The organism is Pseudomonas sp. RL_5y_Pfl2_73 (assembly GCF_963970515.1).
GTDB lineage: Bacteria > Pseudomonadota > Gammaproteobacteria > Pseudomonadales > Pseudomonadaceae > Aquipseudomonas.
Window position 1 is genome coordinate 1 of sequence record NZ_CAXAPD010000006.1, and the last position, 57,671, is coordinate 57,671.

43 protein-coding genes, 3 pseudogenes and 1 riboswitch are annotated in these 57,671 nt (G+C 60.7%); of the genes and pseudogenes, 32 read left to right on the forward strand and 14 right to left on the reverse strand.

The window, feature by feature from the left end; translation table 11 throughout:
- Both AACY42_RS07475 and AACY42_RS07480 read right to left on the reverse strand, forming a co-directional pair.
- Positions 1-328: transposase (locus tag AACY42_RS07475; protein ID WP_339478266.1), on the reverse strand; the 328-nt coding region annotated here is incomplete at its 3' end.
- A gap of 218 nt (positions 329-546) precedes the next feature.
- Positions 547-1,041, reverse strand: a complete 495-nt coding sequence (locus AACY42_RS07480) for a DUF2165 family protein (RefSeq protein WP_339478267.1) — start codon at positions 1,039-1,041, stop codon at positions 547-549.
- A gap of 233 nt (positions 1,042-1,274) precedes the next feature.
- Between AACY42_RS07480 and AACY42_RS07485 the strand changes: the two are divergent.
- From AACY42_RS07485 to AACY42_RS07495, 3 genes and pseudogenes are all read left to right on the forward strand, one after another.
- A pseudogene (locus AACY42_RS07485) lies at positions 1,275-3,183 on the forward strand (type VI secretion system Vgr family protein).
- Positions 3,180-3,910 (forward strand): annotated as a pseudogene (locus tag AACY42_RS07490) (DUF4123 domain-containing protein). The pseudogenes AACY42_RS07485 and AACY42_RS07490 overlap by 4 nt, the downstream one beginning before the upstream one ends.
- An 81-nt stretch (positions 3,911-3,991) precedes the next feature.
- Positions 3,992-4,831, forward strand: coding sequence for a 23S rRNA (adenine(2030)-N(6))-methyltransferase RlmJ (locus AACY42_RS07495; protein ID WP_339478269.1), 840 nt, complete (start codon positions 3,992-3,994; stop codon positions 4,829-4,831).
- 226 nt (positions 4,832-5,057) lie between these two features.
- Here AACY42_RS07495 and msrA read toward each other — a convergent pair whose 3' ends face one another.
- From msrA to aceE, 5 genes are all read right to left on the reverse strand, one after another.
- Positions 5,058-5,705: a peptide-methionine (S)-S-oxide reductase MsrA gene (gene msrA / locus AACY42_RS07500; RefSeq protein ID WP_339478271.1), complete on the reverse strand. Its 648-nt coding sequence runs from the start codon at positions 5,703-5,705 to the stop codon at positions 5,058-5,060.
- Positions 5,706-5,823: 118 nt separating this feature from the next.
- Complete coding sequence (locus AACY42_RS07505) at positions 5,824-8,517, reverse strand: putative bifunctional diguanylate cyclase/phosphodiesterase (protein WP_339478272.1); 2,694 nt, start codon at positions 8,515-8,517, stop codon at positions 5,824-5,826.
- 182 nt (positions 8,518-8,699) lie between these two features.
- A complete protein-coding gene (locus AACY42_RS07510; protein ID WP_339478275.1) occupies positions 8,700-10,091 on the reverse strand; it encodes an alkaline phosphatase D family protein in 1,392 nt (463 codons plus the stop codon).
- Between the two features lie 419 nt (positions 10,092-10,510).
- The gene (aceF, locus tag AACY42_RS07515) at positions 10,511-12,148 is read right to left on the reverse strand and encodes a dihydrolipoyllysine-residue acetyltransferase (RefSeq protein ID WP_339478277.1); all 1,638 of its coding nucleotides are present in this window, start codon (positions 12,146-12,148) and stop codon (positions 10,511-10,513) included.
- 11 nt (positions 12,149-12,159) lie between these two features.
- On the reverse strand, positions 12,160-14,805 hold the full coding sequence (gene aceE, locus AACY42_RS07520) for a pyruvate dehydrogenase (acetyl-transferring), homodimeric type (protein WP_339478280.1): 2,646 nt from the start codon (positions 14,803-14,805) through the stop codon (positions 12,160-12,162).
- Positions 14,806-15,187: 382 nt separating this feature from the next.
- On the opposite strand from aceE, the gene glnE reads away from it, so the two are divergent.
- From glnE to AACY42_RS07595, 15 genes are all read left to right on the forward strand, one after another.
- Entirely contained in the window at positions 15,188-18,127 is a 2,940-nt protein-coding gene (gene glnE, locus AACY42_RS07525; RefSeq protein ID WP_339478283.1) for a bifunctional [glutamate--ammonia ligase]-adenylyl-L-tyrosine phosphorylase/[glutamate--ammonia-ligase] adenylyltransferase, read from the forward strand.
- Positions 18,128-18,376: 249 nt separating this feature from the next.
- Positions 18,377-19,411, forward strand: a complete 1,035-nt coding sequence (gene waaF, locus AACY42_RS07530) for a lipopolysaccharide heptosyltransferase II (RefSeq protein ID WP_339478284.1) — start codon at positions 18,377-18,379, stop codon at positions 19,409-19,411.
- A gap of 1 nt (position 19,412) precedes the next feature.
- Positions 19,413-20,471 (forward strand): lipopolysaccharide heptosyltransferase I, encoded by a 1,059-nt coding sequence (gene waaC / locus AACY42_RS07535; protein WP_339478285.1) that lies wholly within the window; start codon positions 19,413-19,415, stop codon positions 20,469-20,471.
- Positions 20,471-21,595, forward strand: coding sequence for a glycosyltransferase family 4 protein (locus AACY42_RS07540; RefSeq protein WP_339478287.1), 1,125 nt, complete (start codon positions 20,471-20,473; stop codon positions 21,593-21,595). The genes waaC and AACY42_RS07540 overlap by 1 nt, the downstream gene beginning before the upstream one ends.
- The gene (gene rfaP / locus AACY42_RS07545) at positions 21,592-22,398 is read left to right on the forward strand and encodes a lipopolysaccharide core heptose(I) kinase RfaP (protein WP_339478290.1); all 807 of its coding nucleotides are present in this window, start codon (positions 21,592-21,594) and stop codon (positions 22,396-22,398) included. Before AACY42_RS07540 ends, rfaP begins: the two co-directional genes overlap by 4 nt.
- Positions 22,398-23,132, forward strand: coding sequence for a lipopolysaccharide kinase InaA family protein (locus tag AACY42_RS07550; protein WP_339478292.1), 735 nt, complete (start codon positions 22,398-22,400; stop codon positions 23,130-23,132). Before rfaP ends, AACY42_RS07550 begins: the two co-directional genes overlap by 1 nt.
- Positions 23,129-23,881 carry a lipopolysaccharide kinase InaA family protein gene (locus tag AACY42_RS07555; RefSeq protein WP_339478294.1) on the forward strand — a complete coding sequence of 251 codons (753 nt, stop codon included), beginning with the start codon at positions 23,129-23,131 and terminating at the stop codon, positions 23,879-23,881. The genes AACY42_RS07550 and AACY42_RS07555 overlap by 4 nt, the downstream gene beginning before the upstream one ends.
- Positions 23,881-25,341, forward strand: a complete 1,461-nt coding sequence (locus tag AACY42_RS07560; protein WP_339478296.1) for a lipopolysaccharide kinase InaA family protein — start codon at positions 23,881-23,883, stop codon at positions 25,339-25,341. Before AACY42_RS07555 ends, AACY42_RS07560 begins: the two co-directional genes overlap by 1 nt.
- 566 nt (positions 25,342-25,907) lie before the next feature.
- Positions 25,908-27,665, forward strand: a complete 1,758-nt coding sequence (locus AACY42_RS07565) for a carbamoyltransferase family protein (protein WP_003197115.1) — start codon at positions 25,908-25,910, stop codon at positions 27,663-27,665.
- Positions 27,649-28,779, forward strand: coding sequence for a glycosyltransferase (locus AACY42_RS07570; protein ID WP_339478297.1), 1,131 nt, complete (start codon positions 27,649-27,651; stop codon positions 28,777-28,779). Before AACY42_RS07565 ends, AACY42_RS07570 begins: the two co-directional genes overlap by 17 nt.
- Positions 28,779-29,675 carry an antimicrobial resistance protein Mig-14 gene (locus tag AACY42_RS07575; RefSeq protein ID WP_339478298.1) on the forward strand — a complete coding sequence of 299 codons (897 nt, stop codon included), beginning with the start codon at positions 28,779-28,781 and terminating at the stop codon, positions 29,673-29,675. Before AACY42_RS07570 ends, AACY42_RS07575 begins: the two co-directional genes overlap by 1 nt.
- A gap of 8 nt (positions 29,676-29,683) precedes the next feature.
- On the forward strand, positions 29,684-31,102 hold the full coding sequence (locus AACY42_RS07580) for a PIG-L deacetylase family protein (protein ID WP_339478600.1): 1,419 nt from the start codon (positions 29,684-29,686) through the stop codon (positions 31,100-31,102).
- Positions 31,103-31,162: 60 nt separating this feature from the next.
- Positions 31,163-32,047, forward strand: a complete 885-nt coding sequence (locus tag AACY42_RS07585) for a DUF6625 family protein (RefSeq protein ID WP_339478299.1) — start codon at positions 31,163-31,165, stop codon at positions 32,045-32,047.
- Positions 32,044-33,198, forward strand: coding sequence for a glycosyltransferase family 4 protein (locus AACY42_RS07590; protein WP_339478300.1), 1,155 nt, complete (start codon positions 32,044-32,046; stop codon positions 33,196-33,198). Before AACY42_RS07585 ends, AACY42_RS07590 begins: the two co-directional genes overlap by 4 nt.
- On the forward strand, positions 33,195-34,079 hold the full coding sequence (locus tag AACY42_RS07595) for a glycosyltransferase (RefSeq protein WP_339478301.1): 885 nt from the start codon (positions 33,195-33,197) through the stop codon (positions 34,077-34,079). Before AACY42_RS07590 ends, AACY42_RS07595 begins: the two co-directional genes overlap by 4 nt.
- Positions 34,080-34,168: 89 nt before the next feature.
- On the opposite strand, the gene AACY42_RS07600 is transcribed toward AACY42_RS07595, so the two are convergent.
- Positions 34,169-36,025 carry an O-antigen ligase family protein gene (locus tag AACY42_RS07600; RefSeq protein ID WP_339478601.1) on the reverse strand — a complete coding sequence of 619 codons (1,857 nt, stop codon included), beginning with the start codon at positions 36,023-36,025 and terminating at the stop codon, positions 34,169-34,171.
- Positions 36,026-36,177: 152 nt separating this feature from the next.
- Between AACY42_RS07600 and msbA the strand changes: the two genes are divergently transcribed.
- The 7 genes and pseudogenes from msbA (at position 36,178) to AACY42_RS07635 (ending at position 43,653) form a co-directional block, all read left to right on the forward strand.
- Positions 36,178-37,980: a lipid A export permease/ATP-binding protein MsbA gene (gene msbA / locus AACY42_RS07605; RefSeq protein WP_339478302.1), complete on the forward strand. Its 1,803-nt coding sequence runs from the start codon at positions 36,178-36,180 to the stop codon at positions 37,978-37,980.
- A gap of 185 nt (positions 37,981-38,165) precedes the next feature.
- A pseudogene (locus AACY42_RS07610) lies at positions 38,166-38,863 on the forward strand (sulfotransferase family 2 domain-containing protein).
- Positions 38,856-39,464, forward strand: a complete 609-nt coding sequence (gene cysC / locus AACY42_RS07615) for an adenylyl-sulfate kinase (protein ID WP_339478303.1) — start codon at positions 38,856-38,858, stop codon at positions 39,462-39,464. The pseudogene AACY42_RS07610 and the gene cysC overlap by 8 nt, the downstream one beginning before the upstream one ends.
- 100 nt (positions 39,465-39,564) lie before the next feature.
- A complete protein-coding gene (gene hldE / locus AACY42_RS07620) occupies positions 39,565-40,986 on the forward strand; it encodes a bifunctional D-glycero-beta-D-manno-heptose-7-phosphate kinase/D-glycero-beta-D-manno-heptose 1-phosphate adenylyltransferase HldE (protein ID WP_339478304.1) in 1,422 nt (473 codons plus the stop codon).
- Positions 40,987-41,089: 103 nt separating this feature from the next.
- On the forward strand, positions 41,090-42,064 hold the full coding sequence (locus AACY42_RS07625) for a glycosyltransferase family protein (RefSeq protein WP_339478305.1): 975 nt from the start codon (positions 41,090-41,092) through the stop codon (positions 42,062-42,064).
- Between the two features lie 5 nt (positions 42,065-42,069).
- Entirely contained in the window at positions 42,070-42,774 is a 705-nt protein-coding gene (locus AACY42_RS07630) for a hypothetical protein (protein ID WP_339478306.1), read from the forward strand.
- A 72-nt stretch (positions 42,775-42,846) separates the two neighbouring features.
- The gene (locus AACY42_RS07635; RefSeq protein ID WP_339478307.1) at positions 42,847-43,653 is read left to right on the forward strand and encodes a hypothetical protein; all 807 of its coding nucleotides are present in this window, start codon (positions 42,847-42,849) and stop codon (positions 43,651-43,653) included.
- A 2-nt stretch (positions 43,654-43,655) separates the two neighbouring features.
- On the opposite strand, the gene AACY42_RS07640 is transcribed toward AACY42_RS07635, so the two are convergent.
- The 4 genes from AACY42_RS07640 to AACY42_RS07655 all read right to left on the reverse strand — a co-directional run bounded on the left by AACY42_RS07640 (position 43,656) and on the right by AACY42_RS07655 (position 47,146).
- A complete protein-coding gene (locus AACY42_RS07640) occupies positions 43,656-44,621 on the reverse strand; it encodes a metal ABC transporter ATPase (protein ID WP_339478308.1) in 966 nt (321 codons plus the stop codon).
- A 34-nt stretch (positions 44,622-44,655) separates the two neighbouring features.
- Positions 44,656-45,468, reverse strand: a complete 813-nt coding sequence (locus AACY42_RS07645) for an aldo/keto reductase (protein WP_339478310.1) — start codon at positions 45,466-45,468, stop codon at positions 44,656-44,658.
- Positions 45,465-46,640 (reverse strand): NAD(P)/FAD-dependent oxidoreductase, encoded by a 1,176-nt coding sequence (locus tag AACY42_RS07650; protein WP_339478311.1) that lies wholly within the window; start codon positions 46,638-46,640, stop codon positions 45,465-45,467. Before AACY42_RS07650 ends, AACY42_RS07645 begins: the two co-directional genes overlap by 4 nt.
- A gap of 173 nt (positions 46,641-46,813) precedes the next feature.
- Positions 46,814-47,146: a DMT family transporter gene (locus tag AACY42_RS07655; protein ID WP_339478313.1), complete on the reverse strand. Its 333-nt coding sequence runs from the start codon at positions 47,144-47,146 to the stop codon at positions 46,814-46,816.
- A 103-nt stretch (positions 47,147-47,249) separates the two neighbouring features.
- Here AACY42_RS07655 and AACY42_RS07660 point away from each other — a divergent pair, with 103 nt between their 5' ends.
- Together AACY42_RS07660 and waaA are read left to right on the forward strand one after the other, a co-directional pair.
- Positions 47,250-48,140 carry a LysR family transcriptional regulator gene (locus AACY42_RS07660; RefSeq protein ID WP_339478314.1) on the forward strand — a complete coding sequence of 297 codons (891 nt, stop codon included), beginning with the start codon at positions 47,250-47,252 and terminating at the stop codon, positions 48,138-48,140.
- Positions 48,141-48,162: 22 nt separating this feature from the next.
- Positions 48,163-49,443, forward strand: a complete 1,281-nt coding sequence (waaA, locus tag AACY42_RS07665; RefSeq protein WP_339478316.1) for a lipid IV(A) 3-deoxy-D-manno-octulosonic acid transferase — start codon at positions 48,163-48,165, stop codon at positions 49,441-49,443.
- 118 nt (positions 49,444-49,561) lie between these two features.
- On the opposite strand, the gene AACY42_RS07670 is transcribed toward waaA, so the two are convergent.
- Positions 49,562-51,001: a TolC family outer membrane protein gene (locus tag AACY42_RS07670; RefSeq protein WP_339478318.1), complete on the reverse strand. Its 1,440-nt coding sequence runs from the start codon at positions 50,999-51,001 to the stop codon at positions 49,562-49,564.
- Between the two features lie 173 nt (positions 51,002-51,174).
- A riboswitch (TPP riboswitch) is annotated at positions 51,175-51,280 on the forward strand.
- A 174-nt stretch (positions 51,281-51,454) separates the two neighbouring features.
- On the opposite strand from AACY42_RS07670, the gene thiC reads away from it, so the two are divergent.
- Together thiC and cytX are read left to right on the forward strand one after the other, a co-directional pair.
- A complete protein-coding gene (thiC, locus tag AACY42_RS07675; protein WP_339478320.1) occupies positions 51,455-53,344 on the forward strand; it encodes a phosphomethylpyrimidine synthase ThiC in 1,890 nt (629 codons plus the stop codon).
- Positions 53,345-53,428: 84 nt separating this feature from the next.
- On the forward strand, positions 53,429-54,721 hold the full coding sequence (gene cytX, locus AACY42_RS07680) for a putative hydroxymethylpyrimidine transporter CytX (protein WP_339478321.1): 1,293 nt from the start codon (positions 53,429-53,431) through the stop codon (positions 54,719-54,721).
- Here the strand turns inward: cytX and AACY42_RS07685 are convergent.
- A complete protein-coding gene (locus AACY42_RS07685) occupies positions 54,690-55,427 on the reverse strand; it encodes a DUF3298 domain-containing protein (RefSeq protein ID WP_058546502.1) in 738 nt (245 codons plus the stop codon). The two genes, cytX and AACY42_RS07685, sit on opposite strands and share 32 nt — an antisense overlap.
- 214 nt (positions 55,428-55,641) lie before the next feature.
- Between AACY42_RS07685 and AACY42_RS07690 the strand changes: the two genes are divergently transcribed.
- The 3 genes from AACY42_RS07690 to cpdA all read left to right on the forward strand — a co-directional run bounded on the left by AACY42_RS07690 (position 55,642) and on the right by cpdA (position 57,641).
- Positions 55,642-56,259 carry an NUDIX domain-containing protein gene (locus AACY42_RS07690; RefSeq protein ID WP_339478323.1) on the forward strand — a complete coding sequence of 206 codons (618 nt, stop codon included), beginning with the start codon at positions 55,642-55,644 and terminating at the stop codon, positions 56,257-56,259.
- Entirely contained in the window at positions 56,250-56,702 is a 453-nt protein-coding gene (locus AACY42_RS07695; RefSeq protein ID WP_003186471.1) for a DUF1249 domain-containing protein, read from the forward strand. The genes AACY42_RS07690 and AACY42_RS07695 overlap by 10 nt, the downstream gene beginning before the upstream one ends.
- Positions 56,703-56,825: 123 nt before the next feature.
- Complete coding sequence (gene cpdA / locus AACY42_RS07700) at positions 56,826-57,641, forward strand: 3',5'-cyclic-AMP phosphodiesterase (protein WP_339478326.1); 816 nt, start codon at positions 56,826-56,828, stop codon at positions 57,639-57,641.
- The last annotated feature ends 30 nt before the right edge of the window (positions 57,642-57,671 follow it).

The window sequence follows — 57,671 nt, forward strand, 5'->3', positions numbered from 1 at the left end:
GCAGACGACGGAAGTTGAGAATCGTGGTTTCGTCCGGGACTCGCTCCAGACTCAGACCCGAAAACTGGCGCAGGATGGTCGTCTCATACAACGCTTCCTCCATCGCCGGATCGCTGTAGCCGAACCAGTTCTGCATCAGATGCACGCGCAGCATCGACATCAGTGGATAGGCCGGACGACCACCTTCGCCCTTCGGATAGTGCGGCTCGATCAGGGCGATCAAGCCTTTCCAAGGCACTACCTGATCCATCTCGATCAGGAACAACTCCTTGCGGGTCTGCTTGCGCTTGCCGGCGTACTCGGCATCGGCGAAGGTCATCTGTTTCATCATTGAAAAGCTCGGCGACTGGTGTCCGGTAATTTTGCCAAATCAGGAAGTCTTTTTCAGAGTTTCCGTAGGAAGTATTTCAATGTTTTGGCTTTTCAGATACTGTCAGTCCTGACAGTTTTTATATTTTTTTATTAAAAACCTATTGCCAAATAACAGGCGTGGCAAGTCAAGCACGTCGTATGACACATGTGCGAATCTCACTATTAACTCCTACCTCAATTCACGTTGGCATCCGCCTGATTGACGAAGATCAGCGCGCCCAGGATCGCCATGTAGAACCTGAACGCAGCGTCCTGGCCATTCCAGATTTCTGATTGCCACATCAGGAACCACTCGCCGCCGACGACCATGAAACCAAAGAACCAGACGAAGAAGCCCATCGTCAGGCCGGCAACGGCCCATCGCTTGGCGCGGGCGAAAACCGCGGCCTCGGCCTGGCGTGCCTGCCACAGCTCCAGTGTGCCGTAGCTCAAAAGCCCCGCCGTCAGTGCTTCACCGAAAATGATCAGCCAATAGGCGCTGTGCCACATCCAGGGGTGATCGATGGCGCGATACCGGGCGGCATTGTCGGGAAAGGTGGTATCCATACTCAGTACGTGGTGGACGAAATTGAAGTTGGAGCTGTAGTCCGTGACGTTATTGAGCACGGTCAGGAAGGCGAATGCGGCGAGCGCCAGGGTCATTGCGATTTTTGCGTAGCGTGTCGTCATGCCGTGCGTCCTTTGCTTTTTTGCGACCGTGGCACGTTATCACGGTCACCACTGCCCAGAAATCGGCCACATTGCAAGAATCTGTTGATTCGTTTGCAGGGTAGCTGCGGTTGTCCGCGATGCTTTGAATGTCTATCGGAAAATGCATCAGGTTTTACGGCTTTTAGCTTCTTGGCTGTAGGGGAAATCTGTTTTTCCTGACCTCCAATCCATTCCCCTATCGCTCGTGCAGAATCACCCGCCTCCACTTCGCAGAGGCACATTGGACGTTCCCGCCTGCCATCCCACCGCGTTTCACGCTGACACTCGACAGTGGGCCGAATGAACTCAAGGTGCTCGAGTTCAAGGGCAAGGAAGCCATCAGCCAGCCCTATCGCTTCGACCTGGAACTGGTCAGCGAGCGGCCTGACCTGGCGCTGGAAGAGCTCCTGCATCGCCAGGCATTTCTGGGGTTCGATGCTGTGGGCGGTGGCATACACGGTCAGGTCTACAGCGTGGCCCAGGGGGATTCGGGCAAACGCCTGACCCGTTATCAGATCAGCTTGGTGCCCCGCCTGGCCTACTTGCGTCATCGCATCAACCAGCGAATTTTCCAGCACCTGAGCGTGCCCGATATCGTCGCCCGGGTGCTGAAGGAGCACGGAATCCTGGCGGATGCCTGCCAGTTCACGCTTGGTGGGCAATACCCCGAGCGCGAGTATTGTGTGCAGTATGGCGAAAGCGACCTGGCCTTCATCGAGCGGATCTGCGCCGAAGTCGGCATTCATTATCACTTCAGGCACCGCCCTGATGGCCATCTGCTGGTGTTCGGTGACGACCAAACGGTGTTTCCCCGCCTGCCCGAGACAACGCTGTACCTGCCGGACAGCGGCATGGCTGCCGCCGGGCCGGCCATCAAGCGCTTGGCGGTGCGGCTCCAGACCCATACCACTGCTGTGACGTTGCGCGACTACGACTTCCGTAAGCCCGGCTTGTTACTGCAAACCCACCACGACAATCGGCAGCGCCCTGTGCTCGAGGACTATCACTATCCCGGCGGTTTCTCTGCCCGTGACGATGGCAAGCATCTGCCCCGGCGTGTCCTTGAGCGCCATGGCGCCGGCCACTGCGTGGCAGAAGGCGGCAGCGATGAAAGCGCCTTCGTCAGCGGATATTTCATGCGCATCAAGGATCATCCCCGGGAGCTGTGGAATGATCTCTGGCTTCTGACGCAGATCGACCATCATGGCCGTCAACCACAGGTGCTGGAAGAAACAGCCGCCGGTCCGGATGAATTCCAGGGCTACAAAAATACCTTTCTCGCCACGCCCAGGGACGTGTTCTTTCGGCCGCCCGTGCATCACGAAAAGCCCCGCGCCCACGGTTATCAGTCGGCGGTGGTGACCGGGCCGGTCGACAGCGAGATCCATTGCGATGAATTCGGACGGGTCAAGGTGCAACTGGTCTGGGATCGCGACGGTCAATGCGATGAGCATTCCAGCTGCTGGCTGCGTGTGGCCGCAGGTTGGGCCCACGATCACTATGGCGCGGTGATGATCCCTCGAGTCGGGATGGAGGTTCTGGTGGGGTTCATCGATGGCGACGTGGACAAGCCGTTGGTCGTCGGGTGCCTGCCCAACGGCGCCAACCCGGTGCCGTTGGACCTGCCGGCAGACAAGACCCGCAGCCTATGGCGCAGCCAGAGCAGTCCCGGTAGGGGCGGCTACAACGAATTGCGCATCGAAGACCGCAAGGGGGCCGAGGAGATCTACCTGCGGGCCCAGCGAAACTGGACCCAGCATGTGCTGCATGACCAGCGGGTGCAGGTCGATCACGAACGCAGCATCGTTGTCGCCGGTACGGCACGGCACGAGCTCAAGGCCGATGAGCAGCGTCTTACCCATGGTCGGCGCCGGCGGGATTTCCAGCAGCGTACCCATTGAGGTCGGTGGGGCGCCGATGGCGGTCATGAGCGCGACATCCGGCTCTCCAGGCCGCGCCGAGAAGCTGGTCGCCGCGGTGGCGCCTGCGCTTTCCCTTGCACAGGTCCTCAGTTTCCAAGGCCCGGCACCGTTCTGCGAGGAATGTGAGCGTTGCAGAAGCGGCGCCTGTGCAGCGCCGTTGGTCTTTCACAACCCTGTCGATGTCCGGGGGCGTCCATGAACAGCGATCAATCTCCCTGCGCCTGGCTTGAGGGCCACCCCTTGCAGGCCTCCGAGCAACTTTTCGCCATTTTCAGCAATGCCAGTAGCGCCGGGGCGTTGTCAGCCTGGAGGCGCTCGATGAACTCGACCGCCAGCCCGATCTGGGCCGATACGCCGTACGCCGAGTGGGAAACGGTCATGCCCTATGTCGGGCTGGTCAGCGCAGACAGTGGGTTTCTTGATTGGATTGCCGCCACCGACTCCCTCGATTGGGGTTGGCTGGCGGTTTCGTGTGTGAGCCAGGAAACCTTTGCCGAACACTTGCGAGGGCTCACACAGGTGTTGTTGCCCGACGGCAAGCCAGTCTTCCTGCGTTTCTGGGATGGGCGCTTCATGCGGTCGATCCTGCAATCGCCTGAGGTGGAGGCCGGGCAACTCTGCCGGTCATCAGGCGTTGCCTGATCAACGGACAATCCCTTGACGTCGAGGGAAATGGCCAGCGGCCGGCTCAGGCTTTTCCCTGGTGGCAAGTGCCCGCCGCCCTGTTGGACGCAATGACGGAGGGGCCGACGGACTGTCTGCTGGACAACTTGCTCACCTGGCTGGGTGAAGAGCATCCGTATTTGTTCGAGCGGGTCGACGGCAGCATCCTGCGGCGCAAGATTGCCCACTTTCTTGAGCGATCGGAGCCGGTTGCGGCGAAAAAGACGCCATTGCAGACGTATTTGATGCGTGAGTTGGGCTGATGACGACCTGTCCGCCGGGCTGCGAACCCCTGACGTCTGCCGCGCTTCAAGGTAAACTCGTCGCCCTTCGCAGGAGCCGCCATGAATTATCGCCACGCCTTCCACGCCGGCAATCACGCCGATGTCTTCAAACACCTGACCTTGACCCGCCTCATCGCCTTGATGTCGCGCAAGGAGCAGCCCTTCGCCTACCTCGATACCCACGCGGGCATCGGGCTGTACGACCTGCAGGGTGACCAGGCCAACCGTACCGGTGAGTACCTGGAAGGCATTGCGCGGTTGTGGGGCGAGAGCGATCTACCGCCGCTGACCGCCGATTACATGAAGGTGCTGCACGAGATGAACCCGGACGGGCAGTTGCGCTACTACCCGGGCTCACCGGAACTGGCGCGGCGCCTGACCCGCCCGCAGGACCGTGTGCTGCTCAATGAGAAGCACCCTGAAGACGGCGTGTTGCTCAAGGACAACATGAAAGGCGACCGTCGCGTGGCGGTGCACCTGGGTGAGGGCTGGCATGTGCCGCGGGCGCTGCTGCCGGTGGCAGAGAAGCGTGCCTTGATGCTGATCGATCCACCCTTCGAGCAGCTTGACGAGATGCAGCGCTGCGCCGCCTCCCTCAAGGAGGCCATTGGCCGGATGCGCCAGACAGTGGCAGCGATCTGGTACCCGGTGAAGGACCAGCGAATGTTGCGCCGCTTCTACCAGGACCTAGCCGGCACGGGCGCGCCGAAGCTGTTGCGGGTGGAACTGCTGGTGCACCCACTGGCAACGCCCAACAGCCTCAATGGCTCCGGCCTGGCGATTGCCAATCCGCCGTGGGGACTGGAGGAGGAGTTGCGTGAACTGCTGCCATGGCTGTCGAAAAAGCTAGGGCAGACCCAGGGTGGGTGGCAGATGGATTGGTTGATCGCTGAGAGCTGATCGTTGAGCCGATGCATTCAGGTCGTCTGGAAGGACACCTTCGCGAGCAAGCCCCCACATGGGTTGTGGGGTGTTCACAGAACTGCAATTGACTCAAATCCCTGTGGGAGCCGAGCTTGCTCGCGAAGGCATCACCTTGGTCTATCAGTTGCACCGAGGTGTTTGCATCGCGGGCAGGCCTTGCTCCCAAAAGCTCAGCGCCCGCACTGGGTCTGGGGCTTATAAGTCAGATCGGGCAGGTCACGCCTGTACCGCCAATCCCACAATAGCCTTCAGGGTTCTTCGCCAGGTACTGCTGGTGGTAGGCCTCGGCAAAGTAGAACGTCGGTGCCTCTTCGATTGCAGTGGTGATGGTGCCTTTGCCAGCCTTGGTCAACTCTGCCTGGAACACTTGCTCGCTGTACTCGGCCGCTGCCAGTTGTGCCCGGTTGGTGGCATAGATGACCGAGCGGTATTGAGTGCCGATGTCATTGCCCTGGCGCATACCCTGGGTCGGGTTGTGCAGTTCCCAGAACATCTTCAGAAGCTGCTCATAGCTGATCTTTGCTGGTTCGTAGACGACCAATACCACTTCACTGTGGCCGGTAAGGCCGGAGCAGACCTCTTCATACGTCGGGTTCGGCGTAAACCCGCCGGCGTAACCCACCGCTGTACTGACCACGCCTTCGCGCTGCCAGAACTTGCGCTCTGCGCCCCAGAAGCAGCCGAGGCCGAAGATCGCGAAATCCACGTCCATGGCAAACGGACCCAGCAGCGGCGCGTCGTGGACGAAGTGTTTTTCCGGCACGGCCATCGGAGTTTCGCGGCCAGGCAGGGCTTGTTCTTGAGTAGGGAGCACGTTTTTGTTCACCAGGATTTCCGAGCGCAAGACCATTATCAGTCCTCTCAGTCAGATTGAGTTGAGCGAAATAGACCGTCAGTGTGCCCAATGCCGATTAGTTAAGAAAGACGCAGCGTTGGCGAAGGGATAGACGTATGGGGGGCTGCGGCCGTCAGACGAGCGGCCCGCGGGGGTAACGCGTGAGCTTTTCAATCAGCTCGGCGCCGGGGATCGGCCGGTCGAACAGGTAGCCCTGGCCGACATCACAGCGGTGGCGCCGCAGAAACGCCAGTTGCTGGGCGGTTTCGATGCCTTCGGCCACGACCTTGAGTTTCAGGTTGTGGGCCATGGCGATCACCGCTGAGGTGATTTCCATGTCGTCCTGGTTGTCCGGGATTTCGTGGATGAAGCTGCGATCGATCTTGATGATGTCGATCGGGAATTTCTTCAGGTAACTCAAGGAGGAATAACCGGTACCGAAGTCGTCCATGGCCAGGGTCAGCCCCAGGCGCTTGAGCTGGTCGAGCTGCAAGTGGGTGTCTTCGGTGGCTTCCAGCAACAGGCCTTCGGTCAGCTCCAGTTCCAGCAGCCGGGCCGGCAGTTGTTCCTCCTTGAGAATGCTGGCGATGGAGGCGACCAGATCCGGGTCGGAAAACTGCTTGGGTGACAGGTTGATTGCCACTTGCAGGTTGCCCAGGCCGGCCGCAGTCAGTTGTTTGCTCATGCGACAAGCCTGACGGGCGATCCATTTGCCGATGGGGATGATCAGGCCGGTTTCTTCGGCCACGCTGATGAACTGGTCCGGGCGGATCATGCCCTTTTCCGGATGGTTCCAGCGCAGCAGCGCTTCCATGCCCAGCAGACGGCCGCTGCGCAGACACAACTTGGGCTGGTAGAACACGTCCAGTTCGTTCTGGGTCAGGGCGCGACGCAGGTTGTTTTCCACGAACAGCTTGTAGCTGGCCTCGGCATTCAGCGCCTCGGTGAACACCTGGACCTGGTGCTTGCCGTTGGCCTTGGCCTTGTGCAGGGCGAGGCCGGCGTTGCGCATCAGGGTCTGTGGATCGCGGCCGTGCAGCGGCGCACAGGCCAGGCCCACGGAACCGGTCACGCTGATCAGTTGGTTATCGACGAACATGGGTTTGTCGAGGGTCATCAGCAACTGGCTGGCAATCTGCTGCCCCGCCTCCAGGTCCGTGTCATCCAGCAGGACCGCGAATTCGTTACTGGCAAATCGCGCCAGGCTGCCACTGGGGCTCAAGCTGTTGCGCAGGCGCCGGGCCAGGCTGATCAGCAGTTTGTCACCGGTCTGGTGGCCGAGGCTGTCATTAATGCGCTTGAAGTTGTCGATGTCCACCAGCAGCAGGCTGATGGGCGAATCACTGTCGCGGGCGAAGCGCTCATCGAGGTTGCGAATGAACGCCGGCCGGTTGCCCAGGTTGGTCAGGTTATCGGTGTAGGCCAGGCGCTCGATGCGCTGTTGGGCCAGTTTGGTCTGGGTGATGTCTTCGTAAATGCCGATGTAGTGGGTCAGCTCGCGGTTATCGCCGTAGACCTTGGAGATCGACAACTGGCCCCAGTAGGGCTCCAGGTTCTTGCGTCGACTCTTGAATTCACCTTGCCAGCTATTGCTCTGGGCCAGTGCCGAGGGTGCGTCGAACAGCAGTTCGCTGAGGTTCTCCAGGGCCGGCAGTTCCGAGAGGCGTTGGCCGTGGACTTCCTCGGTGGTGTACTGGGTGATCTCGGTGAAGCTCGGGTTGACGTACTCGACCACGCCGTCGCAATTGACCAGCAAAAACGCATTGGCGCTCTGCTCCACGGCGCGCTGGAACAAGTGCAGGGCACTGGTGGCGGTGCGTCGGTTGTGGTTGTTGATGACCTGGGCGAACTGGTCCGCCAGCTCGCCGGCGAAGGCGATTTCATCCGACTGCCAGGCGCGGGTAACGCCCACTTGCTCAAGGCACAGCACGCCCACCACTTGGCCGTCGATACGCACGCTGGCGTCGAGAATGGCATTGACGTCACGAGCGCGCAGGTTCTCGGCCATTTCCCGGGTGCGCGGGTCGCGTATCGCATTGTGGGCGTCGATGGCGCGGCAGGTTTGCAACGCCTCCATGTAGTCGGGAAAGTCGTTGGCGTCGATCACCGCTGGCAGGAAATATTCCTGCGACGCGCGGTTGTAGGCGGAAATCGGTACCAGTTTGCCATCGTCCAGATTCCAGAGACTGGCGCAATCGATCTGGTAAATGTCGCAGGCGCTGCGGGTGATGAGCTCAGCCGCTTCGAGCAGGGAGTTGTTGGCGCTGTAGCGTTGACGGGTCAGCAGCAGGATCAGGTCCTGCTGGGCGCGTACCCGGTCCAGGTGCTGGAGCTGTTCTTGCTGGGCGCGCTGGTTCAGTTCCAGGGCGATCTGCAGGCGTGAATTCTGGGTTTCCAGGTCCAGTGCCGGCACGGAGGGTTCGCCTTGCAGCAAATTGTCCACCGCCAGCAGGTAACCGCGTAGCAGATGACGATTGTGTTGCTTATAGGCTTCGCCCGTCTCCAACACGTTCATCGGGCCCTTGGCGGTGTGGAGTGTGTAGCGAATCTGGTAATGCGAGGCCTGGGCCAATTGTTGCTGGATGGCGTCGTGCAACTGATAGCGCGCTTCGGGTTCCATCAAGCTGGCGTAGGGCGCACTGACCAGCGAACACAGCTCTACCGCCGGCAGGCCGAAGTGTCGCTCGCAGTTGGGATCGAGGAACAACAGTGCCCAGCTTGCTTCGTTCAGCCGTTCGAAACGCAGCATTCCGAGCCGCGAGGGCACCGGTAACTGCGTCACTACCTCGGCCGCCATACGGCTGGCGGCATCGGGTTGGCTTTTCATGGGGAAACTCGCTTCGAAAATGCTGATCGCGCCGGGCTGACGCCCTCGTTATTACGGATTGGCGCAAGGTTGCATCATTGCAGCACTGGCTGACAAGAGAGATGAAGGCCAAGTGCTATAAACCCTTTATCGGCCGACGAGAGGATTTCTCCAGTCGCCGACCGATCAGAAGGCATGGAAGATCATTGCAGGGGGATGTCGACGGTCTGCAAGGGGTTGCCATCCCGGTCGTGGAAGGTGACTTGAAGGCTCTGCGCCGTGATATGCAGGCGGGCGAAGTTGTCCTGGCTCACCACTTTGCTGGTCAGTTCATAGCGGTATTCACCGCTGTTGGTGCGGGCCATGGGCCTGTGGAAAATAAAATCCGAAGCTTTTGCAAAAGGCAGCAATTTACTGTTGTAGAACGGCGAGGAAACGACGGTGTTGACCTCGAAATCAGAATCTTCGCTGTGACGCAGGCGACTGGTCATGGAGCCGTGGACATCGCCCGAGACGAAAACCACGTTTTTGATCCGATGGCGGCGTATGGTTTCCAGCAGGCGCAGGCGTTGTTCCGGGAAGGCCTGCCAGGCATCGCCGTCATCGTGCCTGCTGTCAGGGAAGAACATGACGCTGGTCACGACGAGTTTGACCCGGGCGGGGCTGTTGATGAGCCATTGGAGCAGGGACTGCTCCTGTTTCTCGTCGAGGATGCGCCGATCGTGCGCCGACAGGTTGCGTTGCGTCCGGCTGTCGGTGACGAACCATTGGGTATCGCCGTGGGTGAAGGTGTACCAGTAGCGGGTTAACGACTTGTTTAATGTTCCGTCGCTCGACAGTTCATGGGCGGGGCCATGGCTGGCCTGATAAAGCTCATACGCGGCCATGGCATTGGCGTATAGAACATCGTCGTTACCGGTGTGCCTGGCGGGCCAGTTGTCTTCGATCTCATGGTCGTCAAGGATCATGTAGGTAGGGATGCCAGACATCAGTTTGCGGATATGCGGCTGAGTAAATACCGAGCGGTATCTGAAAAGAATGTTCTGATAGGTCCGGTCCGGTCCGATGACATTCAGGTCATCCAGATAAACCTGATCGCCGGTCATCAATACCGCGCTGATCGGTGGGTCGGCCTGCGCCACGATGCGGTTGATGCCGGCAAAGGTGCGGTCCCCAAGCCCCGGTAGCAGCGGGGTGCCGGCGGCGATTCGCAAGTAGCGACAAGAGCCCACGATATAAGCGCGTGGCGCATCGGTTTTGCTGGCCGGCGTGCGTAAGCAGTAGGTGTCGCTGGGCCATTGCAGCGGCAGCTCCTGGACGCTTTCCAGGGTATGGGTCGGGCTCAGGGGGCTGAACCAGCCGGCCTGGTATTCGTAGGCGGTATCGGGTTGAAGGCCATTCAACACGATGACATCGGACATATCGCGGTAGGCCTTCAATTGGACAAAATGCCCTTTCGACCAACGTGTATCGCCTTGGCGTCGGTGGCGAATACCGGCGAATACCCGGCTGTTGCCGCGATCGCCCCGCAGGAATATCCGGGCGTGATCCGTTGTCGTGTGGCCAACAATGGGGCCAGCGGTAGGTTTGAACATATTCGAGTCCATTCGAAGTGTTAATGGTGGAGTGCAAGCATCCAGTTGCCTGGTGGTTTGATGCTAAAGCCCGGCGCGTCATAAATATCGATAGGGAAGGGGGCGCAAGTTGTGGGTAATGACTAACTGGGGGCGTAGTCATTTAAAACTTGCGGGGTAGGAAAATGCCGGGTTGCCTGACAGACCGCCATCGCGAGCAGGCTCGCCCCAGGGGGAGATATCAGTTTCAAGTGCTATGCAGCGCCAAAAATCCATTGTGTGCGAGCCTGCACGCGATGGGGCCTGCACAGCCAACGTCCATGCACCTGGCCTGAATTTCAGGCAAAAAAAGCCCCGCCAAACGAGCGGGGTTGAGGTACGAGCGTGGCGCTCGGAAAACAGTGCTTCGAATGGCCCTCCGCAAGGAGGGCCGCCCGGAGTTACAGCAGGATGGTGCGGATGTCGCCCAGCAGGTCGCTTAGACGCTTGGTGAAGCGTGCAGCGGCGGCGCCGTTGATCACGCGGTGATCGTAGGACAGCGACAGTGGCAGCATCAGCTTCGGCTGGAAGGCTTTACCGTCCCAGACAGGCTGGATGGTGGCCTTGGAAACACCCAGGATCGCCACTTCCGGCGCGTTGACGATCGGCGTGAAGCCGGTGCCGCCAATGTGGCCGAGACTGGAGATGGTGAAGCAGGCGCCTTGCATGTCGTCAGCGGTGAGCTTCTTGTTCCGGGCTTTTTCGGCCAGGGCAGCGGCTTCGGCAGCCAGTTGCAGCAGGCTCTTCTGGTCGACGTTGCGGATGACCGGTACCAGCAGGCCTTCCGGGGTGTCGACGGCAAAGCCGATGTGCACGTATTTCTTGCGGATAACAGCCTTGCCGCTTGGTGCCAGGGAGCTGTTGAAGTCCGGCAGTTCCTTGAGCAGGTGCGCACAGGCCTTGAGCAGCAGGGGCAGCACGGTCAGCTTCACGCCGGCTTTTTCCGCCACGGCTTTCTGCGCGACGCGGAAGGCTTCCAGCTCAGTGATATCAGCCTGGTCGAACTGAGTCACGTGCGGAATGTTCAGCCAGCTGCGATGCAGGCTCGACGCGCCGATCTGCATCAGGCGAGTCATGGCCACTTCTTCGGTTTCGCCGAAGCGGCTGAAGTCCACCGCCGGGATCGGCGGAATGCCCGCGCCGCCAGTGGCGCCTTCGGCCGGTGCGTTCTTGGCCTTCTGCATCATGGCCTTGACGTAGACTTGCACGTCTTCTTTCAGCACACGACCGTGAGGACCGCTTGGGCCGACGGCGGACAGCTCGACACCGAACTCACGGGCCAGCTGACGCACCGCAGGGCCGGCGTGCACCTTGGCACCGCTTGGCGCAGGCGCGGCGACAGGGGCTGGAGCCGCCTCGGCCTTGGCGGCAGGCGCGGCGGCTGGGGCCGGGCTCGCTTCGGTCTTGGCAGCAGGCGCAGCGGCCTGGGCGGGTGCGGCAGGTGCCGCAGCGCCAGCGACCTTGAGCTTCAGGATCAGGTCACCGGTGCCGACTTCGTCTTCGAGCTTGATCTCGATGCTTTCCACCACTCCGGCGGCCGGCGATGGGATTTCCATGCTGGCCTTGTCGGATTCCAGGGTGATCAGCGACTGGTCGGCTTCGACGGTGTCGCCCACCTTGACCAGCACTTCGATGATCTTGGCCTTGCCCGACGACCCGATGTCCGGGACATGAATGTCCTGGACCGTGGCAGCGGCAGGCGCAGCAGCTGGCGTGGGAGCCGCTTCGGCAGCCGGTGCGGCGGCAGGCTTTTCAGCCGTGGCCGGGGCAGCAGCCGGGGCGGCCGCTTCAGGCGCCGCAGCGGCACCCTCGACTTCCAGCTCCAGCAGTTCGTCGCCTTCTTTCAGGCGGTCGCCCAGCTTCACTTTCAGGCTCTTGATGACCCCGGCCTTCGGCGCAGGCACTTCCATGCTGGCCTTGTCCGATTCAAGCGTCAGGATGCTCTGGTCGGCTTCGATACGGTCGCCGACCTTCACAAACAGTTCAATTACTTCACCTTCACCGCTGCCGATGTCAGGTACGCGAATGAGTTCGCTCACGAAAATTCTCCTCAGCAGTCCAGTGGGTTGCGTTTTTCCGGATCGATGCCGAACTTGGCGATGGCTTCGGCCACCACCTTGGGTTCGATATCGCCACGGTCAGCCAGGGCTTCCAGGGCTGCCAACACAACGAACTTACGGTCGACTTCGAAGAAGTGACGCAGCTTTTTGCGGCTGTCGCTACGGCCGAAACCGTCGGTGCCCAGCACTTTGAATTCCTTGGAAGGAACCCACTGGCGGATCTGCTCGGCGAACAGCTTCATGTAGTCGGTAGATGCGATGACCGGACCTTTGCGGCCGTTCAGGCATTCTTCGATGTAGCTCAGCTTCGGCTTCTGGCCAGGGTGCAGGCGGTTGCTGCGTTCTACGGCCAGGCCGTCGCGACGCAGTTCGTTGAAGCTGGTGACGCTCCAGACGTCGGCGCCGACGTTGAACTCTTCACGCAGGATCTTCGCTGCCTCACGCACTTCGCGCAGAATGGTGCCCGAGCCCATCAGTTGGACGTGGTGCGCCGCTTCGCGGGTGTCTTCTTCGAGCAGGTACATGCCCTTGACGATGCCTGCTTCGACACCGGCCGGCATGGCTGGCTGCTGGTAGGACTCGTTCATTACGGTGATGTAGTAGAAGACGTCCTGCTGCTCTTCGGTCATCTTCTTCATGCCGTCCTGGATGATCACCGCCAGCTCGTAGCCGTAGGTCGGATCATAGGTGCGGCAGTTCGGAATGGTCCCGGCCAGCATGTGGCTGTGGCCGTCTTCGTGCTGCAGGCCTTCACCGTTGAGGGTGGTCCGGCCTGCGGTACCGCCGATCAGGAAGCCGCGGGTACGGCTGTCGCCGGCCGCCCAGGCCAGGTCGCCGATACGCTGGAAGCCGAACATCGAGTAGAAGATGTAGAACGGCAGCATCGGCTGGTTGTGGCTGGAGTACGAAGTACCGGCGGCAATGAAGGAGCTCATGGCGCCCGCTTCGTTGATGCCTTCTTCGAGGATCTGGCCCTTCTTGTCTTCGCGGTAGAACATCACCTGATCTTTATCGACTGGCTCGTAGAGCTGGCCGACGGACGAGTAGATGCCCAACTGGCGGAACATGCCTTCCATACCGAAGGTGCGGGCTTCGTCCGGGATGATCGGGACGATGCGCTGGCCGATTTCCTTGTCCTTGACCAGTTGCGCAAGGATCCGCACGAAAGCCATGGTGGTGGAGATTTCACGGTCGCCCGAGCCGTCCAGGATCGCCTTGAGGGTCTCCAGTGGCGGGGTCGGAACGCTGAAGCTCTTGGCGCGACGCTGTGGCACGAAACCGCCCAGTGCGGTACGGCGCTCGGCCAGGTAACGGGCTTCGGCGCTGCCTTCTTCGGGTTTGAAGAACGGCAGGTTTTCCAGCTCGCTGTCTTTGACCGGAATGTCGAAGCGGTCGCGGAACAGCTTCAGGCTGTCGACATCGACTTTCTTGGTGTTGTGCGCGGTGTTCTTCGCTTCGCCGGCGCCGGTGCCATAACCCTTGATGGTCTTGGCCAGGATGACGGTTGGCTGCTCTTTGTGGTTGACCGCTTCGTGGTACGCCGCGTAGACCTTGTACGGGTCGTGGCCGCCGCGGTTGAGTTTCCAGATCTCGTCGTCGGACAAGTCGGCAACCATCGCCTTGAGTTCAGGCGTGTTGAAGAAGTGCTCACGGACGAACGCGCCGTCCTTGGCCTTGTAGTTCTGGTACTCGCCGTCGATGACTTCGTCCATGCGACGTTGCAGGATACCGTCGACATCCTTGGCCAGCAGTGGGTCCCAGAAACGGCCCCAGATGACTTTGTTGACGTTCCATTGGGCGCCACGGAACACGCCTTCGAGTTCCTGGATGATCTTGCCGTTGCCGCGAACCGGGCCGTCGAGGCGCTGCAGGTTGCAGTTGATGACGAAGATCAGGTTGTCCAGCTTCTCGCGGCCGGCCAGGGAGATCGCGCCCAGGGATTCCGGCTCGTCGCACTCGCCGTCACCCATGAAGCACCAGACTTTCTGCTTGCCTGGCTGAATGAAACCACGGGCTTCCAGGTACTTCATGAAGCGCGCCTGGTAGATCGCCTGGATCGGGCCCAGGCCCATGGAAACGGTCGGGAACTGCCAGAAGTTCGGCATCAGCCAAGGGTGCGGGTACGACGACAGGCCGTTGCCGTCCACTTCCTGGCGGAAGTTGTTCATCTGGTCTTCGGAGATGCGGCCTTCCATGAACGCACGGGCGTAGACGCCTGGCGATGCGTGGCCCTGGAAGTAGATCAGGTCGCCGCCGTGTTCGTCGGTCGGGGCCTGGAAAAAGTAGTTGAAGCCGATGTCATACAGCGTCGCGCTGGAGGCGAAGCTGGAGATGTGACCGCCCAGGTCAGAATCTTTCAGGTTGGTACGCATGACCATGGCCAACGCGTTCCAGCGTACCAGCGAGCGAATGCGGCGTTCCATGAACAGGTCGCCAGGCATGCGTGCTTCGTGGGTAACGGGGATCGTGTTGCGGTACGGCGTGGTGATGGCGTAGGGCAGTTGCGAACCGCTGCGGGTTGCGAGTTCGCCCATACGGGTCATCAGATAATGAGCACGGTCTTCGCCTTCTTTGTCGAGAACCGATTCCAGGGCGTCCAGCCATTCCTGGGTTTCGACGGGATCGAGGTCTTGCATGGCTTGCTCCAGGGCGGAAAGGCTACCAGAATCGGTTGCCTGAGTTTGCGACTGGCCTTGTGGGCAGACGATATAAATTCTTGGATTGCCGAAGGTTGTTTCGGCGGCGTGTAGTTTTACTACAAATCGTCGGCCGTTTCAGCCTTTCGAATGTATAGACGAGTAGTAAAACTACACGTGAGCGGCTTATGGCCCCTCGTTTCGTTGTGAGAATAATCGTTACTGTTGGTCTTTGGCCAACTCGAACAGGTAAAAACTTGATGCCGGCTGCCAATAAAATCAGAATTTCAGCTATTTATCATCTTTGTTCGACAGTCGATCGGGTAGTGTCATTTGACAAAACACTACATCCAGCCTCCCCCGCGCCGATCAAGGATAGACCATGAGCCTGCCCTCGCTTGCCGAAGTACCGGTCATTCTCCAGCCATTGGTCAGCCGTGCCGAGCAGTCGTTCCGTGCGGTGGTCGCCTTGTTCGACGACGATCACGGGCTGTCGGCCTGGACCCCGCAGCGCTGGGAGGCATTCAACCGTATCGCCGCCGCCAGCGACTTTGTCATCGAGCAGAGTGTCCGTGACCCGGTGATGCTGCTGGAGCTGGTGCGCAGCGGCGAACTGGACCGAAGCCTGGCGCCGGGTGAAATGCGCGCGCAGATCGGTGCCGCTGTGCAGGCCGCCGAGACCGAAGAAGAGCTGGGCCGCGTCCTGCGCCGCCAGCGCACCCGCCAGCAGGTACGGATCATTTGGCGCGACCTGAACCGCGAGGCCGACCTGGTCCAGACCTGTCGCGACCTCTCGGACATGGCCGACACCTGCATCGACCAGGCCTATCAATGGTTGTACCAGCGCCTCAGCCAGCAATTCGGCACGCCCACCGGGCGGCGCAGTGGCGAGCCGCAGCAGATGGTCATCCTGGGCATGGGCAAGCTGGGGGCCGTGGAGCTGAACCTGTCGTCGGACATCGACCTGATCTTCGCCTACCCCGAGGGCGGTGAAACCGTTGGCGTCAAGCGACCGCTCGATAACCAGGAGTTTTTCATCCGTGTCGGCCAGCGCCTGATCAAGGCCCTGGACCCGATGACCGTCGACGGGTTTGTGTTTCGCGTCGACATGCGCCTGCGCCCCTACGGCTCGGCCGGGGCGCTGGTGCTGAGCTTCAATGCCTTGGAGCAGTACTATCAGGACCAGGGCCGCGACTGGGAACGCTACGCCATGATCAAGGCGCGCGTGGTGGCGGGTGACCAGGCAGCGGGTGCGCAATTGCTCGACATGCTGCGCCCGTTCGTCTATCGCCGTTACCTGGATTTTTCCGCCATCGAAGCGCTGCGCACCATGAAACAACTGATCCAGCAGGAGGTGCGGCGCAAGGGCATGGCCGACAACATCAAGCTGGGCTCGGGCGGCATTCGTGAGGTGGAGTTCATTGCCCAGGCATTCCAACTGATTCATGGCGGTCGCGACCTGAGCCTGCAGCAGCGTCCACTGCTCAAGGTGCTGGGGACCCTCGAAGGTCAGGGCTATCTGCCGGCCAAGGTGATCGACGAGCTGCGCCAGGGTTATGAATTCCTGCGTTATACCGAACATGCGATCCAGGCCATTGCCGACCGCCAGACCCAGATGTTGCCGGACAACCCGCAGGACCAGGCGCGCATTGCGTTCATGCTGGGTTTTGCCGACTGGCCGGCCTTTCACGAGCAATTAATGTACTGGCGCGGGCGTGTGGCCTGGCATTTCGGTCAGGTCATCGCCGATCCGGACGAAGAGGCGGGCGGCGTAAGCGAAGTGGTGGTGGGCGGCGAATGGTTGCCGTTGTGGGAAGACAGCCAGGATGAAGAGGCGGCGTGTCGTCAGTTGGAGGAGGGCGGTTTCGTCGATGCACCCAAAGCCCTCAAGGCCTTGGCCGCCCTGCGCGGCAGCCCGCAGCTGCGCGCCATGCAGCGCCTGGGGCGCGAGCGTCTGGATGCCTTCATTCCGCGCCTGCTGGCCCAGGCCGTCGAACATGCCGATCCAGACCTGGTGTTGGAACGGGTGCTGCCCTTGGTGGAGGCCGTGGCCCGCCGTTCGGCCTACCTGGTGTTGTTGACGGAAAACCCCGGCGCCCTGCGTCGCTTGCTGACGTTGTGCGCGGCGAGCCCGTGGATTGCCGAGCAAATCGCCCGTTTCCCCCTGCTGCTCGATGAATTGCTCAACGAGGGCCGGCTGTTCAAGCCGCCCTTGGCGCCGGAGTTGGCGGCGGAGTTGCGTGAGCGCTTGACGCGCATCCCCGAGGATGACCTTGAGCAACAAATGGAGGCGCTGCGGCATTTCAAACTGGCGCACCGCTTGCGGGTGGCCGCCTCGGAAATCGCCGGCAGCCTGCCGCTGATGAAAGTCAGCGATTACCTGACCTGGCTGGCCGAGGCGATGCTCGAACAAGTGCTGGCCCTGGCCTGGCGCCAGACGACCGCCAAGCACGGCGTGCCATTGCGCACCGACGGCAGCCTGTGCGATCCGGGCTTCATTATTGTCGGTTATGGGAAAGTCGGCGGCCTGGAATTGGGGCATGGTTCCGATCTGGACCTGGTGTTCATCCACGATGGCGATCCGCACGCGGAAACCGACGGCCCCAAACCCATCGACGGTGCACAGTTCTTCACTCGGCTCGGCCAGCGGATCATTCACCTGCTGACCGCCCAGACCAACTCTGGACAGTTGTATGAAGTGGATATGCGCCTGCGGCCGTCCGGGGCGTCGGGGTTGCTGGTCAGTTCCCTTGGGGCGTTCTCTCGTTACCAGGAGAATGAAGCCTGGACCTGGGAGCATCAGGCCTTGGTACGGGCGCGGGTGCTGGTGGGCAGCCAGGATGTGGGCCAGGCGTTCGAGAAGGTCCGCGTCCAGGTGTTGGGACGCAAGCGTGACTTGCCGACGCTGCGCCAGGAGGTCAGCGACATGCGCGCCAAGATGCGCGATAACCTTGGCAGCAAGGCCACCGCCGCCGGGACCGCGCCGAATGCCTTCGAGGCCTCGGCGCCCTTCGACCTCAAGCAGGATGCCGGAGGTATCGTCGATATTGAATTTATGGTGCAATACGCGGCCTTGGCGTGGTCCGAGGAGCACCCGTCGCTGGTGCGCTACACCGATAACATCCGCATTTTGGACGGGTTGCAGGAGGTCGGGCTGATGCCGGCCGAAGATGCCACGCTGTTGCGCGAAGCCTACAAAGCCTACCGCTCCGCCGCTCACCGCCAGGCCTTGCAGAAAGATGCCGGGGTGATTGCTGGCGACCAGTTCGTGGAGGAACGCCAGCAGGTGCTGCGGATCTGGCGGGAGCTGGGCCTGAGCTGAAGATTTAAATGTGCGAGCGAGCTTGCTCGCGATGACGGAGTGTCAGGCGACATTGATGTTGAATGTGCCGACCTCATCGCGAGCAAGCTCGCTCCCGCAGTGGATTTGCGGTGTTGCACCGGGCTGAAGACATAGGCAGACCCCTTGTGGGTGGTGTGTTGTAGATTAGGGCAACAGGCAACGACCTAAGCCACAGTGATTCTCGAGGCGGGGAGGCGTAGGCCTCCCCGTATCGTTTTTGGAAAGCACATGAATATTCTGATCGTTGGGCCCAGCTGGGTCGGTGACATGGTGATGGCGCAGACACTGTTCCAGTGCCTGAAGCAGCGTCATCCGCAGTGCGAAATCGACGTCCTGGCCCCCGAGTGGAGCCGGCCGATTCTTGAGCGCATGCCCGAGGTACGCAAAGCCTTGAGCTTCCCGCTCGGCCACGGCGTGCTGGAGTTGGCGACCCGTCGACGCATTGGCAAATCCCTGGCTGGTCAGTACGACCAGGCGATCCTGTTGCCCAATTCGTTGAAATCGGCACTGGTGCCGTTCTTCGCCGGCATCCCCAAACGCACCGGCTGGCGTGGCGAGTTTCGCTACGGCCTGCTCAACGATGTGCGCACGTTGGACAAAGAACGTTATCCGCTGATGATCGAGCGCTTCATGGCCCTGGCCTACGAGCCTGGAGCCGAATTGCCCAAGCCCTATCCACGACCGAGCCTTGCGATCGACCCGGTGAGCCGTGAAGCGGCGCTGGCCAAGTTCGGCCTGAGCCTGGATCGTCCGGTGCTGGCGCTGTGTCCGGGGGCCGAGTTCGGTGAGTCCAAGCGCTGGCCGGCGGAGCATTACGCCCAGGTTGCCGAGGCGAAGATTCGCGAAGGTTGGCAGGTCTGGCTGTTTGGCTCGAAAAAAGATCACCCGGTGGGCGAAGACATCCGCTCGCGATTGATCCCGGGCCTTCGGGAAGAGTCGGTAAACCTCAGCGGCGACACCTCCCTGGCCGAGGCCATCGACCTGCTGTCCTGCGCCGATTCGGTGGTCTCCAACGACTCCGGCCTGATGCACGTGGCCGCGGCGCTGAACCGACCATTGGTGGCGGTCTACGGTTCCACCTCGCCGGGCTTCACGCCACCGCTGGCCGACAAGGTCGAAGTCGTGCGCCTGGGCATCGAGTGCAGTCCGTGCTTCGACCGCACCTGTCGCTTCGGTCATTACAATTGCCTGCGTCAGCTCATGCCGTCGTCGGTGAACGAGGCCCTGGAGCGTTTACAGGGCACTCCCGTGGAGGTCCGGTAACTTGCGGGTATTGCTGATCAAGACTTCTTCGCTGGGGGATGTGGTCCACACGCTGCCGGCGCTGACCGACGCGGCGCGGGCGATTCCTGGCATCAAGTTCGATTGGGTGGTGGAAGAAGGCTTTGCCGAAATCCCCACCTGGCACCCGGCCGTGGGCAAGGTCATTGCGGTGGCGATTCGTCGCTGGCGCAAGAACCTCTGGCAAACCATCAGGAGTGGCGAGTGGCGACGCTTCAAGCAGAGCGTGCGCGCCGAGAAGTACGACCTGGTGATTGACGCCCAAGGTCTGCTGAAAAGCGCTTGGCTGACCCGCTACATCAAGGCGCCGGTGGCCGGCCTGGATAAAAATTCGGCGCGTGAGCCCCTGGCCGCGCGCTTTTATTCCCGGCGCCTGGCGGTGGCTCGCGGTCAGCATGCGGTCGAGCGCGTGCGTCAGTTATTCGCCCTGGCGCTGGGTTATGACTTGCCGCAGACCCAGGGCAGCTATGGCCTCGACATCGACCGATTGGTGGAATTGCCACGCCCTTACCCCTACGTGGTGTTCCTGCACGGCACGACGTGGGAGTCCAAGCATTGGCCTGAACTTTACTGGCGCCAGCTCACCGAGCGCATGGGGCAGTTCGGCGTGGTGGTGAAACTGCCGTGGGGCAACCCCGCCGAGAAGGCCCGGGCCGAACGCATCGCCAACGGGCTGCGCAACGCCTTGGTGCTGCCGAAGCTGAACCTTGGCGGGATGGGCAAGGTGCTTGCCGGTGCCCAGGCCTGCGTGGCTGTGGACACCGGTCTCGGCCATTTGGCCGCGGCCTTGGACGTACCGACCATTTCGCTGCTCGGCCCGACCAATCCGGTGCTGACCGGCGCCTACGGCAAGGGCCAGATTCACCTCGCCAGTGATTTCCCTTGCGCGCCGTGCATGCAGAAACAATGCACTTACTCACCGACCGCCGAAGATGCCCGGCGGTTTGACCTGAAACGCGAGCAGCCCTTGTGCTTCACGCGTCTGAACCCCGAGCGTGTTGCCAGCCACCTGAGCACGTTATTGGCTGAGGAGCCGCGCTGATGCAATTGGCTTTTGTCCTTTATAAGTACTTCCCCTTCGGTGGCCTGCAGCGTGACTTCATGCGCATCGCCCTGGAATGCCAGCGACGCGGTCACCAGATCCGTGTCTACACGCTGATCTGGGAAGGTGATGTGCCGCCCGGCTTCGAAGTACTGGTGGCGCCGGTCAAGGCGCTGTTCAATCATCGCCGCAACGAGAAGCTCAGTGCGTGGATGGAGGCCGACCTGGCCAAGCGCCCGGTGGACCGTTTGATCGGCTTCAACAAAATGCCCGGCCTGGACGTGTACTACGCCGCCGATGGCTGCTTCGAAGACAAGGCGCAGAACCTGCGCAACTCGTTGTACCGGCGCTGGGGCCGCTACCGGCATTTCGCCGAGTATGAGCGGGCTGTGTTCGCCAAGGACGCCAAGACCGATGTGCTGATGATCTCTGAAGTCCAGCAGCCACTGTTCATTAAGCACTACGGTACGCCGCTTGAGCGCTTTCACTTGCTGCCGCCGGGCATCGCCCAGGACCGGCGGCGGCCCGCCGACGCCGACGAGATCCGTGCGGCGTTCCGGGCCGAATTCGAGCTGGCCGATGACGATCTGCTGCTGGTGCAGATCGGCTCCGGGTTCAAGACCAAGGGCGTGGATCGCAGCCTCAAGGCCCTGGCCGCGCTGCCAACCGAATTGCGAAAACGCACCCGGTTGTTTGTAATCGGCCAGGATGACCCCAAGGTATTCCAACTGCAGAGCGCCGCACTGGGGCTCGGTGATAATGTGCGGTTTCTCAAGGGGCGCAGCGACATCCCGCGTTTCCTGCTGGGCGCCGACCTGTTGATCCATCCGGCGTATAACGAGAACACCGGCACGGTATTGCTCGAAGCACTGGTGGCCGGGTTGCCGGTGCTGGTCAGCGCGGTGTGTGGGTACGCCCACTACATCGCCGAAGCCGACAGTGGCCTGGTGCTGGCCGAGCCGTTCGAGCAAGCACAGCTCACCGCGTACCTGGGGCGCATGTTGAACGATGCCGATGCCCGGGCGGCCTGGAGTCGCAACGGTCTGGCCTTCGCCGAGACGGCCGACCTCTACAGCATGCCGCAGCACGCGGCCGATGTGATATTGGCGGAGCACGCACAATGAAGTTGATGCTGGCCGAACCGTTCAAGAGCCTTTGGGCCGGGCGCGATGCGTTCGCCGAAGTCGAGGCGCTCAAGGGCGAGGTCTATCGCGAACTGGAAGCCCGGCGCACCTTGCGCACGGAGGTGGACGGTCGTGGTTTTTTCGTGAAGATCCACCGTGGCATCGGTTGGGGCGAGATCTTCAAGAACCTGTTCACCGCCAAGCTGCCGGTACTCGGCGCAGGGCAGGAATGGAAAGCGATCCAGCGTTTGCAGGAAGTCGGCGTGCCGACCATGACGGCTGTCGCATACGGCGAGAAGGGCAGTAACCCGGCAGACCAGCACTCGTTCATCGTCACCGAAGAGCTGGCGCCGACCGTCAGCCTCGAAGACTTCAGCATCGACTGGGTCAAGCAACCGCCGCAACCGGCACTCAAACGTGCCCTGATCGCCGAAGTGGCGCGCATGACCGGCATGATGCACCGCGCCGGGGTCAACCATCGTGACTGCTACATTTGCCACTTCTTGCTGCATACCGACAAGCCGGTAACACCTGCCGATTTCAAACTTTCGGTGATCGACCTGCACCGTGCCCAGACCCGTCCGGCCATTACTATTCGCTGGCGCAACAAGGACCTGGCGGCGCTGTATTTCTCGGCGCTGGACATCGGCCTGACCCGGCGCGACAAGCTGCGTTTCCTCAAGGGTTATTTCCAGCAACCGCTACGGCGGATCCTTGCCGAAGAGGCTTCGCTGCTGGCCTGGCTCGAAGGCAAGGCCAACAAGTTGTATGCCCGTAAGCAGCGATACGGGGACGCGCTCTGATGTCGGGTTGGAATCTGGAGCCGGCCTACGCCGATTTGGTGCAAGATTTTGGCAGCCTCGAGGCGGTCTTCGCGCTGCAAGGGGAGCGTTTGACCCGTGATCCGTTGTCAGAGGTGATCCGGGTGCAGCGAAACGGCGTGAATTACTACGTCAAACGCTACGTCGGGGCCGGCAAAGGCTTGCGACGCTACCTGGGCAAACCGCGGGTCAAGTCCGAATGGCAGAACCTCAAGCGCTTCGCCAAATGGGGCATCCCCACCGCCGAAGTCGTGGGCTGGGGCTTGGAGCGAAATGGCGCGACCTATGCCCGCGGCGCGATGATCACCCGCGAACTGCCGCACACCGAAGACCTCTCGGCCTTGGCCGAGCGTCGCGACCCGAGGCTGGCCGACCGTGCCTGGGTCGATGGCGTGAGCCAGCAGTTGGCTGGCTACACGCGGACCATGCACGACCACCGTTTCACCCATAACGACCTGAAGTGGCGCAACCTGTTGATCGATGACCGCTCGCGGCTGTTTCTGATCGACTGTCCAAATGGGGCCTTCTGGCGTGGCTTCTGGCTCAAGTACCGTATTACCAAGGATCTGGCGTGCCTGGATAAAGTGGCCAAATACCATTTGTCGGCCACGCAGCGCCTGCGGTTCTACCTGCAATACCGCCAGTGCGACCGGCTCGATGCGTGTGACAAGAAACGCATCCGTCATGTGGTGAGATTTTTCGAGGGGCGTGAATGACTGATTTTCTGGCCGCTGAAGACCGGGCGTTGTTGCAACGTCATGGCCTGGACAGCTTCGAGGCCTTGTGGGCGCGGCAATTGGACGCGGTGGACGAACCCAATACCTCGGGTGACGGCTGGAGCAGTGTGTTCCGGCTGGACCTGGAGGGGCAGGGTTATTACCTCAAGCGCCAGAGCAATTACCTGACACGGACCTTGTCCCATCCGTTTGGCGAGCCAAGTTTCTCCCGGGAGTTTCGCAACATCAGCCGTTATCGCCAGCTGGGCATTCCCGCTCTGCAAGCGGCGTTCTATGGTCAGCGCAAGGTGAGCGGAGAGGTGCGGGCGATCCTGCTGACCCGTGCCCTGGATGGCTGGGATGACCTGGATTCGCTGGTGCAGCGCTGGTCGAGCCTGGCGGCGGTGCAGCGCACCACCATCCTCAAGGCCTGCGGTTTGCTGGTGCGGCGCCTGCATGGCATGCATCAGGTGCACGGTTGCTTCTATCCAAAACACATCTTCCTGCAAGCCACCGCTGACGGCTATCAGGCGCAATTGATCGACCTGGAAAAGACCCGGCCGCTCTTGTTCGGGCTGCGTGATCGGGTCAAGGACCTGGAGCCTTTGCTGCGTCGCGCCTCTGTCTGGAGTGATGCCGATGTGCGTCAGTTGCTGTCCAGTTATCTGGATCAGCCGCTCGACAGTGGGCTGGTCGACAACTGGATGACCCGTCTGAACGCTCGGCGCAGCCACAAGGAAGCCCGTTGATGCATTTGTCCGAACTCAAACATGCCGGCCGCAGCCCCAGCCTGCCCCTGAGCCTGGAACTGGTCGATGCCGCCGGCCCGGCGAAGTTGCAACTGCTTTCGTTGTTGCGGGTGTTGCCGGGCCAGCGTTATGTCGGTGCTGGCGTCTGGCGTGGCCGGCCGGTGTTGGCCAAATTATTGGTGGGCAACAAGGCCGCCCGGCATTTCCAGCGAGAGCTGCAAGGCGTGCGCCTGCTGGCAGAGCAGGGGCTGACCACGCCGTTGTTGCTGGCCGATGGCCTGAAAGAGGGTGAAGGTGGCTGGTTGTTGTTCGAATTGCTTGAAGACGCCGAGAGCCTGGGGGATGCCTGGAAACAGGTCGAGCAGTTGCCATTGCTGGCCGACGAGCAGGTGGCGGTGCTGGCCGAAGCCCTAGGCGCTATCGCGCAATTGCACAGCAAAGGCCTGTGGCAGGAAGACCTGCACCTGGACAATCTGCTGCGTCATGACGGCAAGCTCTATTTGATCGACGGTGCCGGTATCCGCGCTGAAACCCCAGGGCAGCCGCTGTCGCGGCAAAAAGTATTGGAGAACCTGGGGGTGTTTTTCGCCCAGCTCCCCAAAGCCCTCCAGCCGTTCAATGAAGAACTGTTGGTGTATTACCTGCTGGGCAACGCCGAACACGCACTGCCCATGGAAGCGCTGCAAAAACAGACCGACAAAGTGTATGCCTGGCGCCTGAAGGATTTCCTCGAAAAAGTCGGGCGCGAGTGCAGCCTGTTCAGCGTGCAACGCGGGGCGTTTGGCCTGCGGGCGATCCGTCGTGATGAAGAAGCGGCCATGACGCCGGTGCTGGAACAGGCTGATGCGTTGCTCGACCAGGGCCATCTGTACAAGACCGGTGGCGCCGCTAGTGTCGGTAAAGTCGAGGCGAACGGTCGCACCTTGGTGATCAAACGCTACAACATCAAAAACTTCGCCCATTGGCTCAAGCGCTTCTGGCGCCCGAGCCGCGCCTGGCACTCCTGGCGCGAAGGTCATCGACTGACCTTCCTCGGCATCGCCACGCCCAAGCCGCTGGCGTTGTTGGAAAAGCGTTTCCTGTGGCTGCGCCGTGGTGCTTACCTGGTCACCGAACACCTGGCGGGGCCGGACATCATCGAGCGTTTCGGCCCTTACGTGCAAAACGGTGACGCGCCCGAGGCCGAGTTGCTGGCACTGGATCGGTTGTTCGCCGACCTGATCCGCGAACGCATCAGCCATGGCGACTTCAAGGGCCACAACCTGTTCTGGCAGCACGACCGCTGGGCGCTGATCGATCTCGACTCCATGTGCCAACACCGCACTCTGGCCAGCTTTGCCCCGGCCTACGCCCGGGATCGCGCGCGGTTCATGCGCAATTGGTCGCAGGACAGTGCGCTGTATCGGGTGATCGATGGGCGGTTGCCCAAGGATGTCGATAGCACGCCATCTGTCTTGTAAACGGTCACCGTGGCGAGGGAGCTTGCGCCCGGAGGAGCTGTGTAGGAACTGTCGAGTGCAACGAGGCTGCGATCTTTCCCCAGACAATTGAGTCCCAAGCGAAAGATCAAAAGATCGTCCGAACGCGGCCCGAGCCTTCGCCAGCTCCTACAGAGCCGAGCGGGAGCAAGCTCCCTCGCCACGGACCGCGTACACCTTCAGGCCGAGAAAGGGGCGGATTCAGGTGTGAAATGCACCACCGCTACAGGGATGCTGACCGCGCTACGGGGAGGAAGCTTTGGGGGGAGTTGCGCTCCAGAAAGCGAAAAGCCCCGATGAAACTCACCGAGGCGTAGACGCCGACCGGGATCCCCCAGTCCATTTGGGCGAAGCCTATGTTGGTAACCATTAGCTGCCAATGGACATGCAATGGGTAACTCGCCACGAGCTTGCCGCTTGCAGCTAGAGGCTTGCTGCCGCTTTTACGCTATAATCCCGCCCTTTAGCTGCCCCACACCCTTGGTGCGCGGCACATCCATTTTTTGCGGCGCTTGGCGCCCGTATGCAGACATAAGAGGCTAGACCCTGTGGCATTGACGATTCTTGGCCTGTCCGGCGCCCTTAGCCATGATCCTTCCGCTGCGCTGTACATTGACGGCAAGCTGATCGCGGCGGCCGAGGAAGAGCGTTTCGTACGCGATAAACATGCAAAGAACCGCATGCCCTACGAATCGGCGAAGTTCTGCCTGGAGCAGGCCGGTATCAAGCCTTCCGACGTCGATGTGGTGGCGATCCCGTTCGCCCCGATCAGCCTGTTTGGCGAAGCGCGCTGGCACTACGCCAAGCGTTACTGGTACGCCCCTGACCGCGCCCTCGACGCGATCCTGATGGGCAACCGTCGCTACAAGCGCTATCGCCGCAAGATCGTCTGGTGCCTGGAGCAACTGGGCTTCGATCCGAAAAAAATCAAGATCGAACCGGTTGAGCATCACCTGGCCCACGCCTCCAGCGCCTACCACTGCTCGGGCTTTCAGGAGAAAACCGCAATCCTGGGTATCGACGGCAAGGGCGAATACGCCACGACCTTCTTTGGCTACGGCGAAAACGGCAAGATCCACAAGATCAAGGAATTCTTCGACCCGGACTCCCTGGGCGGCCTGTACGGCGCGATCACCGAGTTCCTCGGTTTTGAAATGCTCGACGGTGAGTTCAAGGTCATGGGCATGGCGCCTTACGGCGATGCCACCAAGTACGACTTCTCGCGCCTGGCCTCTTTTGAAAATGGCGAACTGGTGATCAACACCGACTACGCCAACGTGATCGGCCTGCGTCGCTATAAAGAGAAGGGCAAGGGTTTCTACTTCTCGCCGAAGTTGATCGAATGGCTCGGCCCGAAACGTGAAGGCGACATCGCCGACGAGCCGTACATTCACTACGCGGCGAGCATGCAAGCGCTGTTCGAGAAGCTCGCGCTGCAAATGATCGACCACTACCTGGGCGACGTGCTCAAGGAAACCGGCAAGCTGGCCTTCGCCGGCGGCTGCGCGTTGAACGTCAAGCTGAACCAGAAAATCATCGCCCGTGACGACGTCAAGGAGCTGTTCGTGCAACCGGCTTCCGGCGACGCCGGTACGGCGGTGGGTGCGGCGGCTTATGTGTCCCACGCCCGTGGCGTGCCGGTCGAGAAGATGGAACACGTCTACCTCGGCCCGGCCTACAGCAACGAAGACGTGATCGCTGCGTGCGCCCGTCATCCGAGCAAGCCTGCGTGGCGCAAGATCGACAACACCCCCGAGCGCATTGCCAAGATCATGGTCGATGGCAACCCCGTGGCCTGGTTCCAGGGGCGCATGGAGTTTGGCCCGCGTGCCTTGGGCGGCCGTTCGATCATCGGGTGCCCAAGCGCCAGCGGCGTGGCCGATCGGATCAACGAACAAATCAAGTTCCGCGAGCGCTGGAGGCCTTTCTGCCCGTCGATGCTCGACACCGTTGCGCCGCAGATGATCAAGGTCGACCACCCTGCGCCGTTCATGACCTTCACCTTCGAAGTGGCCGAGGAATGGAAAACCCGCGTGCCGGAAGTCGTCCATGAAGACGGCACCTCCCGGGCCCAGGTGCTCAAGCGCGAATACAACCCGCGCTACTACGACATGATGAAGGCCCTGGAAGTCCTGACCGGCAACGGCGTGTCGCTGAACACCTCGCTCAACCGTCGTGGTGAACCGATGATCTGCTCGCCGACCGATGCGCTGAACATGTTCTTCGGTTCCGACCTGCAGTACCTGATCATGGAAGACATCCTGGTGGTCAAAGACGGCGTGGACGCTTATGACACGCTCGGCTGAGCGACATGTGCTGCAGTTCTGCCACGGTTATGACGGGCCGTTCCTGGACTGCGCCCGTCAGTATGCGAGTCTGTTCGCGGGCACTGGCTATCGCGTGACCACGGTGTTCCTCACCGGGGTGGCGGATGCGCAAGTCGCTGCCGCTTGCGCCTCGGACGAGGTGCTGTTCATGGAGTACAGCTCCAGTGCCATTCGTGGCCTGAAGCTGGGCGCCATCGGCGACCTGCGCAAGATTGCCGCCTCACGCAATTTCAGTTTCTGCATTGCTCATCGCTTCAAGCCGATCTACATCGCCCTGATCGGCACCCGCTTGCCGGTGATCGGCGTGCATCATGCCTTCGATGACTACCAACGGCGTACCCGCCGGCTGTTCGCTCAGGTGTTTCGTAAACGCCTGAGCCTGCTCGGGGTTTCCGATGCGGTGCGTGACGACATGCGCCGCTGCTTGCCGAAATGGCCGGCTGCCCGGATCCAGACCCTCTACAACCGCATCGACCTCGATGCCACGCAGGCCAGCCTGGTTTCTCGGGAGGAGGCGCGGCACACCCTGGGGCTGGACGCGCATGCCTGGATTGTCGGCAATGTCGGCCGCCTGCATCCGGACAAGGACCAGGCCACCTTGTTGCGCGGTTTTGCTGCGGCGCTGGCGTATCTGCCAGCCAACAGCCAGTTGGCGATTCTCGGCAAGGGCCGTCTGGAGCAGGACCTCCGGGCATTGGCACTGGAATTGGGCATCGCCGACCGCGTGCTGTTGCTCGGCCAGGTGCCCGAGGCGCGCCGTTATTTCCGCGCGTTCGATGTCTTTGCCCTGAGCTCCGACCATGAGCCGTTCGGCATGGTGCTGCTCGAAGCCATGGCTGCCGGCGTTCCGTTGCTGGCCACTGCTTGCGGTGGTGCCAGGGAGGTGGTCGAAGGCGTCGGCATCCTGTTTCCGCAGGGTGACGCCGAGCACATGGCCCAGGGCTTGCAACACCTGGCGGCCATGGACGATCTGCAGCGTCGCCAATGCGCCGAGCTGATGCTCGACCGCTTGCGCGAAAGCTTCTCGGATCGTGCCGTACGCGAGGCATTCTGGCGTTTGCCCCAAGTCACCGAACTGGCGCAGAGGGCCTGATGTTCAATCGATTCCAAGGCTGGCGTGAGCGCGGCTGGACCGCCGTTGACGCGTCGATTTATGCCCAGGCCTGGCAGCGTTTTGGCGGCAGTGTGGCGACCCATCCCCTGGTGGTCGAGCGTCTGGCGGCCCTGGCAGGGATTCCCGTGCGTTACCTGGCATTCGAGCAAGGTGGCGAGCTCAAGGCGGCCATACCCACCTGGGGCCGTGACCTGGCGTTGTCCAAAGACGTGCTCAAGCGCAGCGGCAAGAAGGGGTTGTTCGACCTGGGCAATGCCGAACTGATCCTGCCGGCAGCGTCGGATGCACAAGCGCCGTTGCGTCATCGTGGGCGTTACCTGTCGGCCCTCAACGAGGGGCGCTTCAGTGGCTTGAAGTTGCAGCAGGAACAACTGGCCATGGCCCGCACGCCGGAAGAACTGTCCAAGAAGTTCCGCTACAACCAGCGTCGTGAACTGCGCTTGCTGGAAGAGGCGGGCGGGGTGGTACGGCCGGTCGGCGAGTTTTCCAGCGTCGAGCTGGCCTCAATCTACTGCGACCTGTTCCTGCGTCGCTGGGGCTTTGCGGCTACCGGTGCCGAGCGCATGGGCGAGGTGATCGAGTTGCTGCGTGAATGGCTGATCGGTTCGGTGATCTTCCTCAACGATGCGCCGATTGCCATCCAATTGGTGTATCGCGTCGAAGCGCCCGAGTGGATCAGCGTCGAGTACATCAACGGTGGCGTCGACCCGCAGACTCGCGAATTCAGCCCCGGCAGTGTGTTGAGCTTTCTCAACACTCAAAGCGCCTGGGAACATGCCCGTGCCGCTGGCAAGCCGTTGCGTTTTTCGTTCGGCCGGGCGGACCGGGAGTACAAGGACCGTTGGTGCAACCCCGTGCCGGTGTTTACCGTATGAACCCACCGATCAGTCGCAAGCAACAGTTGCTAAGGCGCCACCGTCGCAACAAGCGCGTGGGGTTGCTGCTCGCCCTCATCGTGCTGGTCTTGCTGGGTGTGGCAGTGGCCTGGTGGCTGCCACTGGTGTTGGCGGTATTGGGCTGGATCGCCCATGAGGCGTGGTTCGCCGATCATCTGTTCTATTCACCCAGGGATGATTACCAGTACAGCTTCCCGCCGTTCACCCAGCAACCCAAGGTGCACCTCAATGCCGGACGGCTGCGGCTGGACGAAGGCGTGATTCTGGACGATGGCGCGACGTTAATTCTCGCGTTGCGGGTCAAGAGTACCTGGCTGGGGCGCTTCATCGACCCGGTTGTCGAATTGTTGGGCGGCGAAAGGGACCAGCAGACTTTCGAGCGCGGGGTCAACGGCCTGCGCTATCTCAATCTCAGCGAGCAGGGACCGGCGTTGTCCCGGGGTGAGCTGCGCCTGCGCGGGCGCCATTGCCGTTTGCTGGGCGAGCCGACGCTATGGTCCTTCACGCCGCCGCAAGTGCAGCGCCAGCGGGTGATGGTCATCGCTCCCCACGCCGACGATGCGGAACTGGCCGCCTACGGTTTGTACAGCCAGGCTGACGAAGCTTGGATCGTCACGCTGACCGCCGGTGAAATCGAAGCCGAACATTATCGACAGATGGGCTTGGACCGCGTCGAAGCTGCGCGGCTCAAGGGCCGTTTGCGCGCCTGGGACAGCATTGCCGTACCGCGTTGGGCCGGGGTGCCTGAAGCGCACTGTGTGCAGTTGGGGTACTTCTGCCTGCAACTGGCCGCCATGCAAGCTGCGCCGAACCAACCACAAGGTTCTCGCGAGGCTGACCTGAGCGATACCCGGCTGTTCCGTCAGTTGAACCCGTTCCACCTGCCCGGCGATGCCGACGGCGCGCCGACCTGGAACAACCTGTTGGCGGACCTGCGCGAACTGCTGCTCAAGGCGCGTCCCGAGGTCATTGTGTTGCCGCATCCGACCCTTGATCCGCACCCCGACCATCTCTGCGCCCATCATGCCGTCCTCCAAGCCCTCGAAGGCCTGGAGTGGCAGCCAACCACGCTGTTGGGCTACGCCAATCACCTGCATGACAATGACCGTTGGCCCATGGGGGATACCGGAGAAGGCGTGGCGTTGCCGCCGGTCTTCGATCCAGGTCAGTTGATGCAACCCCTGAGCTTGCCTTTATCAGTGGCAGCCCAGCGGGACAAGGCCATGGCCTTGGGAATGATGCATGATCTGCGACCGCCAGCGCCTTTGAAGCGCCGGTTAAGGCGATGGATACAGTATGTCCTGACCCGTAGAGTGCGGTCTGTTTATGGCGAGAACGATTTTTTCCGCAAAGCGGTCAGGCGTCACGAGCTCCTCTGGCTGTTGACATCTGCGAAGCGCAGGTAACACATAAATGACGCATAACCCCCTCCAGCGTCCTTCGTCCTTGGTGAATGTGAGCTTGCTGTGATCAATCCATGCCCGCGTATTCTTTTTATCATTCCGTATTTCGGACGCTGGCCGTTCTGGATGCCATTGTTTCTCGAAAGTTGCCGGCGTAACGCTGATATTGATTGGCTGTTGTTCAGTGATTGCGGTGTTCCGGAAAGTCTTCCACCGAACGTAACGGTTGAAAGCTCCACGTTCGAGGCGTATTGCCAGCTGGTTTCCCGGCGATTGGAGATCGAATTCAGGCCGAAACAGCCCTATAAACTGTGTGATATCAAGCCTGCCCTTGGGTACATTCATATCGATCGTCTCGACGGCTATGATTTTTGGGCTTTTGGCGATATTGACCTGGTGTACGGTGATCTTCGGCAGTATTTCACCGCTGAACGCCTGGCCGGCCATGACGTGTTTTCCACTCATGAACGCCGTGTCGCTGGCCATTTGTGCTTGATACGCAATACGGCTCGTGCACGTGAAGTGTTCAAGCTGATCAAGCGCTGGAAAGAACGTTTTACCGACGATCAGCACTACGCGCTGGATGAAGGCGCGTTCAGCCGTATTTTCCTGTGGCGCAAGAATTTTCCCGAGCCGCTGTTTACCCTGGTGGGTAAATTCAATCCATGGCGTCGACGCAGTGAGTTCACAGAAGCGTTCAGCACTCCGGGTGGGTGCATAAAGTGGCATGACGGTTCGGAGAATTTCCCCCTTCGCTGGTACTGGCGTAATGGTCGCCTGACGAATGATCGGGATGGCGACCGCGTTTTCCCTTATTTTCATTTCGTCTGCTGGAAGCGCAACGAGTGGTCGACCCTGCCCGAGCCAGATCCTGCCGGGATACAACGGCTGGCAACATCGCCTGCCTGGATGATTGATGCGGCGGGTTTGCACCAAGGAGAATTATGAGTCAGCGGTTGAAGGTGCTGCAGCTGCAGCCGGATTACAACGTTAAGCAGCATGATTTCGCCGATCTTGCGGAACAGATCGTCAAGGCCCTGCCCAGTGAACGCTACGAGGTGACAGCGGCTTTTTTACGAGGTCGTCCGGGGCCTGGCGAAGCCGTCAGTCGGGCGGACCGTTCGGTTTATTTCGAATTTTCCGACAAGGCGCTCAAGGGAATGCGCGTTCGTGCGATGTGGCAGTTGTACCAGTTCTGTCGCCGGGAAAAATTCGATGTGGTCGTGTGCAATCGCTTCAAACCCGTCAACATGATGTTGCAGCTCAATCGATGGTTGAAAATCCCGCTGTGCATCGGCATTTCCCACGGGTTCGGGGAATATGACCGCTTTTATCGTCGCCGCCAGACGCAGCGGCTGGTGGATCGGCACTGGCGGTTTGTCGGCGTGTCGCCAGCCGTCAAGCAGTATCTGCTGGACTGTCGTTGCGGTTTTACCGATCCCAATACCTACGCCATCACCAACGCCATTGATATCGAACAGGCTGAAGCCTTGCAGCACCCGCGTGAGCGCGCCCGTGAATTGTTGGGTATCAGCCCTTCGGTGAGGCTGATTGGCGCCTTGGGTCGGTTGGTTCCGGTCAAGGGACATACATACCTGTTGCAAGCCTTTGCCACGCTTAAGGATAAATACCCTACGGCCCAACTGGCGATCATTGGCGCTGGACGGGAAGAGTCCCGGCTGGCGGCGCAGATCGATCAGTTGGGTCTGAGGGATCGCGCCCACCTGTTGGGCTTCAAGGAAAACGCTCTGCAATACGTGAGGGCATTCGATATCTGGACCATGCCCTCCCTGGCCGAAGGCTTGGGCCTAGCGCTGCTGGAAGGCATGAGTGGACATCTGCCGGTGATCGCTTCGGATGTACCGGCCATGTTGCCATTGATTGAGGGGGCCGGAGGCCTGGCGGTAACGCCCGCCGATGTGCCGAGCCTGATAGCGGCACTCGACACCTACCTGGCGCTTTCGGACTCCGAGCTCAAGGCCTGTGGCGAGCGAGCCTATCGATACCTTGTCGAGCAGCACGACATCGAAGTATTCCGTCGGCAGTATCTTGATCTGATCGAGACCGGCCTGAATGAAGCTCAAAAGGAGCAGCCATGAGTGCCGCGCAACCTGTCGTAAGCGTGATCATCGCGTCATATAACCATGGCCGATACATTGAGGAATGCATTCTCAGCGTCCTGGGGCAGACCTATCCGAACATAGAGTTGCTGGTCATCGATGATGGCTCCACTGATGACAGCGTCGAGCGTATCCGGCGCTTGCAGGCGGTGCATGGCTTTGACTTTCGGGTCCAGCAGAACCAGGGGCTGACCAATACGCTTAACGAGTCGGTCGCCCGCTGCAGTGGCAGCTTGATTGTGCCGTTTGGTTCCGACGACATTATGCTGCCCGAGCGGATTGCCGTTCAGGTGGCCTACATGGACGGCAAGCCCGAGGTCGGTATCTGTGCGGGTAATATCGAACTGATTGATGCCGACGGGAATCTTTTTCCCGAGAGTCGTCAGAACCGCGAGGTACCCTTCCGGCGGCTGGATTTCGAAGACATGTTCATGGAGCGTAAACCCTACCCACCGGCACCGACTCTGATGATTCGTCGCGAGGCGCTGGAGAAAGTAGGTGGATTTGATCCGCAGATTCGTCTGGAAGACCTGTTGATCGAGCTGAAAGTGACCCGGGCCGGTTATTTTATCGATGGCCTGAGCGTCTTGATGGCGCGCTATCGCAAGCACGCAACCAACTCCTACAAGAACCATCGGTTCATGACCGACAGTATTCTGCGCACCTATGCCTTGTTCAGCGATCATCCGCTTTATGACCAGGTGCGCTATAAGTTTCTCAATTCCATGTTCCTGAAAACGTCCAACCGCGACCACGCGTTCGCCCGTGAGTTGTTGGCGCAGATTCCCTTCAGGGTTTGGAACAAAAAAACCTGGCGAGGCTTGGGTCGACTGTTTTTCTGCCCGCTGGAAAAACACTGAACCCCGACCAGCGACTGCGGAAAAATCCTGGCCGCTACATTCTGTATCGAAGAGCGGCCTGTGCTGAAAGCCTGGGGTTCAAGGGGGCCTCATACCCGGGCAGGGTTGCTCCCCGACAAAATTTGCTTTTGCAGGTTATCGACGGCCAGTTTTGAGGCAACCGTGGCGTAACCGTCCAGCAGCGCCTCAAGATGTTGCTCGAAAAGCCAGCCGTGATCTTCCTTATAACGCTGCAGGTGGCGCAGATTGCGCTGGCGAAGCGCTATCCTGAGGGACGACGGATAGAGGTACAGGTCGGCCACATCGATCAGGCCGAATTCACCGTTTTCCAGCACCAGCACATTGCCCAGGTGCAGCGAGCGAAAGTAAACGCCTCGCTCGTGCAGTTGCGCCATGAATTTACCAAAGCTTTCGACGAGGGCATGGCGCCGCGCAGGCGTAGAAGCAGCTTGCAGCGCCTGGCGCAAGGTCATCCCTGGCAGGGGAACATAGTGCACCGCGCTGCTGCCGTCGTTCAGATGGTACACGTGGCGGATTGTCGGGCTCGGTATTCCCAGGTTTTGCAATTGTTGGCTGTGCACCGCAAAGCGCTCGGAATAAGGATTGAAACCGCCGGAGGTGTACCAGCGGCGTGCGCGAAACAGTTTGAGAAAATCGCCCCCCACCAGGCGCAGAACTTTTGGTCCCAGACCGTCGGACTCGATCACTTGGGCTCCTGAGGCAAGTCTGTCCAGGGCTTGCGGTGTCAGCCGTTGCACAGGGGTGACCAGCAAGCGCCTGGCGCGGTAATTGATGCTCAAGGCGGCGATCAGGGCCAGGGGGATCCACAGTAGGAACCAATGCTCCTTCGGCCTGGAAAGAATGCCACCACCTTCAGTCAGTCCCGCTGCCATGCCATATACCAGCCAGGTGGAGGCGACCACCAACAAGGGATGAGCCCGATAACGCCAGCTGTTCAGCACGCTCCAGGCCTGGAAAAAGATCCATGGAAGAAAGCCAATAATCCCGACGTAGTACAGGACGCCGAGGGCAAAGTTATGGGGCTCCGCCAGCATGTAGCCTATGCCTGGATCAACCTCTAATTCGGCGCCATAGCCGTGACCGATCCAGGGATGTTGGGCTATCGCCTGCAAGATGATCTGCCAGATCTCGAAGCGGTACGAGTCCCCACGGGCGAAGATCATCTCGTTAAACAATACGCCTGTGACGCCGCCACTAATTAATAGGAGACTGAGCAAGGCAAGCGAGCGTCGATTCCAGCAAAGGATACCGACCCAGATGGCGGCTGCAACCAAGGCGACCAGAGGGGTCCGTGAGCCGGTAGCGACGACCGCGGTGAACATGACCAAGGCCGCAGGGACGGTCAGCCAGAAAATATGGCGATTTTTCCAGAGCATGCTCAGGCTTAACCAGTAAACGCAGAAGAAGCCATACAGGTGTGAGGCGAGCAGCGGATTGTCGAAGGCGCCACCGCCAATCAGGCGCAATCGCGGCCGATATATCTGGGTAAACGCATACAAATTGTAGAGCGTGGCGATCAGGGCGACTGTTGCCGCGCAAAACAGTAGCGGGTGCAGCAGGTCGCTACGATAGCGCACCAATAGGTAACAGCCGACGAACAAGAACACGGTATGCAATACGGTTTTGATCGGGCGCGCGATGCTTTCGGTCTCGGGGGCCCACGACACGCTGATCAGCGCCCAACCCGCGAACATCAAAAGGGCGACGAAAATCGGCTCGCGAATCAGTTCCTTCAGCGCTCTCGGCCTCAGGCACACGGCTATGAGGGCGGGGATGCTGAACAACCCGTAGAACAATTTATGGTGCTGGCTGCGCCCTGGCAGAAAGAACAAGGCACACAGGAGCAGCAAGAAGCCAAGCGGAAGAATCCATTGGCAGATGAAGTCGAAAACTCTATTGGACGTGGCGGGGTGCTTGGATAACATGCTTAGGAATTCATTCCTGAAATCGGTTGGCCATTCAAGGTGATGGCTTTTTGGTGTTTTGCAGACGCGTAACAATAACAGCCTTAGCGGTTTGCCAGAACACCGAAGAAGCTGTGTTAAAGTCAGCCTCCTTTTATCGATATTCGCGTGATATGGCCGACTCCAGTCTTCCCGCAAGCCCTTCGAGCTTGAAAATCTATTTCCGCCTGCTTGGCTACGTGAAGCCCTATATCGGCTTGTTCGGGCTCAGTATCGTCGGGTTCCTGATTTTCGCGTCCACCCAGCCGATGCTTGGGTACATCCTCAAGTATTTCGTCGACGGTCTCTCCAATCCGAGCGCGGTGCTGTTTCCGACGGTCCCTTACCTGCGCGACCTGCAGTTACTACAGGCCGTGCCGCTGCTGATCATAGTCATTGCTGCCTGGCAGGGATTGGGATCGTATCTGGGCAATTATTTCCTGGCCAAGGTCTCGCTGGGGCTGGTACATGACTTACGGGTGCAGTTGTTCAACAACCTGCTGACCCTGCCCAACCGCTATTTCGACAAACACAACTCGGGTCACCTGATTTCCCGTATCACGTTTAACGTGACCATGGTGACGGGGGCGGCAACGGATGCGATCAAGGTCGTTATCCGTGAAGGCATGACCGTGATCTTCCTGTTCGCTTCACTGTTGTTCATGAACTGGCGCCTGACCCTGGTGATGGTGGCGATCCTGCCTTTGATTGCGCTCATGGTCCGTACCGCGAGCAAGAAGTTTCGCAAGCAGAGCAAGAAAATCCAGGTCGCGATGGGGGATGTGACCCATGTCGCCTCTGAAACCATCCAGAGTTATCGTGTCGTGCGCAGTTTCGGTGGCGAGGTCTACGAGCAGAAACGCTTCCTCCAGGCCAGCCAGGGCAATACCGACAAGCAGTTGCGCATGACCCGTACCGGTGCTATCTACACGCCGGTGTTGCAACTGGTGATTTACAGCGCCATGGCTGTGTTGATGTTCCTCGTCTTGTATTTGCGTGGAGATGCTTCGGCGGGCGACATGGTGGCCTACATTACCTTGGCCGGTCTGCTGCCCAAGCCGATTCGCCAGCTGTCGGAAGTCAGTTCCACCATCCAGAAAGGGGTGGCGGGGGCCGAAAGCATCTTTGAGCAGTTGGATGTCAAGCCGGAAACCGATACCGGTACCATCGAGCGTGATGCTGTCAGCGGGCGGCTGGATGTGCGCCATCTGAGCTTCACCTATCCGGACACCGACCGGCAGGTACTGAACGACATCAGCTTCTCTGTCGAGCCTGGGCAGATGGTTGCCTTGGTGGGGCGTTCGGGCAGCGGTAAATCGACCCTGGCTAACCTGATCCCGCGTTTCTACCACCATGACGAAGGCGAGATATTGCTCGATGGTGTTGAAATCGAACAGTACAAGCTATTGAATCTGCGCCGCCATATCGCTCAGGTGACCCAGCATGTAACGCTGTTCAGCGACACGGTGGCCAACAACATCGCATATGGCGATCTGGTCGGTGCGCCGCGAGTCGATATCGAGAAAGCGGCTCAAGACGCCTATGCCATGGACTTCATCAGGCAGCTGCCTCAAGGCCTGGACACCCAGGTGGGGGAAAACGGCGTGCTGCTTTCCGGCGGTCAACGCCAACGCCTGGCCATTGCCAGGGCCCTGTTGAAAAACGCCCCGTTGTTGATTCTAGACGAGGCGACTTCCGCACTGGATACCGAGTCCGAACGGCACATCCAGGCTGCTCTGGACCAGGTGATGAAAGGCCGTACGACCCTGGTGATAGCCCACCGTCTTTCGACCATTGAAAAAGCCGACTTGATCCTTGTGATGGATCAGGGGCGCATTGTCGAGCGCGGGACTCATGGGGAACTCCTGGCGCAGAACGGTTATTACGCGCGCCTGAATGCCATGGGGCTGGACGCTCCGGCCCAGGGTATCGCCTGAATACAAGTGAAACCTGGGGGGGCTGGGCAGGCTCAGCTCCCCAAAGGCATTTGTACCAAGGTCGATACCCGTATTGAGCAACCCACAATAACTCTGCGACTCGCGCTTGGTAAGGTTCTGGCCACAGGACTTTCCTGAACGAACGTCAGTGATCCAGGGAGCCATCCCTTCGCGCGGGTACTGCAATGCTGCACCGTTATCTCTGGAAGCTGTTGCCCAAGTCGCAACGCTCCTTCCTGTTGGGGCGCCTGTCGATCGACAGGTGGTCAACAAATCGATATCCGCCAACTGCCAATTCCCCGAGGCTTTCGCCCAGCGCGCCTGTTTGTTCATCCATGTGCCCAAATGCGCCGGCAGCAGTGTTGGCGTGGGTATGTTCGATGGCTTCAGTCCCGGGCACCTGCCGCTGTATTGGTATGAGCAGCAATTTCCGAAGCAGTATTCAGCCAGTTTCAAATTTGCTTTTGTCCGCGATCCGCTGGAGCGTGCGTATTCGGCCTATGCTTTTCTGCGGGGCAATAAATTGGGCGCGCGCGATCACGCGGCGCAGAAACGGGTGAGCCAATACCGCGACTTCGATGACTTCGTCTTCCGTTGGCTGCATCCAGAGAACATCGCACGGCAAATGCATTTCGCCGCCCAGACGGACTTTCTCACTGATTTCCTCGGCCACCTGGCGATGGACTTCATCGGTTGTCAGGAGTATCTGGAGCGCGATTATCGGCGGGTATGCGAACATCTGGGTCTGCACGCGGCGTTGCCCCATGTGAATTTCTCCCTGCCGCGTGCTTAGGTGCCGGTGCGGGAAATCTGTTCGGTGCGTACTCGTCGGTGGGTGCGACGGGTGTATCAACGTGACTACGAGATGCTCGGTTATGAATGAGACGTCAAAGGTATCGATGCAACACGCGCAGATTCTCCCTTATGCGCCGGCGCTCACGCCCCAGGACCGGGCTGCCATCAAGGCCCAGCGACCACGTTGCATCTGGCTGACCGGGCTGTCGGGGGCCGGCAAGTCGACGCTGGCCAATGCCTTGGAGGTGCAACTCAACCAGCAAGGCTTGCATACGGCCCTGCTCGACGGCGACAACTTGCGCCAGGGGTTGTGCCGAGGCCTGGGAATGGATGCCGAAGCCCGCAAGGAAAATATCCGACGCATTGCCGAAGTCGCGCGCTTGATGGTCGATGCCGGTCTGATCGTCATCGTTGCGGCCATCTCACCGTTTCGCGCCGATCGGGAAGCGGCCCGACAATTATTCCCCGAGGGGGCCTTTGCCGAGGTGTATGTCAGCACGCCTTTTGACGTCTGCGCCCTGCGTGATCCCAAGGGGTTGTACCGTGAAGCCCTCGCCGGGCGGATCAAGAACTTCACCGGGCTCGACAGCCCTTACGAGGCGCCGTTTGCACCGGACTGCGAGATCAATACCTGCGAAGTGGAGCTGGCCCAGGCCTGTGAACGCCTGTCGACGCTGCTGAAAAGCTAATTGAAGACGCCCTCCAGCATCCCGTTGCAGCCATGGACGAGCCTTGCGCCAAGCCTGTGCTAATATCCCCGCCCTGTTCATTTTGTATGTGGGATGCTCCATGAAGTTGTCCATGCCGCGATTCGATCAAGCCCCTGTATTGGTGGTCGGCGATGTCATGCTCGACCGCTACTGGCATGGCGGTACCTCACGGATTTCCCCTGAGGCGCCGGTGCCGGTGGTCAAGGTCGAGCACATCGAGGATCGTCCCGGTGGTGCCGCCAACGTTGCCCTGAACATCGCCGCCCTCGGTGCGCCGGCTTCCCTGGTGGGGGTGACCGGCGACGACGAGGCTGCCGACAGCCTGACCAACAGCCTCAAGGGCGCGGGGGTGCGGGCAATATTCCAGCGCATTGCGCACCAGCCGACCATCGTCAAGCTGCGGGTCATGAGCCGTCACCAGCAGTTGCTGCGAATCGATTTCGAAGAACCGTTCGCCACTGATCCCCTGGCCCTTGGTGCCGAGGTTGATCACCTGCTCGAAGGCATCAAGGTGCTGGTGTTGTCGGACTACGGCAAAGGTGCGTTGAAAAACCACCAGATGCTGATCCAGGCTGCTCGTGCCCGTGGCATTCCGGTCGTGGCCGACCCCAAGGGCAAGGATTTTTCCATCTACCGTGGTGCGAGCCTGATCACGCCGAACCTCAGCGAGTTTGAAACCATCGTCGGCGGTTGCGTCGATGAGCACGACTTGGTGAGTAAAGGCGCACAGCTGATGCAAGACCTCGAACTCGGTGCCTTGCTGGTGACCCGAGGCGAGCATGGCATGACGCTGCTGCGCCCCGACCACCCAGCGTTGCACCTGCCGGCCCGTGCCCGGGAAGTGTTCGACGTGACGGGGGCTGGCGACACCGTGATTTCCACCTTGGCCGCGGCGATCGCTGCCGGCGAGGAATTGCCCCATGCGGTCGCCCTGGCGAACCTGGCGGCAGGCATTGTCGTCGGCAAGCTCGGCACGGCGGCTATCAGCGCCCCCGAGCTGCGCCGCGCCATCCAGCGCGAGGAAGGCTCCGAGCGAGGTGTGCTGGGCCTGGAACAACTGCTGTTGGCCGTTGACGACGCCCGTGCCCACAACGAAAGAATCGTGTTCACCAACGGTTGCTTCGACATTTTGCACGCCGGCCACGTGACCTACCTTGAGCAGGCCAGGGCCCAAGGCGATCGTCTGATCGTCGCGGTCAACGACGATGCATCCGTGAGCCGTCTCAAAGGGCCGGGGCGCCCGATCAACAGCGTTGACCGGCGCATGGCGGTCCTGGCCGGCCTGGGCGCGGTGGACTGGGTAATCGGCTTTAGTGAAGGCACGCCGGAAAACCTGCTGCGCCAAGTCAAGCCGGATGTGCTGGTCAAGGGCGGGGACTACGGGATTGATCAGGTCGTGGGGGCGGACATAGTCACGGCCTACGGCGGTACCGTGAAGGTGTTGGGGCTGGTGGAAAACAGCTCGACGACGGCGATTGTCGAAAAAATTCGCAGCCGTTGAAGGGACCATTTTGTATTTCGGGGAAGACCTTGTGGCCAGTGTTGCCTTTGCGGGCTGAGCTTGCTCGTGGCCCTGCTTGTTTCGTTTCGTGGTTAATTAACTTATGAAAGTCATGCTTCTGGTTATGGATGAACAGCGTGTGATCCTTGATCGACTGTATGAAGTCGTGCGAGAGAGTTGCGACGACTGCACAATCTATCGCTTGAGTAAGCCGCAGCAAATGAAACTTGGCAAGTTCCTGGCTTCGGTCAATTATGAAAATTTCGACCGGGTGGTGATTTTTTCGCGGGTCAAACGCCTGGTCCGCCAATTGAGCGTATTGAAGTGTATTCCGGGGCTGATTTTCCTTGAACACGACGCTTATCAGAACTACATGCGCGAAAGTAAATACAAAGGTGTCTACTCGCGCCTATACCGCCGCTTACCCAGTTGCCGGGCCTTGGTGTCAGGGGCTGTGGTGGCTCGCCGGATGCAAGCCGAGAACATTGATGCAGTGTTCGTCTCCAAAGGTTATGACGAACAGATGCTGCGCAATACAGGCAGTGTCCGTGATATTCCCATTGGGTTTCTCGGTAGTCTCAAGAGCACTGAGTATGCTCAACGCAAAGCGCTGCTTGAATCCCTGGTACAACGCACTGGCATGCTGGTGACGCGCACCCAATCGGGTCGCGAGTACCTGGAAACACTCAATCGCATCAAGATATTTGTCAGCGCCGACCTGGGAATGGGGGAGTTCATGATCAAGAACTTCGAGGCCATGGCCTGCGGTTGCGTGTTATTGGCCTGGAGTCAGGGCGAGGAAGATCGATTGCTGGGCTTTGAGGACATGGAAAACACCGTTTTCTATCGTTCTGAGGACGAGGCCGTGCAGAAGCTCGAACTGTTGCAGCGCGATCCGGAACTGGCCGCGCGGATCGCCCGCAATGGCCAAGCCTTCGCCGAGAGCCGCTATTCTTTTGCGCGTGTCGGGCAGGTCCTGGCCGAGGAAATCCAGCGTGAAATGCGCCCCTGGCAAGCCCCTTCGGTATTCACTCGCAAATGGGTCAAGCTGTGTTATGGCATGAAGGTGCCGGGGTAAACCACATGGCAGATCGTGTACCTCAAATCAGTGATGAAATGACGCTCGATAGATTGCCGGGCGGTCATCAATCGTTGGTAGAGGCGTTGCCCCAGGCGTTGAAGGACTGCTTGGGAAGGGCATCGCGGGTGGTGCTTGTGGCGAATAATCCAGCGATCACTGCGGCCGATTTCCAGGGCCTTGATATCGGCAGTGACGACGTGGTCGTGACCTTCAATACCTGTGTGAAGTCGGCACTGCTCAGCCCGCGCAGCGTTAATCTGTTCGTCCACGGCTTTAATGCCCCCGACGCCTATTTCTTCGGCCTGCCTTACAACGCCGAGGTGCAGCGATTGTTCGACCAACCCGATGCACGCTGCTTCACAATGTTGGTGGGATGCACCGGGGATATGTCGCCACTGCCGGGCGTGGCCTTGTTTTGGGAGCGCATTCCATTACCACCTTTGTGGAACTACCCGGTCAACCGGGAGGGCGGCAAGCGCTATGTCGGTCCTTCGACGGGCTTCAATGCGCTGGTGCTGCTCGATTGGTTGCGCGGTCATGCCGGTTATACCTACCAAATCATGACCTTGGGTTTTTCCAACGAGGCGGGAAAGTTCTGGAGCGGGCACGCTTGGGATTATGAGCGGCAGTGGCTGCTCAAGGCCGATGTGAGTGTTGTGCCGTTGCAACGCTTCCGTTGGTGGCAAAGGTGGTTTCGTCGCCCTTGAGCCGCATTGGCAAGTTGTGCCATTTGATGCGATGCCACCGGGCAATTCTTTTTTACGACAAGGGCGGGACGCGTGCTGAAAGTTGCTCTGGCTTTTTTTGGTATTCCGAGAAATTCGGAAATCTGTTTTCCCTCTATTCAAGATAACGTCCTGGCACAGATTCCTGCCGGGAGCGAAGTACAGTGTTTTTTTCATCTGTACAAAATCGACGAAATCCGCAATCCACGCTCGGGGGAGCAGGGTGAGCTGAAAGCGGACAACTATGCGCCGTTCAGCACCATGACCGGTCACCTCGACTCTACCGAGGGGGTCTTGGAGCGCTGGGACTTCGAACGGGTCAAATCCTTGGGCGATACCTGGGGAGATGAGCATGCGTCGCTCAGAAACCTGATCTACCAGCTCAATTCCCTGAATGCCGTGACGGCCATGATGGAACCGTTTGATCCGGATTTCGTCGTGTTTGTACGTCCTGACAATTTCTACCACACAGCGCTTCCGGCGTATGTGTTTGCTCACCCTGATGCACGCAGATTGAATGCCTACATCCCGGACTGGCAATGGTGGGGGGGCTTGAACGACCGTTTCGCTATTTGCGGGCGTGATGCCTACCGAGCCTATGGCAAGCGTATCGAGCGTATTTTCGATTTTTGCGAGGCAACGGGCAGGCAACTGCATTCCGAGCGGCTGCTCAAATACGCATTGCAAGGAGCACAGGTGAAGGTTTGCACCCTGCCGACTACGGCGTCACGGGTACGAATCGATGGCGCCTTCGCCGAAGAATCGTTCTCGCCCAAGCGTGGCATGGGTAAGCGCGAGAATCGCTATTTTCATCTGTTTGCCCGGTGGCGAACCTATCTGGATAAGCGGCGTTCCAGCTGACGTTATTTGTGTAGTGTCCCGCGAACCATGCGCATCAGGCCAATGGCCTTTTTGTGCAAGCTGGTCAGGCCTTGGCGACGAGGTTTGTGCACTTCCAAGCCTTGTTTCACGAGCCAGTCCTTCCAGCGGATGCGTTCGTCGCGAACCACCCAGCCCTCTTGGCTGGCGAAGCTTTCGGCCAGGTGCAGACCTCGGGTACTGGCCGCAACCAACTGATCACGTTTAAGCGTATAGAGCTCACCAATCGGCTTGCCATCTTCAAGCGGCATCAGGTACAGATCAGGCCGTTTGCGATCCAGGCGCGCGACCAACTGGTCGCCTTCCAGACGCTCATCGACGTGAAACAGGCTCAGGGACTTGGCCTCCTTGGGCACATCCAGGCGCAAGTCGTAGATCAATTGCAGCGATGCCGTCGGCAGGTGCACGTAGGCCCGTGGCCGCTCGATCAGTTGCAGGTTGGCGCTACGCACCGGGCGGGCCGAGCCCGACAGTGGCGTCAGCCGAAACGGCAAGGCTTCGCGGTAATGCAGCGCCGTGGCGTAGGGGGCCGGCAGCCAGGTGTCGTTGAAACGCCCGCCAAGCCAGCCTTCCGGGGTTTCCAGCAGGCATTCTTCGGCAATTTCGCTGATGGCGGTGAGCAGCGGCAGATTCAGTTCGTGGGCCGGGACGTAGCCGGAAATCAGTTTGAGCACCACATCGCCGCGATCCTGTCGCCGTTGGCGTACCAGCACCCAATAGTCACGGTTCTGCCAATGCAGGGTCAGCCGCACCGAGACGCCCAGGTTTGCCAGCTCCAGGGAAAAGCGCTCGGTATCGGCCACAGCTACAGGGCGGCGGCGCTGCAAGGTCTGGGCGAAATTCAGCGGCATCCCGACGCTCTGGTACGTCAGGCCTTCGGGTGTCGCTTCGACGAACAGGGGCAGGGTCTTGAAGTTACTCGGATTCTTTCTGATGAGCGTACGCGGCATGTCGGCTCCTTCCTTAAGGCCGCGTAGGGCGGCGTCAGTTTTTACGCAGGACCTTGGCTACGGTCGCGACGTTATGGGCGAGGTGCAGCGGATTGATGGTGCCGACAATAGCACTGGCGACCCCAGGATGCTCAAACAACAGTTCGAAGCTGGCGCGAACCGGGTCTACCCCGGGGCTCAGGCAGACGTGGCCGCTGGCCAGGGCTTTCTTCACCAGGATCGCTTTGCCATGCTCGCTGGCGTAGTCAATGACAGCCTTTTCGTTTCGTTCGTTCAGATTGTAGGTGACCATCGCACAATCGCCTTGCTCCAAGGCTTTCAAGCCGCCGTCGACGGTTTTGCCGGAAAACCCGAAGCCGCCGATCTTGCCCTCGTGCTTGAGCGCCGCCAGGGTCGGGTAGACCTCGCTGTCGTTGAGGATCGCCAGGTCGTTGCCATCCGAATGTACCAGCACCAGGTCGATATAGTCGGTTTCCAGGCGCTTGAGGCTGCGTTCCACCGAGAATCGGGTATGGGCGGCACTGAAGTCGTGGTGCGACTGGCCGTCGCTGAACTCTTCGCCGACCTTGCTGACAATCACCCAGTCCTGGCGTTGGCCACGTAGCAGCGGGCCGAGGCGCTCTTCGCTACGGCCATAGGCCGGCGCGGTGTCGATCAGGTTGATGCCCAGCTCGCGCGCCAGTTTGAGCAACATGCGCGCTTCGTCGTCATCGGGGATCTGAAAGCCGTTGGGGTATTTGACGCCTTGGTCGCGACCGAGCTTCACAGTGCCCAGGCCCAGGGGGGAGACCCGCGGGCCGTCATGGCCCAGGGGGCGATAGAGGTCATGCAGGGTCGGTTGGCTCATGGCAGCAGTTGCTCCCAGGCAGGGACGCCCATCGGCGGCTTTGGCAGGTCCGGCAGTGGGGCCGGGTGGCTTGGCTGGATGCCCTCGCGTTGCAGGGCATTGACCACCCGATCGGCGAAGTCCGGGGCCAGGGCCAGTTTGGTCGGCCAGCCCACCAGCAGGCGATCCTGCTCGGCGAGGAAGGCGTTGTCCGGGCGGGTCAGGCCCGACTGCAACGGTTCGGCGCGGTCAACGCGCAGCGTGGCCCATTGCGCGGTGCTCAGGTCAACCCAAGGCAACAATTGGCCGAGTTCTTTCTGGGCGGCGGCGATCTGGGCGGCAGGCTCGCGGGTCACGCCATCGCCTTCGGCCAGATCGCCACCCAGGTACCAGACCCATTGGCCATCGGCCGCCGGATGGGTGGTCACGGTGACGCGCGGCTTCGGTCCGCCACCCAGGCAGTGGGCATAGAGCGGCTTGAGGCTGGGGCCCTTGACCAGGACCATGTGCAATGGTCGGCGCTGCATGGCTGGCTGGTCCAGGCCCAAGGCGTTGAGCAGGTCGGCGGTGCCACCCCCGGCGCTGAGGACAATGCGTTGCGCGCGAATTTCGCGGCCATCGACCTTAAGTCCGATCAGCTCGCCCCCTTCGCGCAGCGGTTCGATGTGTTGCCCTGCCAGCAAGCTGTCACCGGCCAGTTCCGCCAGGCGCGCGATCACGCTCGGCACGTCCACCACCAGCTCGGCCAGGCGATAGACCTTGCCCTTGAAGCGCTTGTCTTGCAGGGCCGGCGGCAACTGGTCGCCCTTGACCTGATCGACCCGCCCGCGTACGGCCTTGCTGGCAAAGAAACTGGTGATGTTGCCGGCCAGGGTGCCGGGGGACCAGAGGTAATGGGCATCGGACAGCATGCGCACGCCGGACAGGTCTAGCTCACCTTCACCTTTCAGGGCTTCGCGCCAGCGACGCGGCATGTCGGCAATGGCTTCCGAGGCGCCGGTCAAGGCGCCGTGCAAGGCGTACTTGGCGCCGCCATGGATGATGCCCTGGGATTTGACACTCTGTCCGCCGCCGAGGCTGGCGCTTTCCACCAGCACGGTCGAAAAACCCTGGCGCCGAAGGCGTGCATTCAGCCAGAGACCGGCGACGCCTGCGCCGACAATCAGAATGTCGGTGGAAATAACGGATGGCATGAGCGACCTCAGTGTTCAAGACGAGGGCGCAGTATACAGACTCGATGCAGAGGGAATTTGTTGGCGATCAACCTGTGGGAGCAAAGCGTGCTCGCGATACAGACGCCTCGGTTTGGCAGATACCGTGCGGATTTCATCGCGGGCAAGCCTTGATCCCACGCATCCTTGCTCTTTTAGTGTCCGGCGGTCTTGGAAAAGAGTTGGATCACGACAACCCCAAAAACAATCAACGCCATCCCCAACATCGCCGGCACGTCCAGTTTCTGCCCATAGATGAACAACGCCGCGACACTGACCATGACGATCCCCAGTCCGGCCCAGACCGCATAAGCCACGCCCACCGGTACGGTGCGCACCACCAGCGTCAGCATCCAGAACGCAGTGCCGTAGCCGACGATGACCAGCAGCAAAGGCAAAGGTGTGCTCAAGCCCTTGATCGCCTTCATCGAAACGGTGGCGATCACTTCGGCGCAGATGGCGATGGCCAGGTAGTAGTAGGCGTTCATGGGCGGTTCCTCTTCGACGGTTGCGTCTTTCGATGGGGCTATTCTAGAGCTCGTCCAAATGCGGTAAAGTCATTACCTATCTGTATTTGAGATAGGTTGAGCCATGAACGAGCAGTGGAACCTGGAGCAATTGCGGCTGTTTGTCGGGGTCGCCGAGAAACGTTCGTTTTCGGCCGTGGCCCGGGATCAGCGTAAGGCCCAATCGGCTATCAGCAGTGCGATTGCGTTGCTGGAGACGGATTTGGGCGTGAGCCTGTTCGAGCGCAGCAGCGGCCGTCAGCCCAGGCTCACCGACGCTGGCCAAGCCTTGCTCGAAGAGGCCAAGGAAGTGCTGCGTCAGTGCGAGCGCCTCAATGGCCGGGCCCTGGCCCTGATGCGCGGGCAGGAAGCGTCTCTGCGCCTGGCCCAGGACGAGGCCATGCCCTATCAACCGGTCATCGACAGCCTGGCGGCCCTGGCGGAGCAATTCCCCGCCCTCGAGGTGCAACTGGCCAGCGCTGCCCAAGGCGATGTGGCGCGCAAACTGGTGGAGCGCCGCGCCGACCTCGGGTTGTTGTTCTATCACGACCAGATCCCCGAGGCGCTGGAGCGCCGGGTGCTGGGCAGCGTCGAGATGGTCACGGTGTGCGGCAGGGGCCACCCCTTGGCGAACCACGCGTATGTGACCTGTCGGGAAATGGCCCGGCACCGCCAGTTGTTGATGGCGACCCAGTCCAGCGTCTACCCCGGCAGCGAGCAGGCCAGCCCCCAGGTCTGGCGGGCTGACAGCTTCTACGTGTTGGCCGAGTGGCTGAGGAGTGGCCTGGGCTGGGCCTGGCTGCCTCGGCATGTGGTGCAATACCCGGCGTACCTGGGCGACATGGTCGAGCTCAGCAGCGAATGGACTCCGCCGGCCCTGGTGGTGGAACTGGTCTGGCGCCGCGATGAACCCCTGGGCCCGGCCGCGTGTTGGCTGGCGGAACGTTTTGCCGTGCAGTTGCAGGCGATTGGCTGAAAAACCGATAAACTCCGCCGCCATGAACAGAACTCTCTATAGCGCGTTGTTTTACCTGGGGCTGCCACTGGTAGCGATTCGGCTGTGGTTGCGGGCCCGCAAGGCGCCGGCTTATGCCCGGCGCATTGGCGAACGGTTCTCCTGGGGGCTGCCGGTCATGGTGCCGGGGGGCATCTGGGTTCACGCCGTGTCGGTGGGCGAGAGCATCGCCGCCGCGCCCATGATCCGCGCCTTGCTGCAACGTTATCCAGAGCTGCCGATCACCGTCACGTGCATGACGCCCACCGGTTCGGAGCGGATCCGGGCGTTGTTCGCCAGCGAGTCGCGCATCCAGCATTGCTATTTGCCTTACGACTTGCCCTGCGCCGCCAAGCATTTTCTTGACCGGGTCCGGCCGTCCCTGGCGGTGATCATGGAAACCGAGCTGTGGCCCAACCACATTCACCAATGCGCCAAACGCGGCATTCCCGTGGCCCTGGCCAACGCGCGGTTGTCGGAGCGTTCGGCGCGGGGCTATGGGCGCTTTCCCAAGCTCACCCGGCCCATGCTCGCCGAGATGAGTTTGTTTGCCGTGCAGACCGAAGCCGAAGCCGAGCGTTTTCGCCAGTTGGGCGCCCGGGCGGAAACCGTCGAAGTCACCGGTTCCATCAAGTTCGACCTGACCATCGCCCCGCAACTGCTCGAAGACGCCAGCGCCTTGCGCCGTCAGTGGCAGGCAACCGAGCGTCCGGTGTGGATCGCCGCCAGTACCCACGAGGGCGAGGACGAAGTGGTATTGGCCGCCCACCGTCGGCTGCTCGACAGTTATCCCGATGCGTTGCTGATCCTGGTGCCGCGTCATCCCGAGCGCTTTGACTCAGTGCACCAACTGTGTGAAAGCGAAGGGTTGGTCACGGTTCGGCGCTCCAGCGGGCAGCCCGTGACAGCGCAGGCTTCGGTGTTGCTCGGTGACACCATGGGCGAACTGCTGTTTCTCTACGCGTTGGCCGACAGCGCGTTTGTCGGTGGCAGTCTGGTGCCCAATGGTGGGCACAACCTGCTCGAGCCGGCGGCGCTGGCGAAACCGGTGCTCAGCGGGCCGCACCTGTTCAACTTCCTCGAGATCGCCGCGCAACTGCGCGACGCCGGTGCGCTGGCGGAAGTGGACGATGCCGAAAGCCTGGCCCTGGCGGTACAGCGCCTGTTCGAATTGCCCCGCGATGCCCAGCACATGGCCGAGGCGGGGCTTGCGGTGATGCGCGGCAACCAGGGCGCGTTGCAGCGGTTGCTGGACGGGTTGGGGCGGTTGCTCGCCAGGCGCTAATCGCTGGCCTGGCTCGTAGGCGCTGCCGAAGGCGGCGATCTTTTGATCTTTCACTTGGGATTCAAGTGTCTGGGGGAAGATCGCAGCCTCGTTGCACTCGACAGCTCCTACACCGCTCCTACTGCGCCGGCCGCGAGCGCAATTGCTCCGCTGCCGCCTGGGCCAGGTCCGGCGGCAGGAAGTCGCGGTCGGGGTTGTAGTCGGGCTTGAGGTAGCGCGACAGGTCCTGCAAGTCCGCTGGGCTCAACGTCCCGGCCGCCTGCTTGAGACGCAGGTTGTCGAGGATGTAGTCGTAGCGGGCGTTGTTGTAGTTGCGCACCGAGGTGTACAGCTGGCGCTGGGCATCGAGCACATCGACGATGTTGCGGGTGCCCACCTGGTAGCCGATTTCCGTGGCGTCCACCGCGCTCTGGTTGGAGATGATCGATTGGCGCCGGGCCTGGACCTGCTCCACGTCAGTGTTCACTGCACGGTGCAGGTTACGGGTGTTCTCCACCACTTGCCGGCGCAGGGCTTCGCGCTGCTGTTCGGTCTGGGTGAGTTGCGAGTAGGACTCACGCACTTGGGAGCTGGTCAGCCCGCCTCTGTAGATCGGGATGCTCAGTTGCAGGCCGATGGTGCGTTGCTCGGCATCGCCGCCATAACGCTGGCCGGTGGGGTTCGGATTGGTGAAACCAAGGCCGTCGTTATCGCCTTTTCTGTACTGGGCTATCGCATCGAGGGTCGGCGCATGGCCGGCCTTGCGTTGGCGCAGGGTGTCCTCGGCGGCATCGACGGCGTAGTTGCTGGCCAGCAAGTTCAGGTTCTGCTTGGCCGCCGTGTCGACCCAGGCTTTGGCATCGTTCGGCGTCGGCGGCAGGATCGGCAGGGTATGGACGATGCCCTGGAGCGAGTTGTACTGGCGGTTGGTCAGGGTGATCAAGGCTTCGAAGGCGTCGTCGACCTGGCGCTGGGCGAGGATCCGGTTGGCCCGTGCGGTGTCGTAGCTGGCCTGGGATTGCAGCACATCGGTCTTGTCCGACAGGCCCACGTCAAAACGTTCGTTGGACTGGTCGAGCTGGCGCTTGAACGCGGCTTCCTCCGCCTTGGTCGAGGCCAGGTTGTCCTGGCTGCGCAGCACGTTGAAGTAGCTCTCGGCGCTTTGCAGGATCATGTTCTGTTCGGTGGCTGACAGTTGCAGCGACGCTTGTTCGTCGACGGACTTTGCCGCCTGGAACTGGAACCAGCGGTCGGCGCGGAAAATCGGCTGGGACAGCGTCGCCTGGTAAACCGTGGAACTTCGGTTGGAGGTCATCGCCGGCTGGTCAAGCTCGGTGCGGGTGTTGTTCAGGTCGGCGCCAGCTGAAAGGTTGGGCAACAATCCGGCGCGAGCCTGGGGCACCACTTCCTTCTGGGCGCCGTACTGGGCGCGGGCAGCGGCCAGGTCAGCGTTGTTATCCACCGCTTCCTGATACACGCTCACCAGATCGGTTTTAGTGGTCAGTGGCGCTTCGGCAGCCCATGCCATTGCGTTGGACGCACAAGACACGGCAAGTGCCAGTGAAAGTTTGCGCAGCATGAGGCTATCCCTGGTTCATAAAATGAGAATTCACAAATGAGAGTGCGCAATTAAGAAGCGCGGCGTAGCGAGTGTAGTTGTGCGAAGGCGCGGCAACAATCCTGTATAGGCGCCATTCATCACGCCTTTTGCCCAGGCGATGGCGTTCTATCGCGGTTATGTCTAGACTGGCCGGGTTCTTGTCGGGGTGCCTTGCTATGAGGCTGAGATCGAATAATTTCGGATCCCGTTGAACCTGATCAGGTTAGCGCCTGCGTAGGGAACAAGATTTCTCGTCACCCGGCGAGTCCTCTTGTGCTTCGTCCGGGATGTTGTTCGACCATCGACTTTCGATTTTCGAGCACGCTCGAGCAGCAAGCACAGCATCCGCACAGTCGTGCAGGGTGCGTCCATTCGTTACAGGTTCGCTCCGACAAAAATCCACTGCCTGGATGTGTGTCTGGAGAGCCCGTGATGACGACAAAATCAAAAAACGCGACCAACCTCAGTGAATCGGCCCAAGTCGATCAACAATCGGTACAGCCCTTTACCCGCTCGCAAAAAATCTATGTCCAGGGCACCCGCCCGGATATCCGCGTGCCCATGCGCGAAATCAGCCTCGACGTGACCCCCACCGACTTCGGCGGCGAAATCAACGCGCCGGTCGTGGTGTACGACACCTCGGGCCCCTACACCGACCCGAGCGTGATCATCGACGTGCGCAAAGGCCTGGCCGACGTGCGCTCGCCATGGATCGAAGCCCGTGGTGACACCGAGCGTCTTGCCGGCCTGAGCTCCAACTTCGGCCAGGAACGCCTGGCCGACCCTGAGCTGACCAAACTGCGCTTTGCCCACGTGAACAACCCGCGTCGCGCCAAGCCGGGTGCCAACGTCAGCCAGATGCACTATGCGCGCAAAGGCATCATCACCGCCGAGATGGAATACGTCGCCATCCGCGAAAACATGAAGCTGGAAGTCGCCCGCGCCGCTGGCCTGCTGGACCAGCAACACGCCGGCCACAGCTTCGGCGCCAGTGTGCCGAAAGTCATCACCCCGGAATTCGTGCGTGACGAAATCGCCCGTGGTCGCGCGATCATCCCGGCCAACATCAACCACACCGAACTGGAACCGATGATCATCGGCCGTAACTTCCTGGTGAAGATCAACGGCAACATCGGCAACAGTGCGTTGGGTTCGTCCATCGAAGAAGAAGTGGCGAAGCTGACTTGGGGTATTCGCTGGGGCTCGGACACGGTCATGGACCTGTCCACCGGCAAGCACATCCATGAAACCCGTGAGTGGATCATCCGCAACTCGCCAGTGCCGATTGGCACCGTGCCGATCTACCAGGCCCTGGAAAAAGTCGGCGGCGCGGCCGAAGACCTGACCTGGGAGCTGTTCCGCGACACGCTGATCGAACAAGCCGAGCAGGGCGTCGATTACTTCACCATCCACGCCGGCGTGTTGCTGCGCTATGTGCCGATGACCGCCAAGCGCGTCACCGGTATCGTCAGCCGTGGCGGTTCGATCATGGCCAAGTGGTGCCTGGCGCACCACAAAGAGAACTTCCTCTACACCCACTTCGAAGACATCTGCGAAATCATGAAGGCCTACGACGTCAGCTTCTCGCTGGGCGATGGCCTGCGTCCGGGCTCGATTGCCGACGCCAACGACGAAGCGCAGTTTGGTGAGCTGGAAACCCTGGGCGAGCTGACCAAGATCGCCTGGAAGCACGACGTGCAATGCATGATCGAAGGCCCCGGCCACGTGCCGATGCAACTGATCAAAGAGAACATGGACAAGCAGCTCGAGTGCTGCGACGAGGCGCCGTTCTACACCCTCGGCCCGCTGACCACCGACATTGCGCCAGGTTACGACCACATCACCTCCGGCATCGGTGCGGCGATGATCGGCTGGTTTGGTTGCGCCATGCTCTGCTACGTCACGCCGAAGGAACACCTCGGCTTGCCGAACAAGGATGACGTGAAGACCGGGATCATCACCTACAAGATCGCCGCGCACGCAGCCGACCTTGCCAAGGGCCACCCGGGTGCGCAGATCCGCGACAACGCTTTGAGCAAGGCGCGCTTCGAGTTCCGTTGGGAAGACCAGTTCAACCTCGGCCTGGACCCGGACACCGCCCGCTCGTACCACGACGAAACCCTGCCGAAGGACTCGGCCAAGGTGGCGCATTTCTGCTCGATGTGCGGGCCGAAATTCTGCTCGATGAAAATCACCCAGGAAGTGCGCGAGTACGCGGCCAACCAACGCATCGAGGCGGTGGACGTCGACGTTGCCCAGGGCTTGGCGGAGCAGGCTGAGCGATTCAAGAAGGAAGGTAGTCAGCTTTACAAGAAAGTCTGATTTGAGCTGGGGGCGGTGGTGATCTTACTGCCGCCTTCGCGAGCAATCATCAGAACAACAAATATCCCTCTGAGATAACCCCCCTTGAACATCCAACCCGGCACCTACTCTCCAGACACCGCCGTCCCCCTGGACAAGCGCGTCTTCGGCGCTCGCGATCTGTTTTCCCTGTGGTTCTCCCTGGGCATCGGCCTGATGGTCTTGCAGGTCGGTGCCTTGCTCGCGCCGGGCCTGGGCTTGAGTGGCTCGTTGCTGGCGATTTTCCTTGGCACGCTGGTGGGCGTCCTGCTGCTGGCGGCCGTCGGCGTGATCGGCAGCGACACCGGCCTGTCGGCCATGGCTGCCCTCAAGCTCAGCCTCGGCGGCAAGGGCGCGAGCGTGCCGGCGGTATTGAACCTGTTGCAGCTGATCGGCTGGGGCTCGTTCGAAATCATCGTCATGCGTGACGCCGCCAGCCTGCTCGGTGCCCGGGCTTTCAGCGAAGGCAGCCTGGGCTCCAATCCACTGTTGTGGACCCTGTTTTTCGGCGCCCTGGCGACCCTGCTCGCGGTCAGCGGACCGTTGACGTTCGTGCGTAAGGTCCTGCGCAAGTGGGGCATCTGGTTGCTGCTGGCGGCTTGTATCTGGTTGACCTGGAACCTGTTCGCCAAGGCCGACCTGGCAGCGCTGTGGGCTCAGGCGGGCGACGGCTCGATGTCGCTGGCGGTGGGGTTTGATATCGCCATTGCGATGCCGCTGTCGTGGCTGCCGCTGATCGCTGACTACTCACGTTTCGGCAAGCGCGCCAAAAATGTGTTTGGCGGCACCGCATTGGGGTTTTTCATCGGTAACGTCTGGCTGATGAGCCTGGGCGTGGCCTACACCTTGGCGTTCGCGCCGAGCGGTGAAGTCAACGCGTTGCTACTGGCCTTGGCTGGCGCCGGGTTGGGCATTCCGCTGCTGCTGATTCTGCTGGATGAGTCGGAAAACGCCTTCGCCGACATTCACTCGGCGGCGGTCTCCAGTGGCATGTTGTCGGGGCTGAAAGTCGAACACCTGGCCTTGGCGATAGGCGTGCTCTGCACCGTGATCGCCTGCTTCGCGCCGCTGGCGCAATACCAGAACTTTCTGTTGCTGATCGGCTCAGTGTTCGCGCCGCTGTTCGGCGTGGTGCTGGTGGACCACTTCATCCTGCGCAAGCGCAGCAGCCAAGTGGTGTCAGCGGCGTTACGCTGGCCGGCCCTGTTGGCCTGGTTGGGTGGGGTGAGCACTTATCACTTGCTGGCCAACTTCTATCCGGACATCGGCGCAACCCTGCCGTCGCTGATCCTGGCAGGGTTACTGCAACTGCTGCTGGGCCGGGCTTTCAGCTACGGCCAGGGAACAGCTCGGGCTTGAGGATGCCATTGAGGCGTGGGTAAGCGATCTTCAATTCGATGTGGCCCAGGGCGTACGGCGCAATGGTGCTCACTTCGTACTTGAGGATCACCCCGCCATAGGTCAGCGCCACGTGTGGGGTTTTCTGGAAGGACCACTGTTTCAGGAATTCGGGTTCCTGATCCAGCTTGGTGCTGATCAGCCAACTGTTGTGGGCGACCTGGGCCGCTTTCCAGAAGGCTTCTTCCTGGCCCGGCAGCAGCATGTCCGACAGCGTCAGCACCTTGTGTTGCTGGCGCGAATAGTTGATGAAGCCGCGACCCGGTGTGCCGTGGGCGCCGCCGGTGTCCAGGTAGCTGGACAATTCGATGATCACCAGGCCGTCATGTTGCTCACGTACCTTGGCCTGCAAATAGCTGCTGTTGCGGGGGGCGGCACTGCGCAGGAACTGCTCGCGATAGGCGGCAAGCGTCGGCGCCACCGGGGTGGTACGGGTCATTTGCAGCAGGCGTTTTTCGACGATGCCGTCCAGGGCAGGCTCGGTGGGAAAGTGCAGGGTATCGATGTTCACCAGCGGGCAGTCGGCACTGGCGCAACCTGGTTGCAGTTGTTCCGACGCATCGCGGGTGGTTTCCAGCGGTGCGCGGTAATTGGGTTGGAACAGGCTTTGGCAAGCGCCCAGGGTCAGGGCAATGGCGGCCACGGAGGCAGTTTTGAAAAGCGACATGGGCGTCCTTCATGGAACAGGGAAAGGCGAAAAGTTACCCGCTTCGACTGCCAGCAGGACAATCAGTTCGCCACTAAGCTCATTAGAGTTCTTTCACCTTCTGCCGTCCATCCCGATGAGTGGAAAGGGGCTGCATCAAAGGGTACGGGCGCGTTAGGATGGCGCGAAGCCGAGGTTGGAACCTCGTATTGATCCATTGCACACGAGGATTGTCATGACCGATTTCGCCAACGCCACACCAAACGCCGTGCAGATCGTCAAGCGCGAGAGCTGCTTCCAGGGGTTCTACAAGCTCGACCGCGTGCACCTGCGCCATGAGTTGTTTGCCGGTGGCATGAGCCGCGAAATCAGCCGTGAATTGTTCGTGCGTCATGACGCGGTGTGTGTGCTGCCTTACGACCCGCAGCGCGATGAAGTGGTGTTGATCGAGCAGTTTCGCGTCGGCGCCATGGGCAAGGTCGCCAACCCTTGGCTGGTGGAATTGGTGGCCGGCCTGATCGACAAGGACGAACAACCGGAAGAAGTTGCTCATCGTGAAGCGCAGGAGGAAGCTGGGCTTGCCTTCGCTGCGCTTTGGCCGATGACCAAGTATTTTCCATCTCCGGGCGGCAGCGATGAATTCGTTCATTTGTACCTGGGACGTTGCGACAGCACGGGGGCGGGCGGGCTGCATGGCCTGGCGGAAGAGGCGGAAGATATCCGCGTCAAAGTCTGGTCTTTCGACGATGCCCTGCAAGCTGTGCGCGACGGACAAATCTGCAATGCACCGAGCATCATCGCCCTGCAATGGCTGGCCTTGAATCGCGAGGAAGTGAGGGGGCTATGGTCCTGAACAAGCTGCGCGATCGCTATCGCGTCGATCTGGTGGGGTTGCAGGCCGCCTGCGAGGCCAACTACGCTCGCCTGATGCGCTTGTTGCCGGACATGCGCAACGATCCGGCGCCGCGGCGTATCGCCGTGACCCATGGCGACCAGATGCTGGGCGTGTTGGCCCTGGAAGTGCTGCAGACCTGCCCCTACACCACCACGCTGCAAGTGCGTCAGGAGCACAGCCTGCCCTGGCTGCCGGTGCCGCAGTTGGAGGTCCAGGTCTATCACGATGCACGCATGGCCGAAGTCGTCAGCGCCGAACATGCACGACGCTTTCGCGGCATCTATCCTTACCCCAATGCGTCAATGCACCAGCCGGACGAAAAGGCCCAGTTGAACCTGTTCCTGGGCGAGTGGCTGAGTCATTGCCTGGCGCTGGGCCACGAGTTCGAAGTCGTTCGGTAGTTGTCTTTCAAATACTGGACGCTGGTTGTGAACCGGTTCCGGTTCGCGGGTTTCCCCTTTCGATCTTCCCCAGCATAATTGCGGCTTCATCCAACGGTGCGAGTGCGCCTGGGAGAGAGCGATTTGCCGAGCGTATCCAGCTTGACCACTGCCGATGCGGCGTTGCTGGTCCAATTGTCTGACAGCCATTTGTTCGCCGAGGCCGATGCCTCGTTGCTGGGCATGAATACCCGTGACAGTTTGCGGGCGGTCATTGATTTGGTGCTCAAGCAGCAGCCGGACATCGATCTGATGCTCGCCACTGGGGACCTGTCCCAGGACGGTACGCTGGAGTCCTACGCGGCGTTTCGGCAGTTGACTGCGCGAATCGATGCGCCGGCGCGGTGGATTCCGGGTAACCATGATGAGCCGCAGGTGATGCTTGAGGCGGCGGTCAAGAGCACGTTGCTCGATCCGGTGGTGGACATTGGCAACTGGCGCGTGACGATGCTCGACTCTGCCGTGCCCGGATCGGTGCCGGGGTTTTTGGCCGAGGAGCAGTTGATTCTGTTGGCCAATGCCTTGAGTGACGCACCGGAGCGGCATCACTTGGTGTGCCTGCATCATCATCCTGTGTCGATTGGGTGTGTGTGGATGGAGCCGATTGGGTTGCGTAATCCTGAGGCGCTGTTTGCGGTGGTGGATCGCTTTCCCCAGGTGCGGGCGGTGCTCTGGGGGCATGTGCATCAGGAGATTGACCAGGTGCGCGAGGGGGTTCGTTTGTTGGCTTCGCCTTCGACTTGTATTCAGTTTGAGCCGGGGAGTGAGGATTTTGCGGTGGGCTCGCAGGCGCCTGGGTATCGGTGGTTGCGGTTGTTGCCGGATGGGCGGTTGGAGACGGGGGTTGAGCGGGTGGTTGGGTTTGCGTTTACCCCGGACTATGGCTCCAACGGGTACTGAGTTCGATCCTGTTTATTGTGGGAGCGAGCC

Bases quoted from the DNA above. Each gene is read 5' to 3' on its own strand.
- waaF (WP_339478284.1), top strand. From the start codon at position 18,377: ATGAATATTCTGATCGTTGGGCCCAGCTGGGTCGGTGACATGGTGATG.
- AACY42_RS07630 (WP_339478306.1), top strand. From the start codon at position 42,070: ATGGCAGATCGTGTACCTCAAATCAGTGATGAAATGACGCTCGATAGA.
- AACY42_RS07555 (WP_339478294.1), top strand. From the start codon at position 23,129: ATGACTGATTTTCTGGCCGCTGAAGACCGGGCGTTGTTGCAACGTCAT.
- AACY42_RS07510 (WP_339478275.1), bottom strand. From the start codon at position 10,091: ATGTTCAAACCTACCGCTGGCCCCATTGTTGGCCACACGACAACGGAT.
- AACY42_RS07480 (WP_339478267.1), bottom strand. From the start codon at position 1,041: ATGACGACACGCTACGCAAAAATCGCAATGACCCTGGCGCTCGCCGCA.
- glnE (WP_339478283.1), top strand. From the start codon at position 15,188: ATGAGCCTGCCCTCGCTTGCCGAAGTACCGGTCATTCTCCAGCCATTG.
- rfaP (WP_339478290.1), top strand. From the start codon at position 21,592: ATGAAGTTGATGCTGGCCGAACCGTTCAAGAGCCTTTGGGCCGGGCGC.
- AACY42_RS07570 (WP_339478297.1), top strand. From the start codon at position 27,649: ATGACACGCTCGGCTGAGCGACATGTGCTGCAGTTCTGCCACGGTTAT.
- AACY42_RS07670 (WP_339478318.1), bottom strand. From the start codon at position 51,001: ATGCTGCGCAAACTTTCACTGGCACTTGCCGTGTCTTGTGCGTCCAAC.
- AACY42_RS07590 (WP_339478300.1), top strand. From the start codon at position 32,044: ATGAGTCAGCGGTTGAAGGTGCTGCAGCTGCAGCCGGATTACAACGTT.
- msrA (WP_339478271.1), bottom strand. From the start codon at position 5,705: ATGGTCTTGCGCTCGGAAATCCTGGTGAACAAAAACGTGCTCCCTACT.
- AACY42_RS07650 (WP_339478311.1), bottom strand. From the start codon at position 46,640: ATGCCATCCGTTATTTCCACCGACATTCTGATTGTCGGCGCAGGCGTC.
- hldE (WP_339478304.1), top strand. From the start codon at position 39,565: ATGAAGTTGTCCATGCCGCGATTCGATCAAGCCCCTGTATTGGTGGTC.
- AACY42_RS07690 (WP_339478323.1), top strand. From the start codon at position 55,642: ATGACCGATTTCGCCAACGCCACACCAAACGCCGTGCAGATCGTCAAG.
- AACY42_RS07655 (WP_339478313.1), bottom strand. From the start codon at position 47,146: ATGAACGCCTACTACTACCTGGCCATCGCCATCTGCGCCGAAGTGATC.
- AACY42_RS07640 (WP_339478308.1), bottom strand. From the start codon at position 44,621: ATGCCGCGTACGCTCATCAGAAAGAATCCGAGTAACTTCAAGACCCTG.
- msbA (WP_339478302.1), top strand. From the start codon at position 36,178: ATGGCCGACTCCAGTCTTCCCGCAAGCCCTTCGAGCTTGAAAATCTAT.
- AACY42_RS07540 (WP_339478287.1), top strand. From the start codon at position 20,471: ATGCAATTGGCTTTTGTCCTTTATAAGTACTTCCCCTTCGGTGGCCTG.
- AACY42_RS07575 (WP_339478298.1), top strand. From the start codon at position 28,779: ATGTTCAATCGATTCCAAGGCTGGCGTGAGCGCGGCTGGACCGCCGTT.
- AACY42_RS07505 (WP_339478272.1), bottom strand. From the start codon at position 8,517: ATGAAAAGCCAACCCGATGCCGCCAGCCGTATGGCGGCCGAGGTAGTG.
- AACY42_RS07595 (WP_339478301.1), top strand. From the start codon at position 33,195: ATGAGTGCCGCGCAACCTGTCGTAAGCGTGATCATCGCGTCATATAAC.
- thiC (WP_339478320.1), top strand. From the start codon at position 51,455: ATGACGACAAAATCAAAAAACGCGACCAACCTCAGTGAATCGGCCCAA.
- AACY42_RS07600 (WP_339478601.1), bottom strand. From the start codon at position 36,025: ATGTTATCCAAGCACCCCGCCACGTCCAATAGAGTTTTCGACTTCATC.
- AACY42_RS07625 (WP_339478305.1), top strand. From the start codon at position 41,090: ATGAAAGTCATGCTTCTGGTTATGGATGAACAGCGTGTGATCCTTGAT.
- cysC (WP_339478303.1), top strand. From the start codon at position 38,856: ATGAATGAGACGTCAAAGGTATCGATGCAACACGCGCAGATTCTCCCT.
- aceE (WP_339478280.1), bottom strand. From the start codon at position 14,805: ATGCAAGACCTCGATCCCGTCGAAACCCAGGAATGGCTGGACGCCCTG.
- AACY42_RS07695 (WP_003186471.1), top strand. From the start codon at position 56,250: ATGGTCCTGAACAAGCTGCGCGATCGCTATCGCGTCGATCTGGTGGGG.
- AACY42_RS07560 (WP_339478296.1), top strand. From the start codon at position 23,881: ATGCATTTGTCCGAACTCAAACATGCCGGCCGCAGCCCCAGCCTGCCC.
- AACY42_RS07645 (WP_339478310.1), bottom strand. From the start codon at position 45,468: ATGAGCCAACCGACCCTGCATGACCTCTATCGCCCCCTGGGCCATGAC.
- AACY42_RS07495 (WP_339478269.1), top strand. From the start codon at position 3,992: ATGAATTATCGCCACGCCTTCCACGCCGGCAATCACGCCGATGTCTTC.
- AACY42_RS07660 (WP_339478314.1), top strand. From the start codon at position 47,250: ATGAACGAGCAGTGGAACCTGGAGCAATTGCGGCTGTTTGTCGGGGTC.
- AACY42_RS07685 (WP_058546502.1), bottom strand. From the start codon at position 55,427: ATGTCGCTTTTCAAAACTGCCTCCGTGGCCGCCATTGCCCTGACCCTG.
- waaA (WP_339478316.1), top strand. From the start codon at position 48,163: ATGAACAGAACTCTCTATAGCGCGTTGTTTTACCTGGGGCTGCCACTG.
- AACY42_RS07550 (WP_339478292.1), top strand. From the start codon at position 22,398: ATGTCGGGTTGGAATCTGGAGCCGGCCTACGCCGATTTGGTGCAAGAT.